The sequence below is a fragment of the Actinoallomurus vinaceus genome, from assembly GCF_039542055.1.
In the GTDB taxonomy this organism is placed as follows: Bacteria; Actinomycetota; Actinomycetes; order Streptosporangiales; family Streptosporangiaceae; genus Actinoallomurus; species Actinoallomurus vinaceus.
The window spans coordinates 462,757-520,427 of the sequence record NZ_BAABHK010000006.1 but is presented as its reverse complement, the minus strand read 5'-3'; the positions used below and the strand labels follow the sequence as shown (position 1 = coordinate 520,427).

Sequence of the window (57,671 nt, the reverse complement as noted above, 5' to 3'; positions counted from 1 at the left end):
CGCGTTGGGGTGCAGCCGGAGCCGGGCAGCGGCCGCCTTGAGCGAGCCGCGCGCGTCGAGGTAGGCGCCCAGCGTCGCAATCGCCTCTGCGGCCCGAGCGGGGCCGAGCGCGTCGACCGGGCCGAGCAGGTCGTCGATCACCCGGCGGCTGAGCGGTGAGCCGGCGATGCCGGCGAGGACACGGTTGATCCCGGTGGCGTCGAACGCGTGGACCCGTTCCGGGGAGCGGGCCGCGATCGCCGCCGCGGCACGGGCCTCCATGGCCGACTGGCGCAGTCCGTCGATGCCACGCTGAGAGGTGCCGATGCCGAAGCTCGCGGTGAGGCCGGGATGCTCGTCGGCCACGGCGGCCCGCATGGAGTCGATCATCTGCCGGCAGCGCAGCTCGCGGATCTCGGTCCTGGCGGTGCCGACCAGCAGGATGTCGGCGGCGAGCCGGGCGAGGTTCCACGACTCACCAGTCGGATGCCGGGTCTGGTGCGCGTGGAGCGTGAGGGTGTCGAAGAGGCGGCGCCGCTCCGCCAGCTCGGCCGGGTCCGTACCGGCCGGCCTGCCCGGCGTGATCCAGATGACCGTGTGCACGTCGTCGACGGCCAGGCCGAGCAGCCGGGCCCGGTCGGCGAGCAGTCCGGCCTGGGCGCGTTCGGCGACGATGAGCTCGGTGAGGATGTCCGAGCGGGTCTGCCCCGGCGCGGTCGCGCGTTCGAGGGCGCTCTCCTTGATCCGGCCGATCGCGGCGGCGACGGCGGGCAGGACGAGGCGCACCGCGTCGTCGGCCGGGCCGGTCACGGCGCCGTGCCGCCGTCCCGCCACCCGGATCGGCTCGCCGCCCTCCGGCCCGGACGCGTCGTCGGTCATCGTGAGCGTGCGGCCGAGGACGTCACCGACCCGGTCCAGGAGATCCACCGGCGATTCACCGGCCACCGGCTCGCGGAGCACGTCGAGCGCGGCCCGCGCCCGGGCGAGGGAGTCCGCGGCGTCGCCCCTGATCACCTGCCCGAGGTAGAGCACGATCTCGGCGACGTCGCGGTCCTCGTCCGCCGACAGGACCGCGAGGTTCGCCCGGGCGGCCAGGCGGGTCGCGGTGACGGGCAGCGGGCCGCCGCCGATGAGGACCAGCGCGTGCACGCGGCGTTCGGCCGCGGTGCGGATCGCGATGTCCGTCTGATAGCCGTCGGCGTACGAGGAGGCGCGGCCGGTGACGACCACGAGAGCGCCCGTCGGGGCTCGCCGGACCCCGTCCAGACTCTCGACGGCGGTGACGAACGTGAGCGGGGCGGCGTCCGGCGGTCCGGCCAGCAGCGTGAACGGAATGCGGGACCCGGACCGCAGAAGATCCGCGACGTACGGCATGCCGGGATTGTGCCAGTAACCCAAACCGAACGGGAATCTTGTGTCGGGGTTCCTTCCGGGCAGGTCAGCCGATCGGTAATTCTGCCTATATGCAGAAGACACGTCCGGCGGTCGGCCGGATGACGCTGGACGATCTCCCGGCGCTGGCCCGCGGCTGCGCGATCCTGGGCACCGGAGGCGGCGGACATGTCGAGACGGGAGTCCTGAAGGCGGCCAAGGCGATCGCCGAGTTCGGCGAGGTGCCGGTCGTCCCGCTCGCGGACGTGCCTCCGGACGGGCTGATCCTGCCGCTGTCCGGGATCGGCGCGCCGACCGTCGGCCACGAGATGCTGATGAGCGGCGAGGAACCCGTCCTGATCCGGGACGAGGTCGAGCGCCTCTTCGGCCGTCCGGTCGCGGCGGTGATGTCCTCGGAGATCGGCGGCTCGAACGGCGTGTCCCCCGTCGCCTGGGCGGCGCGGCTGGGCCTGCCGCTGGTCGACGCGGACGGGATGGGCCGGGCCTTTCCCGAGGTGCAGATGGTCGCGATGTACGTCGCCGGCCGGCCGGTGAACGTCGTCGTCCTCGCCGACGTGCAGGGCAACCTCACGACGATCCGGCCCGTCGACGGCCTGTGGGCCGAGCGCATCGCGCGCGCCGTATGCGTGGCGTGCGGCGCGTCGGCGCTGATGGCCGACTACGTGCTGACCGGCGAGGAGGCGCGTGGCTCCGTCATCGAGGGCACGGTGAGCGCCGCGCTCGCGATCGGCGCGGCCGTGCTGAACAGCGCCGAGCCCCTGAACGCGCTGCGCGAGGCACTCGACGCGACCGTTCTGATCAACGGCAAGGTCATCGACGTGGAGCGGCGGACCGGCGGCGGGTTCGTCCGGGGCAGCCTGATCATCGAGGGCACCGGCGACGACCGCGGCCGGCTCCTCCGCGTGGAGATCCAGAACGAGAACCTCATCGCGCTGGAGGACGGCCGGCTCCGCGCCTCGGTCCCCGACCTGATCACCGTGGTGGACGCGCAGACCGCCGACGCCATCTCCACCGAGTCGCTGCGGTACGGGCAGCGGGTGGCGGTCCTGTCCTGGCCGTGCGACCCGATCTGGCGGACCGAGCGCGGGCTGGCGACGGCCGGCCCCCGGGTGTTCGGCTACGACATCGACTACACGCCCGTGGAGGAGCTCACCCATGTCCGACCGTAGGACCGACGACCTCCGCATCGGCATCGACGTCGGCGGGACCAACACCGACGCGGTCGTGCTGAGCGCCGAGGGCCGGGTACTGGCCCGTACGAAGCAGCCGACCAGCGCCGACGTCACCTCGGGCCTGCAGTCGGCGCTGACCGCCGTGCTGGACGCGCTCGGCGACGACGTCCGGCGAGTCGGCCGCGTCATGCTCGGCACCACCCACGCCACGAACGCCATCCTGGAACGCCGGGGCCTCGGCCGCGTGGCGGCGATCCGGCTCGGTGGCCCGGCGACGACCTCGGTGCCCCCGCTGCAGTCCTGGCCGGCGGACCTGTCGGCGGCGGTCACCGCGGACGCGGCCGTCCTGCCCGGCGGCCACTACGTGGACGGCACGCCGATCTCGGCGCTGGACACCGGGGCCCTGCGCGCCTTCCTCGGACGCGTCGCGGGCAAGGCCGACGCCGTCGCGTTGACCGGCGTGTTCAGCCCGGCCTTCGGCGACCAGGAGCGCGAGGCGGCGGCGATCGTCCGGGCCGAGCTCGGCGAGGAGGTCCCGATCTCGATGAGCCACGAGATCGGCACGCTCGGCCTGCTGGAGCGGGAGAACGCCACGGTCCTCAACGCGGCCCTCTACCAGGTCATCGGCGGCGTACGGGACGGCCTGCACGCGACGCTCGCCGAACGCGGCCTCGACGCCACGACCTACTTCGCCCAGAACGACGGCACCCTCATGGCGATCGACTACGCCGCGCGCTATCCGGTGCTGACGATCGGCTCCGGACCGGCCAACTCCATCCGCGGGGCGGCGTTCCTGTCCGGCCTCACCGACGCGATCGTCGCCGACGTCGGCGGCACCTCCACCGACTTCGGCGTGCTGTCCGCCGGGTTCCCCCGCGAGTCCGCCGCCGGGGTGGAGATCGGCGGCGTACGGACCAACTTCCGGATGCCGGACATCCTCGCCCTGGCCCTCGGCGGCGGCACCGTCGTCGGTCCCGACGGAGCGGTCGGCCCGCGGTCGGTCGGCTACCGGATCACCCGCGAGGCGTACGCCTTCGGCGGCAGCACCCCGACGCTGACCGACGCGGGCGTGCTGGCCGGCCGGGCCGACCTGGACGGGGCGGCGGTCCCCGACCGGCTGCGCGGCCTCCTGACCGCCGCGCTGGACACCGCCGACGCGATGCTCGCCGACGCGGTCGACCGCATGACGCTCGGCAAGACCGACCGGCCACTGATCGTCGTGGGCGGCGGGGCGTTCCTGGTCCCCGACGGGCTGCCCGGCGTCGCCGAGGTGGTCCGCCCGGACCACGGGGACGTCGCGAACGCCGTCGGCGCCGCGATCGCCCTGGTCAGCGGCACGCTCGAGACCATCATCCCGGCCGGGGACGGCCGCCGTGAGGCCATCGAGGCCGCGTCGGAGGACGCCCGTCGCCGCGCCGTACAGGCCGGTGCCGACCCGGCCACGACCGAGGTGGTGGAGATCACCGAGGTTCCGATGAGCTACCTGCCCGAACCCGCGCTGCGACTCCGCGTCAAGGCCGCCGGCCCACTCGGCACCATCTAGGAGGCCCCCACCATGTCCTGGCGCATGCGAGCAGTCGCGATCACGGCGGGGCTCGCCCTGACCGTGACCGGATGCTCCGGCGGAGCCGTCCGCAAGGCGGCGTCCGGCCCCACCCGTCCGTTCGTCTACTCCTACAACCTCAACGTCGTCACCGACTGGGACCCCGCGACCTCGTACTCCAACGAGATCATCGCGATGCAGAACATCTACGAGTCGCTGACCCGGTACGACGCCGCGACCAAGAGCGTCAGGCCGCTGCTCGCCACCCGGTGGACGTCCGCGCCGGACGGGAGGACGTGGACGTTCACGCTCCGCGACGGCGTGCGCTTCCACGACGGCAACGCCCTCACCTCCGCCGTCGCCAAGGCCTCGATCGAGCGGACGATCAAGCTCGCGGGCGGCGCCGCCTACATCTGGGACGCGGTCAAGACGATCGACACCCCGGACCCGAGGACGCTGGTGTTCCGCCTGAAGTACGCGGCGCCGCTCGACCTCATCTCCGCCTCCGACTACGGGGCGTACATCTACGACACCACCGCACCGGGCGGGGGCGGCCTGAAGGCCTACCTCGACAAGGGGCACGACACCGGCACCGGTCCGTACACCGTGGCCTCCTGGAACAAGGGCCAGGAGACCGAGCTGCGGCTCGGCCAGGTCAAGGACTACTGGGGCGGATGGAGCGGCTCCCACTACACGAGCGTGGAGTTCCGCGACACCCCGCAGGTCACGACGGCCTGGCAGCAGCTGCGGACCGGTGACGTGTCCTTCGTCGGGCGGCTCAATCCGCAGCTGTTCGCCCAGGCGAAGGGCGTCCGCGGCCTCAAGACGCAGGCGACGCCCTCGTTCCAGAACCTCATCGCGTTCTTCAACACCGCGTCCGGGCCGCTCCAGGACGTCACCGTCCGAAAGGCGGTGCAGGCGGCCATCGACTACGACGGCATGGTCGCGGCGCTGAAGGGCTCGGTGACCGCCGCGAGCGGCGTCGTGCCGAACGGGCTGATCGGGGCCACCCCCGGCCTGGAGGCCCACCAGAACACCGCCGAGGCCGCCCGGCTGCTGAACCAGGCCGGATACGGGCCGGGGAAGAAACAGCTGACGCTCAGCCTCACGTACGCGCAGGGCGACGACGACCAGCAGACCTTCGTGACGCTGCTCAGCTCGGCGCTGAAGGGTCTCAACGTGACTCTCCGCGCCAAGCCGATGCAGTGGGACGCCCAGTGGTCTCAGGGCAAGTCCGGTGACCCGGGCAAGCGCCAGGACATCTTCGTCATGTACTGGTACCCGGACTATCCAGACGCCTTTGGCTGGTTCAAGAACCTCTTCCACTCGGCGCGCCCGGTCTCGTTCAACCTGACCTACCTCGACGACTCCGGCGTCGACGCGGCGATCGAACGGCTGCCGCGGCTCGTCGCCACCGATCGACCCCAGGCCCAGGCGGCGTACGCGGCGCTGCAGCGCACGCTGCTGGTCGACAAGGCCGTCGCCGCCCCGCTGTACGTCCAGCAGTACCAGCGGGCCTACGCCGGCGGCATCGGCGGCTACACCGACAACCCGGCCTATCCGAACGTCGTGTTCGTCCACGACCTGCGGCCGACCGGATGACCATGGCGCGTCACCTGTCCCGCCGGCTGGCCCAGGCCGTTCTCGTGGTGGCCGGGGTCGTCGTGCTGACCTTCGTCGTGATGCGGCTGGTGCCCGGCGACCCGGCGGTGACGTACGCCGGGCCGCGGGCGTCCGCCGCGCAGCTCGCCGAGGTCCGCCGGAGGCTCGGCTTCGACCGGCCCCTCACCGTCCAGCTGTGGGAGTACCTGTCCGCGCTGGTCCGCGGCGACTGGGGAACGAGCCTGCGCACCCATCAGACGGTGCTGAAGGACATCTCCACCGCCTTCCCCGCCTCCATCGAACTCGTCGGCACCGCCATGCTCGCCGCCGTGCTGGCCGGCATCCCGCTCGGCCTGCTCGCCGCCCGGCACGCGCGCGGCCCGGTCGACGGCTCGGTACGGGTGTCGTCGATGCTCGCGGTGTCGGTCCCGGTGTTCCTGCTGGCGCTCGTCATGCAGAACGTGTTCGCGACCAAGCTGGGGTGGCTGCCGGTGGCCGGGGAGTACGACGCCACGCTCGACACGACCAGCCCTCTGCACGTCTACACGAACATCACCGCGGTCGACGCGCTGCTCACCGGTAACTGGCCGATCCTCGGCAGCACCCTGCGGCATCTGGTGCTCCCCTCGCTCGCGATCGCCGCGTACCCGATCGGGGTGGTCGCCCAGATGACCCGGGCCGCCCTCATCGAGGAGTCCGCCCAGAACCACGCGCGGCTGGAGCGGGCCCTCGGCTTCACCCGGTGGCAGGTCCTGACCAGGTTCTCGCTGCGGCCGGCGTTCGGCCCGGTGCTGGCGCTGCTGGCGCTGGTCTTCGCCTTCTCCCTGGTGAACGCCTTCCTCGTCGAGTCCGTCTTCGACTGGCCCGGCCTGGGCCGGTACGCCGCCGACGCGATCCGGTCCTCCGACACCCCCGCCATCGCGGGCGTCACCATCGCCGTGGCACTGACCTACGTCGTCGTCAACCTGCTCGTGGATCTCGCGCAGGCCGCCATCGACCCACGGGTGAGGATGACATGAGCACCTCCGTGACGACCGTCCCGCACCGGCGCACGCCGGCGCACCGCCTGCTGCGGACGGCCCGCGCCGACGTGCTCGCCGCGATCGGCGCGGTGACGCTCGTCCTGATCGTGATCGCCGCCGTCGCGGCGCCGCTGCTCTCGCCGTACCCGGCCGACGGTACCGACGCGACCCACCCGACACAGGCGCTGCTGCCGCCGGGCTCGGAGCACTGGTTCGGCACCGACGGCGTCGGCCGCGACGTCCTCACCCGCGTGCTGTACGGGGCCCGCACCTCGCTGACCATCACCGTCGCGGTGCTCGCCGTCTCCGCGGTCATCGGCGTGTCGCTGGGCGTCGCCGCCGGGTACGCGGGCGGGATCGTCCGCGACGTCGTCATGCGGATCACCGACATCTTCCTGGCGTTCCCGGCGCTACTGCTGTCGGTCGCGCTGGCCGTGGTGCTGCACCCGGGCGTCCGTGGCGCGATCATCGCCATCACCGCGTCCTGGTGGCCGTGGTACGCCCGGATGACCGCCGTCACCGCCGCCTCGATCCGCTCGCGCGGCTTCGTCGACGCCGCCCGATGCCTGGGCGTGTCCCGCGTACGGATCGTGTTCCGGCACGTGCTGCCCAACTCCCTCACCCCGGTGCTGGTCCAGCTCTCCCTGGACGCGGGCGGGGTCATCCTGACCGCCGCCGCGCTGTCCTACCTCGGCCTCGGCCCGCAGGAGCCGACCGCGGAGTGGGGACTGATGGTGCAGCAGGGGCAGAGCCTGTTCACCACGAACTGGTGGGTCGTGACCTTCCCCGGACTGGCCATCGTGGTCACGGCGTTCTGCTTCAACGTCCTCGGTGAGGGACTCCGGGCGGCGCTCGACCCCAGACGGGAGGTCACCCGATGAGCCCCCTTCTCACCGTCGAGAACCTGCGCGTACGGTCCGGTGACCGGCTGCTCGCCTCCCTCGACTCGCTGCAGGTGGACCGCGGGGAGTGCGCGGCGATCGTGGGCGAGAGCGGCTCGGGCAAGACGACGACGCTGAACGCCATGCTCGGGCTGACCGACGGCCTGACGGTGAGCGGGCGGATCGCCGTGGGCGGCGTGGACGTCGTCGGGGCGGACGAACGCGCGCTCGGCCGGATCCGCGGCTCGAAGGTCGCCCTGATCAGCCAGAGCCCCCAGGACTCCCTCAACCCCACCATGCGGCTCGGCACGCTTCTGCGGCGCGTGCTCGCCCGGCACGGCGTGCGCGGCGCGGAGGCCCGGGAGCGGACCGGTGAGGCGCTCGGCAGCGTGCTGCTCGACCCGGCGCTGCTGCGCCGCTACCCGCACCAGGTCTCCGGCGGCCAGGCGCAGCGCTTCGCCATCGCGACGGCCGTGGCCCTGCGCGCCGACGTCATCCTCGCCGACGAGCCGACCAGCGCCCTCGATGTCACCGTGCAGGCGGCCGTCCTCGGCCTGCTGACCCGCCTGCGCGAGGATCACGGCATCGCCCTCGTGTTCGTCTCGCACGACCTGGCCGTCGTCTCCGGGATCGCCGATCAGGTCGTGGTCATGCGGGACGGGCGGGTGGTGGAGTCGGGCCCCGCCGCCGGCGTCCTGAGCCGCCCGTCCGCCGCCTACACCCGGGAACTGCTCGACGCCGTCCCGGCCATCGGGGAGGGACCATGCTGAGCGCGGAGAACCTCACGGTCCGCTACGGCCGCACCACGGTGGTGCACGACGTGACGTTCGAGCTGCCCGAGTCCTCCGGCGGGGTGGCCGTCATCGGGGAGAGCGGGTCCGGGAAGACGACGATCGCCCGGGCGCTGCTCGGCCTGGTCGACCCGGCGCACGGCCGGGTCCTGTTCCGCGGCGCCGACATCGCCCGGCTGAACCGGGCCGGCCGGGCCCGCTACCGCTCCCAGGTGCAGCCGGTGTTCCAGGACGGCAGTGAGGCCCTCGACCCGCGGATGCGCGTCGGAGCCTCGATCGACGAGGCGCTGCGGGTACGGCGGCGCTCCCCCGGCGCGCCGGCCCCTTCGGCGGCGGATCTGCTCTCCGACGTCGGCCTCGACGCCGAGCTCGCGGACCGGCGCCCCCACCAGCTGTCCGGCGGCCAGCGGCAGCGCGTGATCATCGCTCGCGCGCTGGCCGTCGACCCGAAGCTGCTGATCCTCGACGAGCCGACCAGCGCGCTCGACGTCACCGTGCAGGCCCGCATCCTCGACCTGCTGGCCGGACTCCGGGACGAGCGCGGCCTGAGCCAGCTCCTGATCACTCACAACCTCGCGATCGTCGAGCGGCTCTGCACGACCGTCCACGTCCTGTTCGCGGGCCGGATCGTGGAGTCCGGCCCGGTCCGCACCGTCCTCACCGCCCCCGCCCACCCGTACACGATGGCCCTACGCGACGCGGTCCCGCGCCTCGGCGGCACGCGCGAGCCTGCCGGGGGCGCGCGGGAGCGCACCGGCGACGGGCCCGGGGCGGTCGGCGGCCCTGGAGCGGTCGGCCGGCCGGACGCCCTGCCGGCGGCGACCGGCTGCCCCTATCGACACCGCTGCCCGATCGCCGTGGATCGCTGTGCCGAGGAGAACCCTCCGCTGCTCCCCTTCGCCGAAGGCCGTACGGTCGCGTGCCACCGCGCGGACCGCCCGTCCGGCCCCACCGGCCCACCGGACGCCGGTCAGGCCCGATAGGCGAGCCCGCCCGCGACGCACTGAACAGCTCGTCCAGGCAGGCCAGGAAGAACGCCTGCTCCATCACGACCGCTGCGAGACGGCCGGCTTCAGCACCTCCTCGCACCACTGCCGGAAGTCGGTGGGAGTGGTGGACCGCGGGGTGCGGGGTTCGGCGTTGTAGGCCCCCCGATCGATCGCGGTGGCCATGTCGGCCATTCCCTGGGCCCATGCCTCGCTCATTCCACGCCGCACGAGATTGGCCTTGTACGCCTCGGCGGGCACCTGCTGGAAGCGGACCGGTCGGTCCAGCACCTCTGACATGATCTTCGCCTGGTCGTCGGGGGACAGATCCTCCGGCCCGAGAACCGGCACGCCGTCCTGCCCGGTCCAGGAGCCGTCGAGCAGCAGCCCGGCCGCGGCGGCCGCGATGTCGCGGGTCGCGACCGTCGGGATCTGGCGATCCCCGGAGATCGCGAGGAAGAAGACGCCCTGGCTCCTGATCGGCTCGACCTGGTGGAGCATGTTCTCCATGAAGCCCGGCATCCGCAGAGCCCGGTAGTCCACGCCCGTCGCCTCGATCAGCTCGTCCATCGCGAGCGCCGCCGACAGGTGCCCGGCGTTCTTCACCACACCGCGGCCCAGGGTCGAGACGCCGACGACTCGCCGGACGCCGCGGCTCGCCACGGCCTCGCACAGCGGCCGGGTGAAACTCAGGACGTGTCCGTCGACGCTGTCGGCGCGCGGGTCGGGGGGCACGACCCAGAACACGCTGTCGGCGCCGGCGAGCGCCTCGGTCAGGACACCGAGGTCGTTGTGCGGCCCCGGCACCACCTCGACCCGTTCGCGCACCCGCGGAGACAGACGGGAGGGATCGCGTGCGATCACGCGGATCGCCTCTTCCGTGTCCAGGATGTTGTCGAGGACCTGCCGGCCGATCTGGCCGGTGGGCGTGGTGATGACGATCATCAGACCTCCAGGAAATTACCCGCATGGGCGTTCGCATCCGGGTCCGCCGCGCTGGGCGGCGAGGACCGGCGAACGGCACTGAGCAGTCAATCCGGCCGGGACACGAACCTGAAGGACCGATCCGATCACCATTGATACCCTGAGAGTATGAATGACCTGGAGGCACGGGAGCTCCGGTACTTCGTCGCGGTCGCGGAAGAGCTTCACTTCGGGCGCGCGGCCCAGCGACTGGGCATGGCACAGCCCCCGTTGTCCCGCGCGATCCGGGAGCTGGAACGTCGGCTGGACGTACGGCTGCTCGAGCGCACCACACGTCAGGTGACGCTCACGGCGGCCGGGGAGGTCTTCCTGCGGGACGCCCGGACCGCGCTCGACGCGATCACCGCGGCCGGCCGGCGGGCCCGGAACGCCGGCCGGCCCGCTCCGCTGCTGCGGCTCGCGCTCAAGGCCGACAACGACGCCGGGATGCTGCCGCGGATCCTCTCCGCCTACCAGCGTGAGGAAGCGGCACTGGCAGTGGAACTGGTGCTCGGCGGACGGGGAGAACAGGCGCAGGCGCTGCGCGACGGACGAGCCGACGTCGCGCTGCTGGTCAGCCCCTTCGACGACCGCGGACTGGACTTCGAGCCACTACTGACGCAACCCCGCCTGGCCGTCCTCGCGGCGACCGATCCGCTCGCCGCCCGGTCGTCGCTGCGGCTGGCCGACCTGGCCGGCCGAAGACTCCCCGACGGAACCCCCGTCGGCCAGGACGAGCCCGCACGCCCGTACGACGCCGCCGACCGTACGCGGCAGTCCGAACTCGTGGCCGGGACCCAGCAGCCGGTCTCGGATCTGATACAGATCTTCAGGCTGATCGAACTGGGCGGCGTCGTCTGTTTTCTCCCCGCCTGGGTGACGCGCCGCTACCCGCTGCCCGGCATCGCCTATCGCCCGGTCAGCGATCTCCAGCCCGCCACACTGGCCGTCGCCTGGCCCCAGGACGCGCGCTCGCCGGCGATCGCCGCCTTCGTACGCGCGGCCGCATCGGTCCTGGCGGCCACCGATGAATCGTGACGGCGTCTACGGTTGAGCGATGCGTACGCTGACCACCGAGCGGCTCATCCTGCCGCCTTGGGATCTTCGCTTCGAAGAGGACCTCTGCCGGCTGAGCAACGATCCGCGTATCACTCGTTATCTGGGCGACGGCCTGCCGTGGGAACGCGAGCGCGCCATCACCCGGCATGGCGAACTCCTGGAGCACTGGCGGGAACACGGCTTCGGCTGGCGCGGCATCGTCCTCCGCGAGGCCGATGACGAATCGGTCATCGGCGTCGCCGCGCTCAACCGTCTTCCCCAGCCCCTGCCTGGCGTGGACGAGCCCGCGATCGAGATCGGCTGGTGGGTCGACCCGCGCCACTGGGGCCGGGGAATCGCCACCGAAGCGGCGACCGCGATCCGCGACGAGGCGTTCACCGACCACGGCGCCGCGCGGCTGGCCGCGCGCTATCAGCCCGCCAACCACGGCTCCGGCAACATCATGCGCAAGATCGGCATGCGCCACCACGACGACGTCATCGGGCCGTATGACGAAGACGTACGCGTCTATGTCCTCGAACGCGCGGACTGGTGGACCTGGCTCGGCGGCTAGGAGGTTCCCGGGGGGTGGATCGGCGTCCAGCACGGCAGCCGCCACCACGACATCACCGGCCCGTACAACGAGGACGTTCGCGTCCACGCCCTCGAACGCGCGGATTGGACACCAGATCGGTTGTGATCGGCTATTGACGAGTCTGATCACTTCGGCTCATAGTCCAGTGCGTGAGCCTCCTCCCCCGCATGCGCCTTGCCCGAAGCAGCCCTAAACCCCCCGGACCACGATCAAAGCCGGTCAGAGCCGGTGTCGCGCTGGCCGCAATGGCCGGCCTGGTCGTGGCCGGTTCGCCGCCCGCGACCGCAGCCGCAGGACGGGCGGACCGGCAGGCGGTCCGGTCGGGCGACGCCCGGTTCGAAGTGCTCTCCCCGACGTTGATCCGGATGGAGTACGCGGGCGACGGCGCGTTCACCGACGCCGTGACGTTCAACGCGGTCGGGCGCGACGGCTTCGGGCGGACGGCCTTCACCAAGAAGGTCGCGGGCGGCTGGCTGACCATCGACACCGGCCGGGTGAGCCTGCGGTACAAGGTCGGATCCGGGCCCTTCACCGCGGACAACGTGTCCGCGCGTCTGCGGACCGGGGCGCAGACGGTGACCGCGCATCCGACCTTCCGCGGCTCGGTCGGCTGCGCCGCCGGGGCGCTCTGCGAGGCGGAACAGGGTCAGCTCCAGGGTGGGGTGACCGTCGCCTCGGACCACACCGGGTACACCGGCACGGGGTTCGCCGCCGGGTTCCAGAGCGTCGGCGGCTCGCTCACCTACACGCTCGACGTGCCGAAGGCCGGCACCTATGACCTTCGGCTGCGGTACGCCAACAGCGTGGGAGGAGACGGGCAGAACACGACCCGTACGCTGAGCGCCGCGATCGACGGCGGTACGGCGAGGACGCTCACGATGCCGACCACCGCGGACTGGAACACCTGGGCGTTCGTCTCTCTTTCGACCATCGAGCTGTCCGCCGGACGGCACACGCTCGTGGTCTCGCGGGCCGCGAACGACTCGGGCAACGTGAACATCGACAGCCTGGCGCTCACGGCGCCGGGCGCGCAGTACCCTTCGCCGACGCCGGTTCCGTGCGACTACGGGATCGTGTGCGAGGCCGAGGGGGGCACGCTGGGCGGTGGTGCCACGCGCGCCGCGGACCACAACGGGCACTCCGGCGACGCATTCGTCGCCGGACTGGAGAGGGCCGGCGCGTCCGACACCGTCGCGGTGCGGAACGTCCCGGCCGACGGCTCGTACGCGCTGCAGATCCGCTACGCGAACGGCTCCGGAACGCCCCGGACGATCTCGACCGCGGTCGGCGGCGGCACCGCCACGTCGGCCGCCCTGCCGCCGACGGCCGATTGGGACACCTGGTCGACGGCCACCGTCCCGGTGACCCTGGCCAAGGGCTCTGACACGATCGCGCTCGGCTGCCCCACGGCGGACAGTTGCCACGTCAACCTCGACACCGTCGCCGTCGCCCCGGCCGGGTCGCCGGTGCTGCCGGCGCACAGCCCCCTCGGCGGGTACCGGCGCAGCCTCGACGGGGTCGACGGTGGCGCCCTGACCACGCCCGGCCTGCTCCACCGCGACGGGTGGTACCTGCTCGACGACACCCCGTCCGCGATATTCGACACGGCGACCAAGACGGTCCACGCGCGGAAGGACCACGGCGCCGAGCCGTACCAGGACGGCTACCTCTTCGGATACGGCCAGGACTACAAGCGTGGGCTCGCCGACCTGAAGACGCTGACGGGCCCGTCGATGCTGCTGCCCCGGTGGGCGTACGGCGTGTGGTTCTCGGAGTACTACGACTTCACCGCCGCCGACTACCAGAACACCATCCTGCCGAAGTTCCGCTCCGAGGGCGTCCCGCTCGACGTCCTGGTCACCGACACGGACTTCAAGTCGCCCACCACCTGGAACGGCTGGGAGATCGACAGCCGGAAGTTCCCCGACCCGAAGGCGTTCTTCGCCTGGGAGCACGCGCAGGGACTGCACGGCACGCTGAACATCCACCCGAGCATCGCGAGCGGCGACCCGAAGTTCGCGCAGGCGCAGGCCAGGGCCAAGGGGAAGCTGGCCGTCTCCGGCTGCGGAGCGCCCGCGGGGCAGACCTGCCACACGTTCGACTGGGGCGACCCCGACCAGCTCGCGGCCTACTTCGACCTGCACCAGGAGATGGAGCGGCAGGGCGTCGACTTCTGGTGGCTGGACTGGTGCTGTGAGGACTCCAGGGCGACGCTGCCCGGCGTCACGCCCGACGCGTGGATCAACCTGCAGTACGCCGCCGACACCGCGAAGAACGTCGGTCGGGGGTTCGCCTTCTCCCGGGCGTACGGGTCCCTGCAGGCCGGCGGCTACAGCGGCCAGTCCGCGGTGCCGACCGGCCCCTGGGCGGACAAGCGCACCACCCTGCACTTCACCGGCGACACCACCTCGGACTGGCAGACCCTGCGGTTCGAGACCGGGTACACGCCGGGCGAGTCGGCCGCCACCGGTCTGTCGGCGATCAGCCACGACATCGGCGGACACATCGGCGGGCCGAAGCTCGCCGACGATCTCTACGTGCGGTGGGTGCAGCTGGCGGCGTTCCAGCCGATCCTGCGGCTGCACAGCAACCACGGCGACCGGCTGCCGTGGCAGTACGGCGAGCAGGCCCGCGTCGCGGCGGAGCGGTTCCTCAACCTCCGCGAGAACCTCGTCCCGTACACCTACACGCTGGCCGCGGAGGCGGCGGACACCGGCGTGCCGGTCGTCCGGGCCACGTACCTGGAGTACCCCGGCGAGCAGGGCGCCTACGACGCGGCGGGCCGGGAGTACCTCTACGGCCCGGACGTGCTGGTGGCCCCGGCGACCTCGCCCGGCGCCAGCGCGACGACGTCGGTGTGGTTCCCGCCCGGCCAGTGGACCGACTACTTCACCGGGAAGACCTACAGCGGCCCCGCCACCCGGGACGTCACGACCGACTGGAACTCGATGCCGGTCTTCGTCAAGGCCGGCGGGATCCTCCCGACGCGGACGGACAATGTCACCAACGACGTGCAGAACCCGCCCGCCAAGGTCACGGTGAACGTCGCCGGAGGCGCCGACGGCTCGTTCGCGCTGTACGAGGACGACGGGCGGTCGGCCGGCTCCCACCCCTCGGCGACGACGACGCTCCGGTACACCGAGCACGGCGGCGATCACGTCCTGCGCATCGGCCCGGCGCGCGGCCGGTTCCCCGGGCAGGTGGCGCAGCGGCAGTGGACGGTCGTCTTCTCCGCCGCGGACCGGCCGACGACCGTACGGGTCGACGGAGTACGGGCGCCGGAGGGGAGCTGGTCCTATGACGACGACCGCCGCAGACTGACGGTCGCCGTCCCCGCCCGGCCGGTCAGTGCCGCGACGACGATCGACTACCGCTGACTCGGTGCCAGGGCTCTGTCTCTCCCTGCCAACCCATCGGCTTTTTCGAATCACCGAGCGGATCGCAAATATGGGCCACTACTGTGCGTACATGTCTGGTTGCGTATCGTCCGGTCGTGTCGCATGAGCCGGAAACTTCCGCTCGCTGAGGGGCAGGTGGCCCGGACCGCGACCGCCCGCGTTCTGCTGCGCGGCGGGGTGGCCGAGCGGACCGGAGAGGCCCTGACGGCCCGGGTGGTGGCCGAGCGGGTGGGCTGGGCCGCGGACCTGGTCGCCGGGATGACCGCCGGTCTGCTGGCGAAGCGTTGGAACGCCGGTGACGTGGCGAGGCTGGCCGACGGGGTGGATGAGGCGGGCCGCACTCTGCCGTCGAATGCGTGGATGGCGTTGCGCCGCCTGGGCTGGGCCGTGACTGTTCCCGACGAGGTCAAGGTCAATGACCGGATCGTGCGGATGGCGCAAGAACAAGCCGGACGGATCCTGCGTGGTGCACAGCACCGCGCAGAGATGGTCACCGGAGTCCTCAAAACCTGGCCCACCGACCCGGCCAAGCGCACGCAGGCCGAATGGGACGCCGTCCGTGAAGCGATCCCCGACAGCAGGACCCTGCCCAGCAGCGCGATCAAAGCACGCACACGGCAGGTCACCACCTTTCTCGACGCTCACGGGCGGCTTCCGGCGGATGTGTTCGAACTGGAGGAGGCGCCGCGCGCGGCGCGGATGCTGGTGCTGGCAGCGGTGGACCGCCAGCAGGCCACCCTGGAACGCGCCGAAGACGACCCGGCCAGGGTGCTGCTGCGGCTGCAGTTGCCCACCCGCCAGGATCCGCGCTCCTACGCCGACTGGACCTGGGTGGCCTGCCCACTCACGCTGCCGCCCACCGTCCCGCCAGATGCGGTGCTGCACCTGCCCACGCTGCGCCCGCAGGGCAGGAAAGTATGCGCGGATCTGGCGTTCTCCCACCCCGTCCCGAAAGCCGAACGGAGGGGCCACACGACGGCGCTGGGGATCGACTGGGGCCTGAACACCCTGCTGTCGGCAGGCGCGATGCACCGTCACGGCGACGGGCGTATCACCGCGCTGGGGGCCGGGGCGATGTTCCGGGCCGCCGGCGTGATGGCCCGCCAGCACCGGCTACGCCACCACGGCGAACACCTGCATGCCAAAACCGACAGCTACGAACGTCTGATCGGTGGCGAGGAGGATCACCACCTGGCCGCCAAACACGCCGTCCTGCAGGCCGAATACGGGCATGTGGCCGACCGCCGGTCCGGTTTGAACGACGCACTGGCCTGGTCAGCGGCCCGGTGGGCGGTGGATCAGGCGATCGCCGCGGGTGCGACGGTGATCTATGTGGAGGATCTGCGGTCGATGGAAGCCAAGGGCATGGGCCGCACCCTCAACACCCGCCTATCCCAAACCGTGCGGGGACAGATCGTCGCCAACATGCGGCACCTGGCCGCCGAGACCGGCATCGCCGTCGTCACCGTCCCACCGAAAAACACCTCCAAACACTGCCCACAGTGCCTGATGCCGCTACGGCACTGCAAAGCACCCGACCGCCCCACCACGCCCGGCTGGAAATGGGCGATCTGCCCCGACCCTGACTGCGGCTGGCAGGGCGACCGCGACCACGGCGCATGGCAACGCATCGCCGCCCGCGGCCTGACCCACCAGCACAACACCACCCTCGACCGCGCCACCGGCCAGATGGCCATCCCCCGTGTGATCGACGAACTCGAAGCGAGTGCGGTCATCACCCCGACCGCGCCTGCTCAGGCCAGCGGGGGTGGCCGGTCCAAGACCGGACCCACCCCGCGCCGAACCTCACGCCCCGTGCCCAGGCGACGCGGGGCACCCTCCACCCCCAGCCCTCACGGGCCGGCGGGTCAGCGTCCGGAGGGACACGCTCACACGGACCACAAGCCGCCTCGGGCGGCCTGCCGGTACCAGGGCGTGCGCACACCAACCGTGCACACGATCAGCTCAAGCACCCCCACCACCCGCCGGAACCGTCCACGGCACCGGCCCAAAGGAGCGGCACTGGGCGCAGGCTTCCACCTGCACACCCACGCCACCCCACCCCGGTGGACAGATCCCCCAGTCACAACACCCAAGGCGACTACGGATCCCCAAGCTGATCAGAGACGCTGACGGTCACCGTCCCCGCCCGGCTAGTCAGTGCGGTGACGACGATCGACTACCGCTGACCCGGCGCGCCGGGAAGGGCCCGCCTCGCGCTCTGTCAACCCCACGGCCAGATCCGGCAATACATCGGATGTATCGGCCGGTCGACGATCTGACCGGAATGAGAAAAGGTTTTCACTGATTGACCCATGGGATCTCTGCTGTTTGTGTGGCATCAGGATGAAGGAGATGACATGGGTAGATCATTCAGCCGCCGCGGCATCGTCACCGCAGGCGCGGCGGGCCTGGCCGGTGCCGCGCTGCCCCTGATGGCCGAGGGAACCGCCGCCGCCAGTCCCGCCGTACCGCCGATCGACCCCTTCGGGCCGAGCCGGGTCTTCGACGTCCGGCGTTTCGGCGCCAAGGGCGACGGCGTCACGATCGACAGCCCCGCGATCAACCAGGCGATCGACGCGGCGGCCAAGGCCGACCACAGGGAGGGCGGCCCGGGAGGCACCGTCTACCTCCCCGCCGGCACCTACGCCAGCTACTCCGTCCGGCTGAAGAGCAATGTCGCGCTGTACATCGGGCAGGGGGCGACGCTGCTCGCCGCGGCCCCGACGGCCACGCAGGGGTACGACCCGGCCGAGCCGGGCGCGGGCAACCCCTACCAGGACTACGGCCACAGCCACTGGCACAACAGCCTCATCTGGGGCGAAGGTCTGACGAACGTCACGATCCACGGCCCCGGCGTGATCGACGGGAAGGGGCTGGTGACCGGAGGCAGCAAGGAGTCCCAGCCGCTGCAGGGCAACAAGGCGATCGCCCTGAAGCTGTGCCGGAACGTCCTCATCCAGGACGTCACGCTCCTGAACGGCGGCCACTTCTGCATCATGCCGACCGGCGTGGACAACTTCCGGATCGACGGCCTGGTCATCGACACCAACCGCGACGGCATCGACATCGACTGCTGCAAGAACGTCCGGATCTCCAACACCATGGTCAACTCGCCCAACGACGACGCGATCGTGCTCAAGAGCTCCTACGCGCTCAACCAGGTCCGGGACACCGAGAACGTGACCATCGACAACTGCTTCGTGAGCGGTTTCGACCTCGGCACGCTGTACGACGGGACGTACAAGAGGGGGAGCTTCGGGCGTACGGGCCGCATCAAGTGCGGCACGGAGTCGAACGGCGGTTTCAAGAACATCGCCATCTCCAACGTGGTGTTCGACAGCTGCCGCGGGCTGGCGCTCGAGACCGTCGACGGTGGGCACCTCGAGGACATCACGGTCAGCAACATCACGATGCGCGACGTGCAGATGCCGTTCTTCCTCCGGCTGGGCGCCCGCATGCGCGGGCCGTCCGATCTGCAGGTCGGCACGCTACGGCGGGTCAGCATCAGCGACGTCACCGTCTACAACGCCGACCCCCGCTACCCGTCCACGATCGCCGGCATCCCGGGACACCCCGTCGAGGACGTACGGATCAGTGACGTCCGCCACCTGATGGCCGGCGGCCTCACCCCCGGGGACGCGGTCCAGAACCCGCCCGAGTTGGAGAACGCCTACCCCGAGCCCTCCATGTTCGGCACGCTGCCGGCGTTCGGCTTCTTCATCCGGCACGCCGATCAGGTGAGCATCGAGAACGTCGACGTCAGATATCAGAAGCAGGACACCCGGCCGGCGATCGTGCTGCGGGACGTCAAGCGCGCCGACTTCCACCATGACAAGGTCGACAAGGCACCGGACACGCCGACCTTCGTGCTCGACTCCGTCGACGACTTCACCGTGACGACCAGCCGTCCGGTGGCCGACGTCCACCTCGACCACGTCGACCACAAGGAACTGTGACCTCCCGCCGTACGGCCGGGTGGGCCGACGGGCCTGCCGTCGACTGTGGCCGATAGGGCGCGCCGAACCGTACGACCGCCAGGCGCGGCGACGGCGCGGAGCCGGGCGTCCAGCGCTTCGAGGTCAGGGACGAACCACGCTCGGTCACAGTCGCTCGAACCGGAACGCGGCCAAGGCTTCGCTCTGGTCCTCACCGAGCGCCTCGGCCGCGACCAGGTCACCGGCGTGGACGCTCAGGGTCGCGGCGCTGTGCGAGACCGCGAAGTGGAAGTTGGGCAGCTCGGCCGCCCGCCCCAGGACGGGCAGGCCGTCGCCCGGGATGGGCCGTTCGCCCACTCGGACGCTCTCCACGGTCGCGGCCCGGATCCCCGGGTAGAGCGCACGGGCCGCCTCCAGGACGTCGTCGACCGCCGACTGTTCGACGCCGATCTCGCCGGTGCGGGACGCGCGCACCGCGCCGTCGATCTCGGGGGTGTGCAGCAGCAGCCGTCCGCCGCCGTCCGGGCGCAGGTGGACGCGCGGGGCGTGGACGACCCGGGACACGGAGACCGCGACCGGCGAGGTGTAGACGAGCACGCCGCTGGTGTTGCGCATCGGCAGAGCCAGCCCGGCGAACTCGGCGATCCGGGCGGCCTGCGGCCCCGCACAGTTCACGACCGCGTCGGCGAAGAGCCGTCGCCCGGAGGCGAGCCGGACGGCGCGCACCACGCCCGCGGTCACCTCCAGGCCGGTGACGGCGTCGTCGCGCACCAGCTCGGCGCCGTGGGAGACCGCGCCGGACAGCAGGTGGCCGATCAGCCGGGTCGGCTCGATCCAGCCCTCACGGGGGAAGTAGGCGATCTCGTCCGCCGGGAGCAGGGCGGGGTCGAGGTCCGGTTCGAGGAGCAGCGTCTCCGCCCGGCCGAGCCAACGCGCCTCGTATCCGTAGCCGAGGACGCCGGCGACCTTCTCGCGCAGTTCCGCGCGCCCGGCGTCGTCGGCGGCCCACTCCAGGTTGCCGCCCTCGTGGTACCAGTCGCCGTGGGGAACCTCGGCCGCCAGTCTCCGGTGGGCCGCCATGCCCGCGACGCAGAGATCGTGGTAGGACCGTGGCTCCTTACCGCAGGCGTTGGTCCACGAGAACGTCGCACCCGACGTGCCGCCCGCCGGCGCGCCGGCGTCGACGACGGTCGCGCGGGCTCCCCGCCGCGTCAGCGAGGCGGTCACCGCCGCGCCATAGACGCCGGCGCCGATGACGACCACGTGTTCGACCATGCCGATCCGTCGTCTTTCTCGTGCGAGTGACACTGGGCGGAGGACCGAGGGGGCTCTGCCCATGGCGGCCCGGCCGTCCGGCCCGCCATGGCGGACGTCGAGTGGTGGAACCGGTCTCGGTGACCAATGACAACGAAACATGCGCGCCCACCGCGGTCAACCGGCTTCGTGTCCTCGATCCGGGCTCTGCCGGATGATGGATCCGGCCCGTCCCCCGGCGCCGGCGCCGATCCGCGAGAAACCGCCATGCGAACGCTAGCGTCTATTTGTAGACGACCGCTACTTGGCGAGACGAGGCGTGGCGATGGTTGGACCCCTGCTCTCCGGCGACCCCCGGCAACTCGGCTCCTACTGGCTCGCGGGGCGGCTCGGCGCCGGCGCTCAGGGTGTCGTCTACGAGGGGTATGACAGCGCGGGCGGCCGGGTGGCGATCAAGGCCCTGCACGGCGACTTCCTCACCGACGCCTACCGTGGCCAGTTGCGCCGTGAGGTGGAGGCGCTCGACCGGGTGGCGTCCTACTGCACCGCGCGGATCATCGAGACCGGCCTCGATCATGTGCCGCCGTACCTGGTCAGCGAGTATGTGCCCGGCCCGGACCTGCACAGCCGGATGGAGCAGAACGGGCCGTACGTCCCCGACGAGCTGTTCCGCCTGGCGGTCGGCATCGCGACCGCGCTGTCGTCCATCCACCAGGCGGGGGTGACGCACCGGGACCTTAAGCCGGCGAACGTGCTGCTCGGTCCCGACGGCCCCCGCGTCATCGACTTCGGCATCGCGCGCACCGAGGAGATGACTCGGAGCGCGTCCGGAGAGCTGAAGGGCACCCCGCGGTGGATGGCCCCGGAGCTCTACCAGGGGCACCGCGCCTCGCCCGCCGTCGACGTGTGGGCGTGGGGCGCGATCGTGCTGTTCGCCGCGACGGGCAGGCCGCCGTTCGACGGCGAGAACATGCCGTCACTGATCGACCAGATCCTCAACCACGAGCCCGAACTCGACGTGCTGTCAGAGCCGCTGCGCTCCCTGGTGAAGGGAGCGCTGTCCCGGGATCCGGCGGCGCGTCCCACCGCGCGCGCACTGCTGGAGGGCCTGATCGGCGGCGAGGCCGGGAACGCTCCGCTCGAGGCGGGCGAACGGGCCGCCGGCGGTCTGCCGGCCGCCTCCATCCCGCCGTCCCTGGCCAAGGCCGCCGAGCGCGCCTACGCCCGCCTCGAACCGGACGCCCAGGCAGCGGTGCCGCGCGTGCTGCTCCGGATGGTCGCCGCGTCCTCCGACGCGCGGGACACGCTCCGCAAGGTCGCCTTCGAGGAGTTCCAGGACGCCGAGACCTCCGAGCGGGTCGCCCAGCAGGTCCTCGACGGGCTGTGCGAGGCCGGCCTGCTGGTACGTGACGGCGAGGTGTTCACCCTCGCCACCCCCGCGCTGGTGCGCGCCTGGCCCCGGCTGCGCGACTGGGTGGCGGACGAACGCGACGTCCTGGACGTCCACCACGGGCTCGCCGACGCCGCACGGCGCTGGAACGGCCACGGCCGCAAGGGCGGTGATCTCCTCCAGGGCACGCCGCTCGACGAGGCCGTCACGCGGGCCGTGGCGGGCCGCCAGCACGTCCCGCTGAACCTCCTCGAGCGCTCCTTCATCGACCACTCGCTGCGTGCCGCGCGACGTAAAAGACGTAACCGCACCCTGCTGAGCGCGGCGCTGGCGGTCCTTCTCGTCATCGCCACCACGACGGCGGCCATCGCGATCGTCCAGGGCCAGAACCTGGCCGACAAGAACCGCACCATCTCCAGACAGCGCGACGAGGCCGTCGGCGCTCAGGTCGCGACCCTCGCCACCACGATGCGCCACGTCGACCCGGCGACCGCCAAACGACTCGCCATCGCCGCGGCGAGCCTGGCACCCGACGGGCCCGAGGCCCGGAACGCCCTGGTCACGCTGTACAGCCAGCCGGAGTATGACGACTACCGCCCTCCAGGAGTCGAGGGGAACTGGGAGTGGACCCAGGACCGGACCGGCCACATCGCGGTCGCCGCCCACGCCCTGGGCAACGAACTGAAGATCGTCGACGTGGACGCGCACAAGGTGACGCGCACCATCCCCCTGACCGGGACGCCGATCACGGATTCAGGGGCCACCAGAATCGTGTCGCTCACGGACGACGGCAAGGCCGTGTCGGTGGTCCGGCAGGACGGCACCGTCGGCATCTGGGACACGACGAGCGGTCGGCCCTGGCCGGTGACGTTCCACGTCCCCGAGCCGTACGCGGTGCTCAATCCGACGGGTACCCGCCTGCTGAGCGTCGAGTGGAAGCCCGACAAGGTGAAGGTGTGGAACACCGCTACCGGCAAGCCCGTCCTGGAGATCCCGCACCTGCTCGTGCCGGGCCAGAGCACGGCGGTCTTCACCCCTGACGGAAAGCACCTGATTCGCGCGCACGGGGCGTCGGTGGAGTCCTGGGACCTCGACACGGGGAAGAAGGCATCCCGGCCACTGATCCGGCTGAGTAAGGCAGAGATCGTCGATCTGGGCGTCAGTCCCGACGGCAGACGCCTCGCGGTGCGTCCGCACGGCAACCGGCTGGCGATCGTCCAACTCGGCAAGGTCGATGGGAACGCCCGCATCGACGTCGATACGTACGCCCCCGCCCCCGGAGTGGCCTGGCGCACGATCCCGTCCGGCACGACCGGCCAACTCGGCTTCAGCTCCGACGGCGGGTACGTGAACATGGGCAGCACGATCTGGAACGCCGACGGTGCCCAGGATGAGCCGATCTTGTCTTACCCCAGCGACCACTGCACCACTGGCGATTTCGCCTTCGGCCCGGGCGATCGCACGCTCCGCTGCGTGTTCGACGGCGCCACGGTCCTGTCCCTCGGCGCACTCGGCGACCCGGTCCAACTCGCTCCCAGGTACTTCGACACGGCCGTGACGAGTGCGGATGGCTCGACCCTCGCCATCCAGGGCTTCGAGGACCACAGCATGGCGATCTGGGATCCCGTCAAGCGGGTCAGACGGGGAGAACTACCGCTTACTCCTCCCACGGTCACCGGCCGCTCAAGAGCGAACAGCGACGGTCTGTACGCGTTGTCCGACGACGGCCGGCTCCTGGCGAACATCCGCGAGAACGGGGACATCGAGATCTGGGACGTCGCCTCCGCCGCCAGGAAGACCACCCTGACGACCCACCGGAAACTGAGCAGCCGGACCCCCGTCGCGTTCTCGCCCGACGGGCGGACCCTGGCGGTGGTCACGCTCGCCGGGTACACGACCCGGCTCGAACTATGGGACGTGCGATCGGGAACCCTTCGTGCCACCTCCACCGGCCAGCGGCAGGACAGGAGCCCGGCAGTCGCGATATCCCAGCTTGATGACACCTCCCAGATCCTCTTCAGCCGTGACGGGCGGACCGTCATCCCCGCTCCGGACCAAGGCGTCATCGACGTCGCGACCGGAAGAAGACTGATCGCGCCGAGCACCGGACTGCTGAAGCCCCGGGCGCTCAGCAAGGACGGGATCCTGGCGGACCACCAATTCGGCGCGATGATCTCGCTCTGGAACGCCCGGAAGACCCTCCGGCGTCTGTCCGACGTCCGCCTCGACGTGGATTTGGTGACCTGGATGAGGTTCTCACCCGACGGGCGGCTGCTCGCCATCGCCGACCCGGCAGGCCGGATCTGGCTGTGGGACGTCGCGAACGGACGAGCCTACGGACTTCCGCTCACCGGCTCCACGGACCCCGCCGGCGGCGTCAAGACACTGGCCTTCACCCCTGACGGCTCGGCCGTCCTCGCCCTCGATGGGGAGGGCCGCCTCCACACCCACCTCATAGCGCCCGACAAGATCAAAGCGGCGCTGTGTCGCGGCTTCGGACCGTTGTCCTCGGCGGACTGGAAGACCTACATCTCTGGGACGGGGTACCGCCGGACCTGTTGACCCGGGCAGCGGTCACCCCTCGCGGGGGAGGTCGGTGGCCCGTACGGGGGAGGCACCGAGGCCAGGACGGGCGGGATCGTGGATCGCGTGAACCGACCCCTCGACGCGGGAGTGCGCGATGTCCCGGAAATTGAAGATCAAGCTGGCGCTGGTCGCCGCACTCGCGGCCCTGATCACCGGAGCGATGCTGGCCACCGGATCGGGCGAGCCCGGGCACGCCGCCGCGGACCGGACCGCCGGGAGCGTGCGATGACCGCCGTCGAGGTGCCGGCCGACGCCGCACCCCGGACCAGAGGCGAGGTGCCGCGGTGGGCCGACTGGGCCGCGCAGGCGACCCTGTGGTGCGCGCTTCCGTCGGGGATCTGGCGGATCCTGTTCGGGCTCGGCCTCCCGGCGGGGTTCACCGGCTCCCAGGATCCGCAGCACGGCCCCTGGTACATGCTGCCGTACGTCATCACGCTGACCGCCGTGTCCGAGGCGGTGGCGTTCCTCAGCATGGGCCTCGTCCGGCCGTGGGGCGAGGTCTGGCCGCGGTGGGTGCCGTTCCTGCGGGGCAGGCGAGTCCACCCGCTCGCGGCGATCATCCCGGCGGCGCTCGGGTCGATCGCCTTGATGCGGATCTGGACGCCGCTGGTCTTCGGCTTCTCGTCGGGCGGCGATCCGGAGATGCCGCACGGAGCCAAGACCGTGATCATGGCCGCGTGCTACCTGCCGCTCGTCGCCTGGGGGCCGTTGCTGGCGGCCGTCACCGTGGCGTACGCCGTCCGCCGCCGACGGTACGGCTGACCGCCCGCCGTTGAGCGACGAATTCTCCGCGTCCCGGGAGTCAGTCATCGGTGACAGTGCCTTCCAAGTCACCGACCAGGAGGAACCATGGATCACGCCGGGTCGGACGTTTCTAACTTTTTTGAAGCGGTGGCCGGATCTGGACACTTCGGCACCGGGCGCGGAAGGCCGGGCGTCAAGATATCGCCCGACGACACAGCGGCCACACGGGGACCTTATGCTGCGGATTCACTTCACCCTGGAAGATATCGGCCGGACTCGGCTCGCCACGGGCTCCGACCCGACATGGGACGTGCTTCTGAGCCTCCACAAGCTCGCCGACCAGGACGGATCCGCCGTCTTCGACCAGTGGCGGCAGCAGGTCCGCGCGCGGTTCCCGGCGTCGGCGCACCTGCTACTGGAGCTGGCACCGCCGCGCGGCTACTCCCCCGATTTCCTGACGCCGGGCGCCGGCGGCCTGGATGAGGGACTGGAACGGATCCTCTCGACCCCGGCGCCGCGGATCCGGGCCGACCTCGCCGCGCTGCCCCCCGCACGTCCCCTCTCGAGCCACGCCCAGGCCCTGGCCGAGGGATCACGGCGGGCGTTGCGGCGGCTCACCGAGACGATCCGCGAGTACCACCGGGTCGCCGTGGCGCCGTTCGCCCGGCGGATCGACCGGCAGGTGCACGCGGATCTCGCCGTTCGGGGCCGGACGCTGCGGCACACCGGAGTCACCCGGTTGCTGACCGGACTGCATCCGCAGGCTCGCTGGCAACAGCCGGTCCTCGAACTGCCCTATCCGGTCGATCGCGACGTGCACCTGGAACGGCGCGGACTGCTCCTCGTGCCGTCCTACTTCTGCTGGAAGGACCCGATCATGCTGAAGGACCCGGGGCCACAGCCGACCCTGGTGTTCCCGATCGCCCGGGAGCTCGCCCGGTCCGCGCTGGAGTCGGAGCGCGCGTCGACCGGGTCCCTGGCCGCCCTGCTCGGCCGTACCCGGGCCGTCATCCTCTCCACTCTCGCCGTCGAGGCGTGCACCACCACTCAGCTGGCGGCACGCGTCGGCGTGTCGAACGCGTCGGCGAGCCAGCACGCGACCGTGCTCCGCGAGGCCGGGCTCATCACGACGCAGCGGATGGGCTCGTACGCGATGCACAGCCCCACACCGGCCGCGGTCGCCCTGCTCGACTCCGCGAGCTGAGCGCCGCCCGGTCCGTCCGAGGTACGCCGGACGGACCGCAGCGGCCCGGCGGGTTCTCAGCAGCTCTGCTTGTAGAGGTACTTGGCGATGTCGGGCTGGTCGACGTTGTCCTTGGTGACCGCCACGAGCTGGGTCTTGATCTGCTTGGTGACCGGCTTGCCGCCCAGGGCGGCGACGGCCTGGTCGATCCCCTGGCGGCCGATGTCCAGCGGCTCCTGGCTGATCAGCGCCTGGATGGTGCCGGCCTTCAGGTCCTCGACCTGCTTCGGGCTGGCGTCGAACTCGACCAGCTTCACCGCACCGGTTTTCTTGGCCTGCTTGAGCGCGGCCCCCGCGCCCTCCCCCGTCACGAGGTTCGCCGCGAAGATGCCCGCCAGGTCGGGGTTCTTGGACAGCTCGCCGTTGACGATCTCGGTGGCCTTGCCCGCCTCGTCCCCGGGGTACTGCTCCGAGACGAGCTTGATGTTCGGGTGCTTGGCGATCTCCTCCTTGAACCCGGCGACCCGGTCGTCGGTGGTCGCGATGCCCTGCTTGGGAGCCAGTACGACGACCTTGCCCTTGTCGCCGATCTGCTTGGCCAGCGTCTGGGCGGCCAGCTGCCCGCCGAGCTTGTTGTCCGAGGAGATCCGGGACAGGCCGAGGGACTGGTCGGACAACTCGGTGTCCACGAAGATCACCTTGCTGCCGTTGCCATTGAGCTGCCGGATCGGTCCGGCCATGGCGTCCTTGTCGACAGGCGCGATCAGCACCGCCTTGGGCCGGGAGGCCGCGACCGAGGTGACGACCTGGGTCTGCTGCGCGACGTCCCACTGCGCGGGGGCCTGAACGCTGAGCTGGACGCCCTGTTTGGCCGCCTCCTCCTTCGCCCCGCAGTACATGGAGATGTAGAACGGTTCGTTCGCGATGCCCTGGATCAGGGTGATCTTCTTGGCGCCGCCCGACGTGCCGCCGGACGAGGAGTCCGAGCCGCAGGCTCCGGTCACGGCCAGCGCGAGCACCGATGCGACGACGACGTACCTGTTCACCTAGTCCTCCGGTGGATGTCCCGGCCTTCAGGCCGGGGAGGAATTCGGACTCCGTTAGGAACGGCCTGGCATAGCCGAGACGGCCTGAGAACGGACTCCGCCGACATTCGCCCATTCGCCTTACACGGTCGTATGACAGTTGTAAGGTGTCGGTCATGCGGACGGCGTACAAGTGCCGGGCCTACCCGGACCTCGAACAAGCGGCGGTGTTCAACCGCACGTTCGGGTGTGTGCGTGTCGTGTGGAACAAGACCCTCGCCGAACGCCACGCGGCCTATCAGCGGGGCAAGAAAACCTCTTACAAGCAGACCGATGCCGCGTTGACCGCGTGGAAGAAGACCGAGGACCTGGCGTTTCTGTCGGAGGTGTCCTCGGTTCCGTTGCAGCAGACGCTGCGGCATCAGCACGCGGCGTTCGCGAACTTCTTCGCCGGTCGCGCGAAGTACCCACGGTTCAAGAACCGCAACGCCCGGCAGACCGCGCACTACACCCGCTCGGCGTTCCGCATGAAGAACGGCGAGCTTCACATGGCCAAGACCACGACACCACTCCGGTTCGTGTGGTCCTTCGACGACGTCGAGGTGTCCGCACTGAACCCGACCACGGTCGTCATCTCCCGGGATCCGGACGGCCGCTGGTACGTCACGTTCGCCATCGACACCGACGCGCCCGACCCCATGGACGATGCCGGGCACGAGATCGGAATCGATCTCGGCATCAAGGACTTCGCAGTCACCAGCGACGGGGAACGCATCGCCAACCCCCGCCACATGGAGCGCAAGGCCCGCAACCTGGCCCGCTACCAGCGGCGCATGGCCCGCCGCGAGCACGGGAGCTCCAACCGGCGTAAGGCCAAGGCGAAGGTGGCCCGCGCCCACCGCAAGGTCCGCAACGCCCGGAACGACTTCCTGCACCGCGTCAGTACCAACCTGGTGCGTCGGGCGGACACCATCGTGATCGAAGACCTCGCGGTCACCAACATGGTCAAGAACCACGCGCTGGCGCGCGTGATCAGCGATGCGGGATGGGGGGAGTTCCGCAGGCAACTGGCCTACAAGGCCGAACGCGCCGGACGCACCCTCATCGTCATCGACCGCTGGTACCCCTCCTCCAAGACCTGCTCGGCTTGTGGGCACCTGCTCGCGGTGCTGAGTCTTTCCACCCGGCACTGGACGTGTCCGGGCTGCCGCACCCGGCACGACCGGGACATCAACGCGGCCAAGAACATCCTTGCGGCTGGTCGAGCCGTAGCCGGGCACAAGCCCGGTGATGCCTGTGGAGCTGGTGTAAGACGGCAAGGGTCCTCCCTTCCGCAGTCGGCGCTGAACCAGGAAACCCGCGCCGCGAGGCGCCCGGCATAGCCGGATCGGCCACAAGGCCGATGGGGCTCCCCCTTCTTCAGAAGGGGAAGGAAGTCAACGAGTACCTCCCTCTATTCGCGTTCTCGCGCCCGACGGCGCAACTGGTCGAAGAAGACGGCGACGACCAGTACGGCTCCGACCGCCACGTCGAGCCAGAACCGCTGTGCCCCGAGGATGATGAGACCGTTGCGCAGGACACCGGGGATCAGTACGCCGATCACGGTCCCGCCGATCCCGCCGACGCCGCCGAACAGGCTCGCCCCGCCGATGACGACCGCGGCGATCGCGCCGAGGTTGTCGGAGGTGTGGCTGGCGATCGTCGTCGTGCTGTAGTGCGCCAGGGACAGCACCCCCGCCACGCCCGACAGGAGTCCCGACAGCGCGTACACCTTGATCAGATGCCGGTCGACCTTGATACCGACGCGCCGCGCCGCCTCGGCGTTGGAGCCGATCGCGTACGTGTGCCGGCCGAACCGGGAGAAGAAGAGCAGCAGGCCGAACAGCACCGCGATCAGGCCCGCGATGATCACCAGCCACGGCACGCCGGCGACGAGGCCGAAGCCGATCACATTGGAGAGCTTGGACGGGATCCGGTTGACGTCGCTCCCGTTGGTGATGACCTGGGCGAGCCCCAGGGAGACGCCGAGCGTGCCGAGCGTCGCGATCAGGGAGGGGATCTTCGCCTTGGTCACGAGAAGGCCGTTGACGATCCCCCAGCCGAGGCCACAGCCGATCCCGGCCAGCGCACCGAGGAGGATCCCGCCCCAGCCCGCCGTCGTGCCGCCCAGCGCGACCATCGTCTTGGCCGCCACGACACCCGAGAACACCAGGACCGAGCCGACGGACAGGTCGATCCCCGCCGTCACGATGACGTACGTCATCCCGACCGCCAGCACGAGCAGGATCGCCGACTCGGTGAGGACGTTGCGGATGTTGAAGGTCGTCGCGAACTCCGCCGGTTTGAGCACGGCGAAGAACACGAACAGGGCGACCAGGACGGCGAGCGTCCACAGCGTGTTGCTGCGCAGGATCGCCGGACCCCGCCGACGAGTCTCCTCGGCCGGGTCGTACGTCTCCGTCATGGAAGTCACGCCGCCTCCCCCTGGTCCAGACCTCCGGTCATCGCGGAGACGAGCTCCTCGACGGAGGTGTCGGCGGCGGTGAGGCGGGCGACACGGCGGCCGAGCCGCAGCACCTCCACGCGGTCGGCCACCGCGAGCACCTCGGGCATGTTGTGGCTGATCAGCACCACGGTGACGCCCCGGTCGCGGACGCGGCGGATCAGGTCGAGCACCTGTTTGCGCTGGACGACGCCGAGGGCCGCCGTCGGCTCGTCCATGAACACCACCTTCGACGCCCAGGCGACGGCCCGCGCCACCGCGACGCACTGGCGCTGCCCGCCGGACAGCTGCCGTACGGGCGCGGACATGTCGGGCAGCCGGATGCCGAGCTCGTCGAACGCCTCCGCCGCCCGCCGGCGCATCGCGCCCCGGTCGAGGATGTTCAGCAGCGGGAAGCGGGTCAGCTCCCGCCCGAGGAACAGGTTGGCGGCCGCGTCGAGGTCGTGGGCGAGTGCGAGATCCTGGTAGACCGTCTCGATGCCGCGCCGCTGCGCGTCGACCGGGCTCGCGAACTCGACGGGCCGGCCGTCGAGGAGGATCTGCCCGGCGTCCGGCCGTAGCGCGCCGGACAGCGTCTTGACCAGGGTGCTCTTTCCGGCACCGTTGTCGCCGATCAGGGCGACGACCTCACCCCGATCGGCGGTGAAGGCGGCCCCGCGCAGGGCCTGGACGTGGCCGAAGCGCTTGGTGACGCCCCGTGCCTCCAGCAGTGGTTCGGTCAACGGTGCACCTTCCTGTGGTCAGAGCGGCGGCGACTCCCCCGAGCCACGGACGATCAGGCGGGTCGGCAGCAGCACGCGCTGGGGCGGCAGGTCCTCGCCGTCCATGCGGCGGCACAGCAGTTCGGCGGCGCGGCGGCCCATCTCGGCCGGGTAGTGCGCCACCACGGTCACAGGCGTGGCCAGCATGTCGGCGAGCTCGAAGTCGTCGAACCCGACGAGGGCCGTCCTCGAACCGGCCGCCTGGATGGCGCGCAGCGCCCCGATGGTCAGCCGGTTGTTGCCGGTGAACACGGCGGTCGGCGGGTCGCCGAGGGCCAGCAGCTCGGCGGTGGCGGCCTCCGCCCCGGCCACGTCGTGCGGGCCGAGGCGGACCAGTGACTCGTCGACCGCGATGCCGTGGGCCAGGAGGGCCTCGTCGTAGCCGCGGCGGCGTTCCCGGGCGGTGAAGATGCCGGGCAGGTCGGCGAGGCAGGCGATCCGGCGGTGCCCGTGCGCGATCAGGTGTTCGACGCCGGCCCGCGCTCCCCCGACGTTGTCGATGAGGACGACGTCGGCCTGGATGGCCTCCTCGGGCGGACGGTCCATGAAGACCGCCGCCGTGCCCATCTTCAGCTCCGGGATCAGGTAGCGGTGGTCGGCGGCGGACGGCACCACGAGCAGCCCGTCGACGCGGCGCTCGCACAGGGAGCGGATGAGGTGCCGCTCGCGGGCGGGGTCCTCGTCGGAGCACCCGGAGATCACGAACAGGTCGTGGGCGCGGGCCACCTCCTCGACGCCCCGCGCGATCTGCGAGTAGAAGGGGTTGGCGACGTCCTTGATGACCAGCCCGAGACTGCGGGTCCGCTTCCCGCCGCGCAGGGCGCGCGCGATGTCGTTACGGCGGAACCCCAGCGCGGCGATGGCGTCGTTCACCTTCTCCGCGGTGTCCGGCCGGACGCCCACCTCGCCGTTGACGACGCGGGACACCGTCTTGAGACTCACCCCGGCCCGCCGGGCGACGTCCCTCATGGTCGGCCGCATGCTTCCCCTCGGTCCAATAAGACGACAACGTTGTCATCTCATCATCGGACACATGCGTCAAGACCGCCAGAGGCTAAAAGATCACCATGATCGCGGCGATCCGTACATCGGCTCGGACCGGGTGGCCGGGAGCGTCCGCGCGGTTCCCTGATCCGCGCGGTTCCCGAGCCCCGACCGTACGAGACCGGCCGCCGGGAGCCCGCTCGTACGGCCGCGGCTCAGAGGGGCAGCAGGTCCGGCCGCTTGGCGGCGACCTCGTCGCCCGACGAGCGGCCCTGCAGGCGCCGCTGGATCCACGGCACGAGGTACGCGCGGGCCCACTGCAGGTCGTTCCGCCGGGAGGTGAGCCAGTCGACCGGCGGCGCCGACGGCCAGGGGTCGCGCCAGTCGCCCGTCACCGGTACGGCCAGCGCCTCGCAGGCGGCGAGGGCGACCCGGCGGTGCCCTTCCGGGGACAGGTGGATGCGGTCCTGCGCCCAGGCGCGCGGGTCGAGCAACTGCCGCATCGACCAGAGGTCGACGAGGTGGCAGTCCTGGCGGTCGGCGATGGAGCGCAGGTGCAGGTTGAACATGGCCGCCTTGCCGCGGATGCGGCGCAGGACCGGCACGTCCCGGGGGTCGAAGCCGGTGAAGATCAGCACCTCGGCGCCGGTCCCGCGCAGCCGCCGGACGGCGGCGTCGAACATCGCCGCGAGCGCGTCCGGGTCGGCGCCGGGGCGGAGCAGGTCGTTGCCTCCGCCGGCGAACGTGATCAGGTCGGGCCGCAGCTCCACCGCCCGGGGCACCTGCTCGTCGACGATCTGCCGCAGCAGCCGGCCGCGCACGGCGAGATTGGCGTAGCGGAGTCCGGGACCTTCGGCGGCGAGGTGCTCGGCGAGCCGGTCGGCCCAGCCGCGGTAGCCCGCGGCCGGGGCCGGATCCTCCAGGCCCTCCGTGAAGCTGTCGCCGAGGGCGACATAGGAGGTGTACGTCGAAACTTCAGTCACGTCCGACAATGATGCAACATGCAGCTATCCGGTGGCGAACCGGGTTCAGTGGTTGATGGGCATCCGCGCGCGCATGGTCATGGCGTGCTCGACGAGCGTGATGAGCGCCATCTTGGTCGACTCGCGGTTCCGGGCGTCGCAGGTGATGATCGGGACGTGCGGCCCGATGGTCAGCGCCTCCCGTACGTCCTCGATGCCGTGGCCGTAGACGCCGTCGAAACCGTTGATGCCGACGACGAACGGCATTCCCGACTCCTCGAAGTAGTCGACCGCCGGGAAGGCGTCGGCCAGCCGACGGGTGTCGACGAGCACGACCGCGCCGATCGCGCCCTTCACGAGGTCGTCCCACATGAACCAGAACCGGTGCTGGCCGGGCGTGCCGAACAGGTACAGGATGAGTTCCTGATCGAGGCTGACCCGGCCGAAGTCCATGGCCACCGTGGTGGTCGTCTTGTCCGGCGTCGCGGAAAGGTCGTCGACCCCAGAGCTGGCCGACGTCATCACGGCCTCGGTCGTCAGCGGCATGATCTCCGAGACCGAGCCGACGAAGGTCGTCTTCCCGACGCCGAAGCCGCCTCCAACGATGATCTTTACGGAAGTCATGCCGGGCGAGGCGGCGCCCGGACTAGAGCTTGCGAAGTCCAACGAGAACCCTTTCCAGCAGCTGGAGGTCGGGCTGTCCCTCGGTGAAGGGGGACTGGTGCACCCGCACCAGTCCTTCGTGTGCCATGTCAGCGATGAGCACACGCGCGACGCCGAGCGGCAACCTCAGCAGCGCTGACACCTCCGCCACCGAACGCCAGTTCCGGCACAGATCGATGATGGCTTTGAATTCAGGGGTGAGAGTGGTGATGTCCCGGCGGGGGTACGGCGCCGCCGAGATCAACGCCTCGATGGGCAGGTCGTACCGTGGCTTGGTACGCCCGCCGGTGACGGCGTACGGCCGTACCAGCGAGCTCGATTCTCCCGTCTCCGAGGGCGGCGGGGGCGGCCCCGGCGGCGGGGTGTGGTGCGGTCCGGGCCCCGGCCCCTGGAAAGCGCCGAAGTCCCGGTTTCCGTACCGGCCGCCGTCCACCCTTAACCGATCCCTGGTTCCGCGCGCAGCGCCGGGGTCAGCACCCGGCCGACGCGCTCGACGAGCAGTGCCATTTCGTAGGCCACCAATCCCATATCGCAGTCGGGCGCGGCGAGGACGCCGAGCACCGAACCGTCACTGATAGCCATCACGAAGAGGAGTCCGCGCTCCATCTCGACGAGGGTCTGTGTGACCGCCCCGCCCTCGAAGATCCGCGCCGCACCTGCCGTGAGGCTGGTCAACCCGGAGGCGATCGCGGCGAGCTGGTCGACGCGGTCGGCCGGGAATCCTTCGGAGTACGCCATCGGCAGGCCGTCGGATGACACCACGACGGCGTGCGCGACACGTGGGACGCGCTCGACGAATGTGGTCACCAGCCAACTGAGATCCTGGCGGCTGTTCACTGGTTCTCCCGTTCATCATCTTCGGGCCGGATCGCGGCGCGACCCCTGCGTACGCCCTGCTGGAAGCTGGAGAATCGGTTCCGTACCGTCTCGGCCTCCGGCGGCTGGAAGGCCGGCCGGGCCGGTTGCTGGACCGATTGCTGGACCGACTGCTGAGGCTGTGGTGGCGCCGGCCTCGCCGAGCCTACCGATCCGGGGATCCGGTTGTTTCCGGGCACCCGTTTCGGCAGGCCGGCCGCGGTCTTCCCACCCACCGCGGGGGCGCGCACCGTCTCCGCCGCGCGGAATCCCTCGTCTGCTGGCGAGGACCATTCCGGCGGAGGAGTCGACTCAGATCTGGCCATTGATCCTGTCTTGCGGCGTTGGAACCATTCCGACTGCATTGCCTCGAAGATAGGGGAACGTCCTCCGTTCTCGTCGCCCATACGACCCGCGTCGTGCGTCGATCCCGTCATCGATGGCCGAGCCGGCTGCCGCGCCGGGGGGAGCGGCGGGTCCTGCGGCCGCCCTGGCCGGGACGGCGCTCCCGCAGGGGGACCCGAGCGGCCCGGCGCCGGCGGAGCGGCGCCCCTGCCCGGCGGCGAGGTGTTCACCGGCTTGCGCTTGGGCAGCGGCGACCCCGAGGGCGGCTCGGCCTGATTGCGAGCCGGCTCGGCCGGCGGCCGTGCGGTCTCCCGGGGATTCCACACCGGTTCCGGCGGGTTTCGGGGTGGCTCGACCGGCTTCCGCGGCGCCTCTCTCGGAACGCGCGGCGGCTGACTGTCGAACGGGGCGGTCTCAGCCTCGTCCCGGCCCATGTCGAAGTTCCGCGCGGGCTCCCACGGAGTGTCCGGTACCGGCGCCGCGGCGACCGGCTCCGCGCCCCGGGGCAGTGACCCGCGTGCGGCGGGCGGCTCGGCCGCAAGCGGTCGCCGGACCGCCGCCTCCGCCGGCGAGTCGAGACGCCGGGGGGTGGTCGGCGGGTTCCCGTCCTGGGTGATCGCGCTCGCGGGGAGGATCACGAACGCGGTGAGGCCGCCCGAGAGGGCAGCGCGCAGCTCGACCCGGATGCCGTGCCGCTGGGCCAGCCGGCCGACCACGTACAGGCCCATCCGCCGGGAGATCGAGACGTCGATGGTCGGCGGGTTGGCCAGCTTCCAGTTGGCCTCCTCCAGCTCCTCAGGCGACATGCCGACGCCGTTGTCGGAGATCTGGAGCATCGCGCCGCCGCCGCTGAGAAGGTGGCCGGAGACCGCGACCTTCGTGTGCTCCGGGGAGAACGTGGTGGAGTTCTCCACCAGCTCGGCCACCAGGTGCACGAGGTCGTTGACGACGCGGCCGACGACCGAGACGTCGTCCTGGATCCGCAGGGTGACCCGTTCGTACTGCTCGACCTCGGACAGCGACGCGCGGACGATGTCCACCAGGGCGACCGGCTTGTTCCACCGCCGGGTCTGCTCCTGGCCGCCGAGGACGAGGAGGTTCTCACCGTTGCGCCGCATACGGGTCGCGAGGTGGTCCAGCTTGAACAGGGCCTCCAGCCGGGTGGAGTCCTGCTCGCTCTGCTCCAGGTCCTCGATCAGGCGCAGCTGGCGCTCGATCAGCGACTGACTGCGCCGCGACAGGTTGACGAACATCGCGTTGACGTTGCCCCGGAGCAGCGCCTCGTTGGACGCCAGCCGGACCGCCTCGCGGTGGACCTCGTCGAACGACCGGGCGACCTCGCCGATCTCATCCGCGGTGAACACGGCGATCGGCTCGACTTCGATCGGGTCGTTCCCCGCGTCGGGCTCGCGCAGTCGCCGCACCAGATCCGGCAGCCGGCTGCCGGCGATCTCCAGCGCTCCGGCCCGAAGGCTCCGGAGCGGGCGGACCAGGGACTGGGCGACGATGACGGTGGCGATGATGACGACGATCAGGACGAGCAGCAGAAGGCCACCGATGATCGCCGCGGAGCGGTAACCCTGCTCCTTGAGGTCGCGGCTCTTACCGACGACGCCCTTGAGGACACTGTCCTCGACGACCCGCATCCGGTCGAGCCGGAAGGTCATGTCGTCGAACCACTGCTGCGCGACCGGGCCGTCGAAGCCCTTGAGCGTCAGGTCCGGCGACTGCTGCACCTTGTTGACGGCCTGCTGCCGGGTGAACTCGGCCCGGTCCACCTGCGGACCGGTGACCGTGTCGGCGTACAGCTGGTTCTCCGTCGGCGTGGCCAGGGTCTCGAATGCCGCCAGCTCGCTGTCGCGCTGGGCGCGCGCCGCCTGGAACCCGTCGAACCCGCTCGGCAGGAATCGGTGGGCGCGCATCGCGGTGCCGAGGTACGCGCGCTCGCGGGAGGAGTCCTCCTTCGCACGGGAGAGCGATCCGAGGGCTCGGACGTCCTGGGCGAGGTCGGGGTCCGTGGTGCCCAGCGCGATCACGTCGTCGAGGCCGACCAGGTCGGTGATGAACTGGCCGTACTTGTCGATCGTGACGTCGGCGGGCATCTGGGTCTGGGCCGTCATCTGACGCAACGCCGGAAGCTTGTCCAGCCGGTTCAGGATGTCCCGCACCTTGTCGTGCACACGCGCCGGGTAGGAGTCGTCGACGTTGGCGGCCTCGGACCGTACGGCGCCGACCGCGGCATTGACCTGCTGCACGGCCTGGCGGACGTTCGCCTCGTCCAGCCCGTGCTTCGCTGACACGGACATTGCCACGCTGTCACGCTCGGCCTCAAGTCCGTGTGTCAACCGGCTCACTCTGTCACTGAGAGTAGCCAAATGTTCAATGCGAGTGAACGCCGTTGCGTTGTTCAAGGCGCTCACGACTCGGAGGCCGGCGAGAACACCGGCCACCATGGTCGGAATGACGATGAGCGCGACGAGGCGTACCGACACGCGCCAATTACGCAGCCTGAACCGGCGCCACGACGAGCGTTCGCGCTGGCCAGCGTTTCCGCTGTTCGGAGGAGTAGGGACCGCCGACACTGGGTCGCGGTCGTTCTCCGTCGCTGTCCGCACTGCCTTCCGCTGCCTCTCACGGGGTTAGATGGCTGTGGAAAAGTGGAGCTAGCCACACTCGGCGGGGGCGGGGGAACTCACCAACCGAGAGCGGTTATTGCAACACAAAGTAGTCGCTAGCACCAAACGAAACCGGGATATTGCATGATAAATTAACCTTCGTCTCAGATGTCCCACTTTGGGGCATGTGAGGACAGTCTCGCACTCCGACCGGAACTCTGGATCACACACTCACGATCAGCCATCATGGCCGGGGCCCGGATTCCCCGGCAAGGGACCGGAGTCCCACTTGATATTCGTGATCGATCAGCTCCGGAGAGTCATATGTCCACCGAAAATCCCTCGGCCGTCATGCTGCGCCTTGTGCAGGGCGCATGGGTCACCCAGTCCCTGTACGCCGTCGCCACCCTCGGCGTCGCGGACCACCTCACCGACGGCCCGCGTACCAGCGCGGAACTGGCCGCCGCGACAGGCGCTCACGCCGACTCCCTGCACCGGGTGCTCCGCTACCTCGTGTCGCTCGGCGTCTTCGCAGGCGATGACGCCAGTGGCTTCCGGCTCACCCCGGTGGGCGAGCTCCTGCGCTCGGACGTGCCCGGCTCCGCGCGGGACCGGGCCCTGATGTACGGCACGTACAACTACCGCGCGTTCGCCGAATTGCTGCACACCGTTCGAACGGGAGAGACCGCCTTCGACCACGTTTTCGGGATGCAGGCCTATCAGTACATCGGCGAACATCCCGAGATCGCCCGTAGCTTCGACCGGCAGATGCAGACCGGCGGCTCGTTCTTCGCCCACCTCGCGGAGCAGTACGACTTCTCCGGCGCACAGACGGTGGTCGACGTCGCCGGCGGCAACGGCACGCTTCTCGCCACGCTCCTCACCGCCGTCCCCGAACTGCGCGGGATCCTGCTCGACGCCGGCCACGTGATCGAGGCGGCCCGCGACAACCTCCGGACGCAGGGAGTGCTCGACCGCTGCGAACTGGTCGCCGGCAGCTTCCTCGACGCCGTGCCGGAGGGCGGCGACGTCTACACGCTCTCCCGGATCCTGCACAACTGGGACGACGAGACCTGCGGCCGGATCCTCGAACGCTGCCACGCGGCCATGGACGCGAACGCGACACTGCTGGTCCTGGAGCGCCTGATCCCGGAAGACGGGTCTCCGTCGGTCGCCCAGGCGAGCGACATCAACATGCTGGCGGTCTTCGGCGGCCGCGAGCGCACCGCGACCGAGTTCCGCACGTTGCTCGACAAGGCGGGCTTCGACCTCTCCGGGCAGCGTGAGCTGCCGCCCGACACCGCGGTGCTGGTCGCCCGCAGGCGATGACGGAGGTCACTCGACGCCGCGCGCACCGCGATGCCAGGCGAGCGCGCGGCGTTCGGCCCACAGCAGCGTCGTGTTGAAGGCGTACCCCAGGAAGCCGAGCAGCACGATCCACGCCCACATGTCGGGCAGCAGGTACGACTGCTTGGCCTGATAGAGGCTGTAACCGATCCCGTCGAAGCTTCCGATCGTCTCCGAGACCACCATGAGGATCAGCGCCATCGAGAGGCTGACCCGCAATCCGGCGAAGATCTTCGGGCCGGCCGCCGGGAGAATGATCCGCCGCAGACGCTCCATCGGACCGAGCCGGAAGACCCGCGCCGTCTCCAGCAGCACCGGCTCGACCGACCTGGCGCCCTCGATCGCGTTGAGGACGATGGGCCACGTCACCCCGAAGACGATCACGGCGACCCGCATGGTGTTCGTGAGCTTGAACAGGATGATGAACACCGGGACGAGGGCCGGCGGTGGGAGCGCCCGGAAGAAGTGGATGAGGGGTTCGACGTAGTCGTGCGCGCGTTCGGATCGGCCGAGCAGAAGGCCCAGGCTGATGCCGACCACCACCGCCCCCGCCCATCCCCCGAGCATCCGCGCGAGGCTGGGGAGGATGTTCCCGGTCGCCGTGTGCGTCAGGAACAGGTGATCGGCGGGGCCGCCGAACCACAGGTGGACGATCCGCCTGCCGATCTCCGTCGGCGGCGGGAAGAACTCCCTCTTGTCCTCGGCGATGAGCCGGACGGCGAACTGCCACACCACGACGGCGCCGACGAACACGCCCCATCGCAGGCCGAACGACGCCGGCCGGGACCGGCCCGCCGATCTCATCGAGAGCCCTCCTGCCGCGCGTAGTGCCATCGGAAGAGTCTCCGTTCTCCCTGGCGCATGAGGACGTCGAGCACGAATCCGAGCAGCCCGACGGCCGCGACTCCCGCGTAGAGCAGGTCACCGTGCTCGGCGTCGGCGCTCGCGTTGACGATGAACATGCCGAGGCCGTGCTCCCCACCGCCCGCGATCAGCTCGGTGCTGACGATGACGATCAACGCGATGCCGGACGCGACCCGCACGCCCGTCGCGATGAACGGCGCGACGCTGGGCAGGGCGACCCGGGTCAGCATGCCGAGCCTCCCCACGCCGAAGCACTTCGCCATATCGCGTGCGACGGGATCCACCTCGCCCACCGCGTACACGGCGTTGATCATGATCGGCCACATCGACGCGTACACCGCGAGCGACCGCTCCAGGTCCGCCTGATCGGGGATCACGAGAAGCGCCAGCGGGATCAGTGCCACGCCGGGAATCGGCCGGAGGAACTCCACGAGCACCCGCACGGCGGAGTTGATCCCGGGCAGGCTGCCGAGCAGCAGACCCGCCGGAACGGCGATCAGCGTCGAGATGAGGAGACCGGATCCCCAGGCCATCAGCGTCGCCGCGATGTCCTGGAGGAATCCACCGTCGCCGAACAGCGTCACCAATCGCCAGAGCACGTCGGAGGAGGGCGGCAGGAACGTCCGGTCGACGATCCCTGCCCTGCCGATGATCTCCCAGATGACGAGGAAGGCCAGGACGCCGATGGCGCCCCGGACTCCGCGGGTGGCTCGCGACCGGCCCTGGCGGGCAGGACCGGTCACGACGGTGTCATCCGGTGAACCGGCCGGAGCGTCGACCTCGGATTCGACCACTGAGCTTTCCATCGCCTGCTACGACTGCGGGACCAGCATGGTCTGCATGTCGAGGTGATTGCTGATCAGACCGAACTCCTGCATCAGGTCGGGCACCCGCTGCAGCCGCGCCTTGTTGAGGGACGTGGGGAAGGTGCCGATGGTGATGGTGGAGGCGACCTGCGGCGTGATGGTCTTGATGTAGGTCGGCAGGATCTGCTCGACCTGGGAGCGGTTGGCGGCGAGCGCCTGCGCCTTGGCCATGGCCCGCTGGAACGCCGCGAAGGTCTTCGGGTACTTCTTCGCACCCGCGGCCGTGGACACGAAGCCCGCGATGGGCAGGCCGTCCGCGGGCCCGGTCGCGGTGTCGATGATCTCGGTGGCCCCGAGCCGCTGGGACGCCTGGGTCACGAAGGGCTCGGTGATCCACGCGGCGTCGATCGCACCGGCCTGCAGCTGCGCCGGCATCTGCGGGAAGGGGACCGCGACCATCTTGACGCTCTTGGGGTCGACGCCGGCCGTCTTCAGGGCGGAGGAGAGCAGCAGGGGGCCGAGGCCCTTCAGGCCGTTGACCGAGACCTTCTTGTTCACGAGGTCGGCCGGCTTCTTGATCTTCGACTTCGGCAGGGCGAGCACGGAGAAGAGGTGCTTGGTCGCCGTGTATCCGTCGACGACGATACGGAGCTGCACCTTTCCGCTGTCGACCGCCATGATCGCGTTCGGGTAACTGCTCCACGCGAGGTCGATGCCGCCCGACTGAAGACGCGTGATGCCTTCTTCGCCATTTGCCAGGGTCGTGGGGGTGACCTTCAGGCCCTCCGCTTTGAAATAGCCGTTCTTCAGAGCGAGGAAGAACGGCGAGTCATCAACGATGGGAAGCGTTCCCACCTTGAGCTCTGTCTTTTCGAGTCCGCTCGCGCTCTTCTTGTCATCCGATCCCCCGCATCCAGAGACGATGCTCGCCGCAATTGCGATTCCGAATGCGACGCAGGCCCATCGACGAATGCCCACTGATTCTCCTTGAGATTACTGACTCTCCGCCCGCGACCCATTACACATTGTGATCGGCCTGGTCTTTGCGACCGCGCGGTGGAGGCTTACCGTAGCGACGGTAGGACGGGGCGATGGTATCGATATGACTGCAAGGGTCAAGAGTAGACAGCCCGATGTCCCTTATTTCCGTTTTGTCCGTTTTGTCCGTTCGACGGGAATCAGTGACTCAGAGTTACTTGACTGCTTCGTCAAGTGGCTCCGATATTCACGGTCGTGACTCGTTACGGATACCGCCGTAGGGGTGCAACTCCGTCTGCCGCCGCTGTAACATGCCGCATCGGCATCTAAATTGGTGGGATTCTCAATCGTGCTCGAGGTATTGAAGGTAACTCACACCTACGGCCGCGCCCAGGAGCTTCACACGGCCCTTGAGGACGTATCTCTCGAGGTTCCCGCAGGCGAACTGGTCAGCATCGTCGGAACCTCCGGCTGCGGGAAGTCCACATTGCTGCGGGCGATCGCGGGCCTTATCGCCCCCGCCTCCGGCGAGATCCTCCTGTCGGGGGTGCCGGTGCGGGGCGTGCCCGACAACCTCGCGGTGGTGTTCCAGGACTACTCGCGCTCCCTCCTGCCCTGGCTGTCCGTCCGCGACAACGTGACGTTCGCACTCCGGCAGCGGAGAATGAGCCGCGCGGACCGACGCACCGCCGCACTCGACGCGCTCGGCGCCGTCGGCCTCGCCGACAGCGCCGCCAAGTACCCCTGGCAGCTGTCCGGTGGAATGCAGCAGCGCGTCGCCATCGCCCGTGCCATCGCCTACGGCCCGGCCCTGCTGCTCATGGACGAGCCGTTCGGGTCGGTCGACGCGCAGACGCGCGAGGACCTGGAGGATCTCCTGCTGCGGGTACGCGGGGACACCGACATGACCATCCTCGTCGTCACGCACGACATCGACGAGAGCGTGTACATCGGCGACCGGGTCATCGTCATGAGCCCCTCACCCGGCCGGATCGTCGCCGACCTGGCGGTCGACCTGCCCAAGGACCGCGACCAGATCACGACACGGGAGCTCCCGGAGTTCGTGCACCTGCGCGGGGAGGTCGGCCGTCTCGTCCGCGGCCAGGCACTGTCCGGCACCGGCTGAGACGACGGAAGGGCCGGGCCATCGCAGGAGGAGCACTGTCGTGGACGTGCTGATCGTGGGCGCGGGCATCGCCGGCCTGACCACCGCACTCGCGCTGGACAAGGCCGGCGTCGGTGTACGCGTCGTCGAGGCGGCGCCGCGGCTGGGGCCGCTCGGCGTGGGCATCAACCTGCAGCCGCACGCCGTACGTGAGCTGACCGAGCTCGGGCTCGCCGAGGCGCTGGAGGCCACCGGGATCCAGACCCGCGAGATGATCACGATGGACCGGTTCGGCAACCGGATCGCGGTATATCCGCGCGGCCACCACGCCGGGTATGCCTGGCCGCAGTACTCGATCCACCGCGGCGAGCTGCAGATGCTGCTCCTCGACGCGGTGCGCGAACGGCTCGGCCACGACGCCGTACGGACCGGGCTCTCCTTTGAGGCGTACGAGGAGGACTCCGAGGGGATCGACGCGCGGCTGCGCGACCGCGCCGGCGGGGACGTCGTCACCCTTCGCGCGGACGTGCTGGTCGGCGCGGACGGCATCTTCTCCGCCGTCCGGCGGCTGCTGCATCCGGACGAGGGCGAACCGCTGTGGAACGGCATCCGCATGTGGCGCGGCGCCACCGAGGTCGACGAGTTCCTCACCGGTGACACCATGCTGGTCGTCGGCGCCCACAGCACCGGCCGCGTGGTCCTGTACCCGATCTCCAAGGCGGCGGCCGAACGTGGCCGCGCCCTCGTGAACTGGGTGGCCGAGGTCCGCGTCTCCTCGAACCCGGAGGCCGAGAGCACCATGGCGAACTGGACGAGCGAGGGCCGGCTGGAGGACGTGCTCCCGTACTACGCCGACTGGCGCATCGACGGCTTCGACGTGCCCGGGCTGCTGTCGAGGTCGGAGTGGATCCTCGACTACCCGATGGTCGACCGCGACCCGCTGCCGTTCTGGAGCCGGGGCCGGGTGACACTGGCCGGTGACGCCGCCCACCCGATGTACCCGGTCGGTTCCAACGGCGGCTCGCAGGCGATCCTGGACGCCCGGATCCTCGCCCGCGAGCTGGCCTCCTTCGCGACCGACCCGGTCGCCGGGCTGCGCTCGTACGAGACCGTACGGCGGCCCGAGGCCAACGCGGTCGCGATGGCCTGCCGCGCCATGCCGCTGGAGCACATGCTCGAACTGATCGCCGAGCGCGCGCCCGAGGGGTTCACCCGGATCGAGGACGTTCTCGACGCCGAGGAGCTCGTCGGCGTGCGCGAGGCCTGGCAGAAGACGACCGACATGGACGCCGAGGCCCTCAACCGCCGGGAGTCGTGGGACCCGGTCAGCCCGATCAACGGCTGACCAGCGCACACCCGGTCCACGACCGTCCATCCACGTACCGGACGGACGGCGTACCGGCGATGGCGGCCGGATCGGCGGGCGTACGAGCCGTGACGGCCGGGTCAGCCGGCGAGGTCGCGGAGGAAGCCGGCGAGCGCGGCGGTGAGCTCGGCGGGTGCGTCCTCCTGGATCAGATGTCCGGCTCCGGAGACGAGCTGGAGCCGGGCGCCGGGGATGCGCGCGACCAGTTCGTGGGCGTGGTCGACCGGAAGCCACGCGTCGTCGGTGCCCCAGCAGACCAGCACCGGGACGTCGATGGTGCCGTACCGGTCCTGCACCTCCGCGGTGTGCCGCTGGTCGGCCTGCGCGATCTGGCGGTAGAACGCGGGCCGGCCGTCCTCGTCGAGCCACGGCTCGACGAGGCGTTCCAGGACGTCCGGGTGCAGGCCGCGCGCGCTCGCGGAGCCGACGTACTCCCGCACGAGCGCGCCGTGCAGTGCGGGCGGGAGCTGCTCGAAGACCTTGTAGTGCTCCCCCACGAGCCGGAAGAAGGGCGACCCCCAGGGCGTGAGCGTGAGCGCGTCGACGAGGGCGAGCCCGCGATAGCGCGCGCCGTGCAGCAGGTGCGCCCGCATCGCGACCGTCCCGCCGAAGTCGTGCGCGACCACCAACGGCTCGTCGAGGCCCCAGTGCGCCAGCAGCTCGGCGAACAGCGCGCCCTGCGCGGCCAGCGAGACGTCCTGTCCCTCGGCCTTCTCCGAGGCGCCGTAGCCGGGCATGTCCCAGACGAAGACCTCATGGCGCTGTGCCAGCGCTCGTGCGACACCGCGCCAGACGTACGAGGAGAAGGGCGTGCCGTGCAGCAGCACGACGGGCAGTCCTCCTCGATCGCCGAGCCGTTCCCAGTGGACCTCCCCCGAGCCGGCCTGGTACGTCCTGGTCAGCCGCCAGTCACCCAATGATCCTCCACTCATCGACATCACCACCGTCACTTGGCATCGGCGTAACACTCCACCGCGACGGCCTCCATCGGAAAGCGGACCGGTGTGTCGCCGAACACCAGGCGACGCGCCTCCGCCGCCGACTCCCGGACCGCGGCGATCACCGCCTCGGTCAGCTCCTGAGGAGCGTGCACGATCACCTCGTCGTGCTGGAAGAAGACCAGCCGGGGCGCACGGACGCCGTCGCCGGCGCCGAGGGCGGTCAGCCTGCGGCGCAGCGCCGCCAGCAGCACGAGCGCCCAGTCCGCGGCGCTCGCCTGGACCACGAAGTTGCGGGTGAACCGGCCGCGGCTGCGCACCGCCGAGCCACCGCCGTCCTGGACGGCGAGGTCGCGCCACTCCTGCGACGGCGGCGGACTGGTGCGCCCGAGCCGCGACCGCACCACTCGGCCCGCCTCACCCGCGCGGGCCGCCGCCTCGACATAGTCGTACGCGGCGGGGAACCGCCGGCGCATCACCGCCAGCAGCTGCGGCGCCTCCCCGCTCGTGCCGCCGTACATCGCGGACAGCATCGCGATCTTGGCCTTGTCGCGGGCGCCGCCGAAGGCGCCCGCCAGCGCGGAGTACAGGTCGTTCTCGCCCGCGGCGGCGGCGAGCGCCCCATCTCCGGCGAGCGCGGCCAGCACGCGCGGCTCCAGCTGGGCGGCGTCGGCGACCACGAGATTCCAGCCCGGATCGGCGACGACCGCGCGCCGCAGCACCTTGGGGATCTGCAGCGCTCCCCCGCCGTTGGTCGCCCAGCGGCCGGAGACGACGCCGCCGACGACGTACTCCGGGCGGAAGCGGCCGTCGCGCACCCAGGTGTCGGCCCACGACCAGCCGTGCGCGACGTACAGGCGGGCCAGCTCCTTGTACTCCAGCAGCAGCCGGGCGGCGGGATGCTCGACCTCCCGGAGCACGTGCGACCGCGTCGAGGGGATCCGCACGCCCGCCTGCGCGAAGGCCTTGACGATCTGCGACGGCGAGTCGGGGTTGATCCGGCGGCCGAACGCGTCGCCGATCCCGTCGGCGAGGTGCTGGAGCCCGCGCGGCCGCAGGCCCGGCGCCGGCCGGGGCCCCATCAGCTCGGTCAGCAGCGCGTCGTGGACGTCGGCACGCCAGGGCAGACCGTCGTGGCCCATCTCCGCCGCGACGAGCGCGCCCGCCGACTCGGCCGCGACGAGCATCCGCAGCCCGGTCTCGGCGACCCGGCGCTGCTGCTCCGCGTGGACGGCGACGATCGCGTCGATGTCATCGGAGGGACCCTCGTCGAACAGCGTCGGCAGGTCGTCACCGGCGACCGGATCGTCCGGGACCGGCCGGCCGTGCAGGCGGGCCAGGGCCGCCGCGACCGAGCGCGGCTCCCCGAACCGGCCGGCGTGCCCCAGCAGGAGCGTCTCGGTGAGTTCGAGGTCGTGGCAGCGCGCGACGCGGACTCCGGCCTTCAGCAGGCGCGGATAGAGGTCCGCGGTCGACGCCCACACCCAACGGACGCCGCCGGACGGTGCCGCGTCACCCCGTGCGCCGCCGGGCGGGGACGCGTCGCCTGGTGCCCTGCCGGGCGGGGACGCCGCGTCGCGCCGTGCCCTGCCGGATGGCGCCGCCGTGGCACTTCCGCCGGGCGGGGTCGCCGCGTCGCCTCGCGCTCCGCCGGGCGCGGACGCGGCGGCCTCGCGCCGCGCGATCGCGGTGACGAGGTCGGCGACCGGCTCGGCCGGACCGACCGGGGTGCCGTCCTCCGTGACGGGCTGCAGGACACCGCCCTCCCCCACCGCGCCGACTGCGATCCGCATGGGTCGATTCTGCCCGGACCCACCGACGATTCGGACAAGGAAGCCGCGCGCGACGGCGGTGGCTCGGTACCCGCGCCGCCTCCCTCCGGCGGCCGGGTGTCCGCATCCGGCTCGGTTTGTGGCCGTTCCGGCGGCCGGGGCCCGGATCGACGCCGCCCGCGGGCGTTCCGGCGGCCGGGGCCGGGGCCGAGAGCGGTCGCCGGACCGATCCGGGGCCGGGTCCGGCCGGCCCCGGGCGTCTCACGCCATCAGGCGGCGAGCGGAACCTGCGCGCCGGTGGGTGCACCGTTGTACCGGTCGATGACCTTGTTCAGCTGGATCTGGTAGTACAGCGTGCCGAAGCCGATCAGGCCCAGCAGGAAGCCCATGCCACCACTGCAGGTGGGCTGCAGGCCGGCGGCCCGCTGAGCCTCGCGGATGTGCCCGCCGAGGCTGATCCACGAGATGAGCGGCCAGATGTACAGCGTGATCCACCCGAACAGCAACGAGCAGATCGCCATCCCGGCGCTGATCTGACGGCGGCGGTCGAAGTTCGCCAGCTCGGCGTGGACCGAGTAGTACCAGACCAGGTTGTAGATGCCCAGGGTGATCAGCGGCAGGCCGAGCCAGACGCCGACCGGGTTGCGGCGCTTCATCTGGATGCCCATGAGAGCCGGCTGCCCGTGCTGCGGGGCGGCGACGCCGCCCTGCTGGGCGGGGACCATCTGCCCCTGGTACTGCTGCTGCTGCCCCTGGTACTGCTGCTGGGGCTGGCCCTGGTACTGCGGCTGCTGGGGCTGCCCCTGGTACTGCTGCTGGGGCTGGCCCTGGTACTGCGGCTGCCCTCCGGGGTACTGCTGGGGCGGGGGGTAGGGGTTACTCATAAAGGGGTTACTCCTGAGTTAGGGGATCACGGCCGTTCTCGGGCGGCCATAAGGGACATCTTTGATCGACGCGTCCGGAGATGCGGAGGTTCCCGGTGATTCGTTATTGCGGCAAGTGAATCGTTATCTCGTCCTCGATGGGAGGGTCAAGCTCGTGTTCGCGGCACCCGGTGGCGGCGAAACAGCGGATCCGCAACCGTTCCGGCGTCACGTCGAGACGCAGGAAGCTCTTGAACAGCGGCGGGTGGTTCGAATCGGACATCGGCGAGAGGAACCGCTGGTAGATGCGCCGTACCGGAAGCCGCAGCCGGGACCGGCGGTGCGGGCGCGGCGGCACGCCGAGCAGTGACGCGACGAGCCGGGCGCGCCAGGTCACCGCCGCCTCGGTCGCGCGGTTCGGCGGCATCTCCAGCCGCTGGGAGATCACGGCCGCCGCCTGGTCCTCGGTCAGTTCGAAGAACCGCCGCAGCCGCAGTCGCCTGCCGTACAGCCGGCTGTAGAAGGCCAGGCAGTCGCCGCGCAGCGGATAGCAGCGGAACTCCTTCTCGGTGACGCCGCCCACCCTCACCCGCGGGATGGTGTGGGTGGCGTGCATGAACGCGCCTCCGCCGCCCGAGACGATGTACTCGATGACGCGGTCACCGACCTGCACCGGATAGTGCTGGTAGTTGTGGATGTCGCCGCCGATCGCGGCGACGTAGTTGTTGGCCGGGTCGCGGACGATGTCGTCCACGGTGCCGCCGCCCGCGATCGGGCCGGGATGGTGGGCGTCGTCCACGTACAGCGGCTTGCCGGTGATGAGGATCTTCGGCCTGGGCCCCTGCGACACCCTGCGCAGCCAGGCGCCCTGGTCGGCGTCGATCCCGCCGAGGATGCCGGTGTCGATGCCGATGATGCGCAGCGGCCCGGCGTCCATCACCCAGTACGGGCCCGGCTGCACCGCCCGCTGTTCCGGCGCCGACCGCAGGGCCTCCCCCGCGGCGAGGAGCCGTTCGTCGGCGACGTCCGGCTCCTTCCAGAACAGCCGCCGCCACCACGCGGCCGACAGCGCCTTCGGCCGTCCGTCCGGCGACAGGGGCGGCGCGCCGCAGAAGACGTGCATGAAGCCGCCCAGGCCGTCGTACCAGTCGTGGTTGCCGGGCACGGCGTAGATCGGCGCGTCGTAGCCCTGATAGGGCCGGAAGAACTTCGCGGGGTACTCGTTCACGCTCCCCGTCGGATAGATCACGTCGCTGGCGATGATCGCGAAGCGGGTGCCCGCGCCGACCTTCTCGAAACCGGGCACCACGGCGTACTGCGAACCGTCGCCCTCGCCGGTGTCACCGAGGATCATGAACGAGAAGGAGTCGGGATCATCACGCGGGATCGCGAACTCCGGGTCGGCGCCGCGCGCGAGCTGCTCACCGACCCAGCGCGCCCGCTCATCGTCGGTGGGGTCACCGAACCAGCGCGCCAGCACGTCGTTGCGCGCCCGCCAGAGCGTCGCCGGCCGCGTCCAGGACAGGTCACGGGTGTCCGCGGGCAGCAGGGAGGTGTACGTTCCCGGCTCCCGGCACGTCCAGCCGGCATCGGCTGCGGAGTCGCGGGAAGAGGGGGGCACCGGGGCACCGTAACAGCGACCGTCACCGTATGTCCGGCGTTCGTCACAATCCGGCCAGATGGTCCGGCTTGTGGAGAGGCTCGCGGGTCAGGGAACCGTCGGCGGCTCATGCGAACCGGCGGGCGGCAGGTCGTACCCGTCCACGGGCTCCGGTGCGCGACGGCCCGCGGGCTCCGGTTCGTACCGGCCCGCCGGCTGTGGCTCGTACGGCGCGTACTGGACGCCGGGCCCGGGCTCGTAACGGCCCGCGGGCTGCGGTTCGTACCGCTCGGCGGCCGGCGGCTCGTACTGGCCGCCGGGCGAGGGCTCGTACCGCTCGGCAGGCGGCGGCTCGTACGGTCCGCCGGGCGAAGACTCTTGCCGCTCGGCGGGCGGTTCGTGTTGCGGGGACCGGCCGCCGGGCACGGGCTCCTGCCGCTCGGCGGGCGGCTCGTACTGGCCGGTCTGGGGCAGCCGCGGCCTGGCCTCGGGCGCCGCGCTGAGCAGCGTCTCCGCGAACGCGGCGATCTGGTCGGCGGGCATCCGGAAGGTGCCCTGGCACACGCCGCCGTTCCAGAGGCTCAGCACGACGACGCCGGCGTCGGGATGGCGGCTCAGCCGCAGGGCGCGGTCCGCTCCCCGGGCGTCGAAGAACACGTCGCCCTGCTTGGGCAACGGCGTGGCCGCTGACATGGGCCAAGTGTGTCCTTGCGGCCGACTGCCTGTCCAGACCGCGGGCGAAGAGGATGATCTTTATCACCCGGCGGCGACGAGCCCGGCTGGCACGAGTGAGCACCGGCCGACCCGGAGGCGCGTCAGCCCACCGTGAAGGCGTGCGAGTCGTCGGAGGAGACGATCTCACGCCCCAGCGGCAGCGACACCGGGATCAGCGTCAGCTTCTCGGCCGTGTACGGCCGGGCTTGCGGCTCGGGCGTTCACACCTTGTTGCGCTCCCCGTCGCGGCTGGCTGTCGTGCCGGGGTCGCATCTCCCTTCCCCCGAATGCCGGGGTCGGGGACGGGCATGCTGACGAATGCCCACGCCACACACGCCCGTTGCCGGACGTTCATGGCGGCGATGACGTCGGCGGGGCCAGCGAACCCGCACCGGCGACAACAAAAAGTATCCCGATCAGGCCGGTTGGCCCGACCGGTGTGCCCGCACCACGGCACAGGACACCGCTGAGAGGTGTAGGCCGGGTCCACTTCCACGAACGGCACCCCGGCCCGCAGGGCCTTGTACTGGAGGAACTCACCGAGCTGGTGGAACGGCCAGGAAGAGAGCGTGGCCCGCTGGTGCCGCCTGAGCCGTACCCGATCGCGTATCCCACTGAGTTCCTCCAGTGCGATACCGCGTTCGGTGCGTCGGGCATCGGCCACGATCTGCTTACTGATCTTGTGGTTTTCGTTGGATGCGTGTCGCGCTTCTCGCTGTGAGCGGCGGGCCAGACGGCGCGCGGCCGATCGGCTCCCTGCGGCTTTCTTGGTCTGTAGTTCGGTGCGCAACCGGGCTTGGCGTCTGCGATAGTGCTGCAGGCCCTTGCCCTGGTGGTTGTCCCCGTCGGAGGTGGTGGCCAGGTTCACGATCCCGCGATCGACCCCGATCCAATCGGTGGGTTCGGCCTGCGGGGCCTCTTCGACCTCACACGTCGCGATCAGGAAGAACACTCCGTCACGGCACGCCAGGTCGGTCTCGCCTTTGCGGTGGGCCGCCAGGAACTTCAACTGCCCGGGCTCGCCGGTGAAGGCGATGTTCCGGACCCGGCCCTGGGCAGTCCAGATCGAGATGGTCCGGGCGTCCATCTGCCACGACAGGCAGCGGTCATCGAACGGTTGCGCCGCATCAGCCCGGAAGGCGATGGGCTTGGAGACTGCCTTGCGGCGCCGAGGTGAATCCTCACCACCCAGCAGGCCCGCCTCGATCCGGGCGTGCAGGCTGGTGTAGGCGTCGGCGACCTTACGGATCACATGTAATGCCGGCTGCGCCGACAAACCCCGCGCCTTCAAATCCGCGTAGACGAGCTTTTGCAGCTTCTGCCGGGCGAACACACCCTGCTCGAACGCGAGCGCCGACACCTCATTGGCGGCGGCGTTGCACAGGGGCAGGGTCGCCGCGAGCGCCGCCGCCTGCTCAGGCGTCGGCAGCAGCTTCACCTGCACCATCAGCTTCACAGTCAGTGACATTACAAGTACGCACCGACATCGGCACCGAACTCCACGAATTCAACGCCGAACCCGACCACGCCCACCTGTCGAAGCGCCTATGGTCCCCGTCCTACTTCGCCGCTTCCTGCGGCCGCACACCCGTGGCGATCACGATCGCGGACATCACCGCGCGTCGCCCCGCCGCACCACCGTCTTGCCGAACGGCCACAGGCGCGAAGACGCCGATCCGGAAGGCCGCAATCCCGACGGGGTCGTTCCCGGTACGCTCCTGATCGCGCTACAAGACCGCAACGGTTCCGTCTGAGCACCTAACCAACTGATACTTGTCTTGGCAGGCAATGCTGGCGGAGCGACCTGGAGAGGTGCCGATCATGAAGCTGATCAACCTGCTACTGAACATCCTGTGGCTGTTCTTTTGCGGCATCTGGATGGCGCTCGGCTACGTGATCGCTGCACTGATCTGCTTCATACTGATCGTCACCATCCCGTTCGGCATTGCGTCGCTGCGCATCGCTGGGTTCGTCCTGTGGCCGTTCGGCCGCACCACTGTGGAGCGGTCGAACGCCGGGGCGCCGTCGTTCATCGGCAACGTGATCTGGGTGATCTTCGCGGGATGGTGGCTGGCTCTGGGACACCTGATCACGAGCATCCCGCTGTTCCTGTCGATCATTGGCATCCCGTTCGGGTGGGCCAATTTGAAGCTCATCCCAATCTCGCTCATGCCTTTGGGGCGTGACGTGGTACCTACCGATCAAGGGTTTGCCGGGCGTTAGAGTCTTCACTCCCAAGCCCGAGCATTGGCAAGCATGACAAGGAAGTCATTCCCCGACATGGCACCGGAACAGCAGGCTGCCATACAGGCGATCCCGTCCAGGAAGTAGCCGAGCGCCAGCCAGAACCCAGCAAACATCAGCCAGATGACGTTCAGGATCGTCCTCATCTGCCGGCTCTTCTCCCGATCCGATGTCGGTCATCCGGTCATACCTACGATCACGGCCGCCGATTCCCGCCGTCCTGAGAGCCGGACTCAGTGCGTTCGCACGACGGTGGAGACCTGCGTCGCGTCGTCATCGGGGTCGCGGTCCGGGCCACCGCCGACGGCGGCGATCCGGCCACGCGTGATGAGTTCGCCACGGGTCTCCGGCAGCACTCTGACGTCGAACCGCGCGGCCAGCGACCTGCCGGGTTCGAGCCGGCGCACGACGAGGGCGGCCTCCCGGGCACCGGTGTATCCGTCGACGCCGGTGGGCAGCCACGCACCGGTCCGTACGGTGCCGGCCGGCAGGGCGCTGCGCACCGTGATCGGTCCGGGGGTTCCGGGGCCGTGGTTGGTCAGGCGGATCGAGTACGAGAACCGGCCGCCGGGCCGGACCGTGGACGGCGCGGCGATGGACAGCTCCAGGTCGGCCGGACGGTTCAGGCGTTCGTCGGTGAGCGCTCCGCTCGGCTCCGGCGTCCGGCCGAGCCCCTCCGCGGCGGTCCGGTCTGCGTCGCGCGGAGCGGTCTGGCTCGGGCCGCGGTAGGCGGTCGGGGCGTGGTACGTACTCGGGACGGGCCGGCGGTACGGATTCGGGCCGCGGAGCGTCGTCCGGGCCGAGGGGGCCGGCATCGCCCGCGCGGAACCGTACCGGGTGGGTGTGCGGGCGGACGGGTGTTCCGTCGCGTGCCGGTCCGCGAACGGCGTCGGGACGCGGTGCCCCACGCGGGCCCACGGGACATACCGGGCCGGCAGCCCTCCGGCGGGCTGCCCGTCCTGCCTGGACGCCAGGGCCGCCAGGACCGGCAGGCCCACCGCGATGCCCGCCAGTGCGGCCAGCGCGTGCTTCAAAGTGATCGCCCCCGAATCACGGATCACAACGGGGAACGTACCGCCGTTCCCGTCTCGGACCGGTAAACCTCGCGCCAAGTGTCAGGCCGGATCGGCGATGACGTTGAGGGCGCCGGGCAGCACGCGGGCCGTCGCCGGGAGCGTGCCGAGCAGCTCGCCGTCGGCGCCGTACGGGATCTCCCGGTCGGCCTCGACCAGCACCTCGCGGCCCCGCAGGACCTCGATCTCCGGGCGGCGTACGTGCGTGCCCTGCGGCAGTTCCCGCATGACGCTGAAGAACAGCCGCTTGGGCGCGTGCCGGATGATCACGACGTCGAGCAGCCCGTCGTCGAGCGCCGCGTCGGGTGCGATGTGCAGCCCGTAGCCGTAGTAGCCGGAGTTGGCGACGACGACCGTGTAGCCGCGTTCTTCGTGGAGCTCGCCGTCGACGGTGATCCGGTACGAGACCGGGCGCCAGGTGGCGATCGCGCGCAACGGGCCGAGGTAGTACGCGAGCGATCCGGGCAGCCGGGTCAGCCGGTTGATGTGGGCGTTGGCGACGGAGTCGACCCCGCCGTACACGCTGCCCGCGACGACGCGTGCCGCGCCGCCCGGCGACGTCACCTCGATCGCGTCGATCCGCCGGGGCTCGGCCTCCAGCAGCAGCGCGGCGAGCCGGTCCGGCTCGTCGGGCAGCCCGAGCTGACGCGCGAAATCGTTGCCCCGGCCCGCGGGCAGGATGCCCAGCAGGCCGTCGGTGCCCGCCAGCGCCCCGGCCAGTCCGCCGACCATGCCGTCGCCGCCCGCGGCGATGACCGCGTGGCCCTTGTCCGCCGCCGTGCGCGCGAGCTCGGCCGCGTGCTCGAGGCTGCGGCTGTACTCCACGGTCATCTCCGCGCCGGCCTCGCGCAGCAGCCGCGCGACCGGGATCAGCCGGGCGGCCGCGTCGCCGCCCGCCGCAGGGTTCACCACGGCGGTGAACGATCGCATCCTCAGCACCCTTCTCCCGATACCCGCAGGCCCGGCAGCGTGCGGGCCCTCCGCCGGATCGTACGGGTCATCGGCACGGCGCGTGGCCTGTCCCGGACCGTAAGGGTCGCCGACACGGCACGGCCGTGCCGAATCGTACGGTCGCCGAACGTCGCAGCGCCCGCGCCGGACCGTACCGTCACCGGACGTCGCGGCGCGCGCCGGACCGTACGGTCACCGGCACGTCGCAGGCCCCGCCGGACCGCGCGGTCATCGGCGGACCCCGCTCGGGTCGTGCGGGTCATCCGCGGGCGGGAGGGATCAGCACGCCCGGGTTGAGGATCCCCGCCGGGTCGAGCCGGTCCTTGACCGCCCGGAGCATCTCGACGCCGAGCGGCCCGATCTCGTCGACGAGCCGGTCACGGTGGTCGGTGCCGACGCCGTGGTGATGGCTGATCGTGCCGCCCGCCTCGATGATCGCGTCGTTGACCGCGGCCTTGGCGCGCCCCCACCGGGTGAGCGGCTCGTCGCCCTGGGCGGTGACCACGGTGAAGTACAGCGAGGCTCCGTCGCGGTAGACGTGCGAGATGTGGCACATCACCAGGGAGGACGGGAGCTCGCGGGCGAGCGTCAGCCGCACCGCCTCCTCGAGCCGGGGAAGGTCCGACCAGAAGCCGGCGGTCTCGAGAGTCTCGGCGAGGGCGCCCACGTCGAGCAGGGCGTCGCGGAGGTACGGCGCGGAGAATCGCCCGGCGGCCCAGCTCTCCCCCGGGCCCTCGCCCAGTGGATTCCCGCCGTGCGCGCGCAGGACGGCGTGGGCGCCGGCGCGGCGGCCGGCCACCTCCTCCGTCGCGCCCTCGTACCCGCATACGGCCAGGCAGCCGTCGCCGTTCGCCTCGCCGATCTCGTCGGGCCGGGCCAGGCCGATCATCGTCTCGGTCTCGTCGGACAGCCGGAGCACGGTCGGCAACGGTCCGTCCTGGGCCAGGGCCCGCACGGCGGCGGTGCCCTCCGCGAACGACGCGAACCGCCAGCCTTCGTACCGGCGGACCTCCGGCAGCGGACGGACCCGCGCGGTCACGTCCGTGATGACGCCGAAGGCACCCTCGGAGCCGAGCACGAGCTGGCGCAGGTCGGGGCCTGCCGCGGACTTGGGAGCCCGGCCGAGGGTCAGGGTGCCGCGCGGGGTCGCGACGGTGAGCCCGGCGACCATCTCGTCGAACCGGCCGTACCCCGCCGACGCCTGGCCGGACGACCGCGTCGCGGCGAACCCGCCGATGCTCGCCCACTCGTACGACTGGGGGTAGTGGCCGAGCGTGTAGCCCCGCTCGGCGAGCAGCGCCTCGGCGCGCGGGCCGCGCAGGCCTGCCTGCAGCGTCGCCGTGCGCGACACGGCGTCCAGGGCGGTGAGCCGGTCGAGGCGGCGCAGGTCGAGCGCGACGACCCCGGCGAACGACTCCCCCTCCGCCGTGAGCCCGCCGACGACCGACGTGCCGCCGCCGAAGGGGACGACCGCGATCCGCTCGCGCGAGCACTGCGCCAGCACCGCGAGGATCTCCTCGTGGTCGCCGGGGAGCACGACGGCGTCCGGGGCGTCGCGCGCGTCGCCCGCGCGGATGCGCAGCAGGTCCAGGGTGGACTTGCCGCGGGTGTGCCGGATCCGCGCCTCGTCGTCGGTCCGCACGTGGTCGGGGCCCACGATCTCCTCCAGGGCCCGTGCGCAGGCGCGCGGCGCGGGCGGCGCCAGGTCCTCCAGCGGCACCGGCGGGGCCGGGTCCGGCCGGACGCCGAGCAGCTCCCGCAGCAGCCCGACGACGGAGTCGGGCAGTCGCGTGGCCCGATCCGGATCGCCCCAGCCGTTCCACAGCATCGCCGTCAAGGCCTCCCCTTCCTCCGGGCATACTCGCCCTTTACACTGTGACACATGACGTCCATTCGTCACAAGAAGGACGCGATGCTCGACGCCGCCCGCGACTGCGTCCTCGCGGTGGGAGTACGGCGCACGACCCTCACCGACGTGGCCCGCCGGGCCGGCGTGTCCCGCATGACGATCTACCGGCGCTGGCCGGACGTGAGCACCCTGGTCGCCGACCTCATGACCCGCGAGTGGGCCGGGGTGGTCGCCCCCGTCGCCCCGCCCGCCGACGGCGGCCCGGTCCGCCCCCGCGCGGTGGAGGCCCTCGTCGCCGGGGTCGCGGCGCTCCGCGAGCACCCGCTGTTCCTCAAGATCCTCGAGGTGGACCCCGAGATCCTGCTGCCCTACCTCCTCCAGCGGCGCGGCACCAGCCAGGACGCCATGCTGCGCGCCTTCGAGAAGACCCTGCGTGCCGGCCACCGCGACGGGACCATCCGCGCCGGCAACCCCGCGCGGCAGGCCCGCGCCGTCCTGCTCATCGTGCAGTCCTTCGCCATGTCCGGGCACATCGTCACCGACGGCGGACCGGCCCTGTCGCCGGAGGACTTCGACGAGGAGCTGCGGCAGATCCTCGAGAGGTACCTCGCCCCATGACATCCCCTGCCACGTCCTCCCTCAACGCCGCCCGCCGCGCCCGCGACCTCGCGGCGCTCGCCGAGAGCGAGGTCGTCGACGTCCTGGTCGTCGGGCTCGGCGCGACCGGCGCCGGCGCCGCCCTCGACGCCGCCTCGCGCGGCCTGTCCGTGGCCGCGATCGACGCGCACGACCTCGCCTTCGGCACGTCGCGCTGGAGTTCGAAGCTCGTGCACGGCGGCCTGCGTTACCTGGCCTCCGGGCAGTTCGGCGTCGCGCACGAGAGCGCGGTGGAACGCGGCCTGCTGATGGAGCACATCGCACCGCACCTCGTGCGGGCGCTGCCGTTCGTGCTGCCGCTCACGCCCCTGGTCTCCGGCTCCTCGGCCGCCGCGGCCATGGCCGGGATGCGGGCCGGCGACCTGCTCCGGCTGACCGCGCGCACCCCCCGGGCGATCCTCCCCCGGCCGCGCCGCCTGTCCGCGGTCGAGACGCTGCGTCTCGCCCCGGCGCTGCGCTCGTACGGGCTGCGCGGCGGGATCCTGTCCTGGGACGGCCAGCTCACCGACGACGCCCGCCTCGTCACCGCGATCGCGCGGACGGCCGCCGCGCACGGCGCGCGGATCGTCACCCGCTGCCGGGCCCTGGCCCTCACCGGCGACGGCGCGCACGTCCGGGACGAGCGGACCGGGGAGGAGCTCGTCATCCGGGCCCGCGCGGTGATCAACGCGACCGGGGTGTGGGCGGGCGGGCTCGCCGAGGGCGTACGGCTGCGGCCCTCCCGCGGCACCCACCTCGTGCTGCGGGCCGAGGCGCTCGGCGCGCCGCAGTCCGGGCTCCACCTGCCGGTTCCGGGGGCGTCCGGGCGGTTCGCGCTCGTCCTGCCGCAGGAGGACGGCAGGGTCTACGTCGGCCTCACCGACGAGCCCGTGGACGGCCCGATCCCGGACATACCGCAGCCCACCGAGGCCGAGATCGGGTTCCTCCTCGACCTCGTCGACTCGGCGCTGGAGGTGCCCGTGCGCCGCTCCGACGTCGCGGGCGCGTACGCCGGGCTGCGCCCGCTGCTCGACGGCCCCGGCGGCCGGACCGCCGACCTGTCGCGGCGGCACGCCGTGCTGAGGGGCGCGAACGGCGTCGTCACGATCGTCGGCGGCAAGCTCACCACGTACCGCCGGATGGCCCAGGACGCCGTCGACGCGGCGATCGAGGAGCGCGGCCTCACGGCCGGGCCCTGCCGGACCGCCCGCCTGCCCCTGGTCGGCGCCGCGACCGGCCTGGAGCTCGGCCGCCTGACCGCGCCCGCGCGCCTGGTTCGGCGCTACGGCGCGGAGGCGCCCGCCATCGCCGCGCTCGCGGCGGCGGACCCCTCCCTCCTGGAACCCATCGCGCCGGGCTCGGCCATCATCGGGGCCGAACTGGTCTGGGCGGTCC

48 protein-coding genes (2 of these 48 only partly in view) are annotated in these 57,671 nt (G+C 71.1%); 23 read left to right on the top strand and 25 right to left on the bottom strand.

All coding sequences use genetic code 11. From position 1 onward, the window contains the following. Nucleotides 1-1,353 carry the 5' portion of a PucR family transcriptional regulator gene (locus ABEA24_RS24020; protein WP_345433255.1) on the bottom strand. The gene continues 108 nt to the left of window position 1, outside the view, so the window shows 1,353 of its 1,461 coding nt (coding positions 1-1,353); the start codon lies at nt 1,351-1,353; the stop codon falls past the left edge of the window. An 89-nt stretch (nt 1,354-1,442) separates the two neighbouring features. Here ABEA24_RS24020 and ABEA24_RS24015 point away from each other — a divergent pair, with 89 nt between their 5' ends. The 7 genes from ABEA24_RS24015 to ABEA24_RS23985 are packed head-to-tail and all read left to right on the top strand — an operon-like array spanning nt 1,443 to nt 9,365. Continuing rightward, the gene (locus tag ABEA24_RS24015) at nt 1,443-2,540 is read left to right on the top strand and encodes an S-methyl thiohydantoin desulfurase family protein (protein WP_345433254.1); all 1,098 of its coding nucleotides are present in this window, start codon (nt 1,443-1,445) and stop codon (nt 2,538-2,540) included. Then, a complete protein-coding gene (locus ABEA24_RS24010) occupies nt 2,527-4,086 on the top strand; it encodes a hydantoinase/oxoprolinase N-terminal domain-containing protein (protein ID WP_345433253.1) in 1,560 nt (519 codons plus the stop codon). The genes ABEA24_RS24015 and ABEA24_RS24010 overlap by 14 nt, the downstream gene beginning before the upstream one ends. 12 nt (nt 4,087-4,098) lie before the next feature. Next, nucleotides 4,099-5,688: an ABC transporter substrate-binding protein gene (locus ABEA24_RS24005; RefSeq protein WP_345433252.1), complete on the top strand. Its 1,590-nt coding sequence runs from the start codon at nt 4,099-4,101 to the stop codon at nt 5,686-5,688. Then, complete coding sequence (locus tag ABEA24_RS24000; protein ID WP_345433251.1) at nt 5,685-6,707, top strand: ABC transporter permease; 1,023 nt, start codon at nt 5,685-5,687, stop codon at nt 6,705-6,707. Before ABEA24_RS24005 ends, ABEA24_RS24000 begins: the two co-directional genes overlap by 4 nt. Continuing rightward, nucleotides 6,704-7,591, top strand: coding sequence for an ABC transporter permease (locus tag ABEA24_RS23995; protein ID WP_345433250.1), 888 nt, complete (start codon nt 6,704-6,706; stop codon nt 7,589-7,591). Before ABEA24_RS24000 ends, ABEA24_RS23995 begins: the two co-directional genes overlap by 4 nt. After that, a complete protein-coding gene (locus tag ABEA24_RS23990) occupies nt 7,588-8,361 on the top strand; it encodes an ABC transporter ATP-binding protein (RefSeq protein ID WP_345433249.1) in 774 nt (257 codons plus the stop codon). The genes ABEA24_RS23995 and ABEA24_RS23990 overlap by 4 nt, the downstream gene beginning before the upstream one ends. After that, nucleotides 8,355-9,365, top strand: coding sequence for an ABC transporter ATP-binding protein (locus tag ABEA24_RS23985; RefSeq protein WP_345433248.1), 1,011 nt, complete (start codon nt 8,355-8,357; stop codon nt 9,363-9,365). Before ABEA24_RS23990 ends, ABEA24_RS23985 begins: the two co-directional genes overlap by 7 nt. A gap of 63 nt (nt 9,366-9,428) precedes the next feature. On the opposite strand, the gene ABEA24_RS23980 is transcribed toward ABEA24_RS23985, so the two are convergent. Next, a complete protein-coding gene (locus ABEA24_RS23980) occupies nt 9,429-10,313 on the bottom strand; it encodes an NAD(P)H-binding protein (protein WP_345433247.1) in 885 nt (294 codons plus the stop codon). Nucleotides 10,314-10,460: 147 nt separating this feature from the next. Between ABEA24_RS23980 and ABEA24_RS23975 the strand changes: the two genes are divergently transcribed. The 5 genes from ABEA24_RS23975 (at nt 10,461) to ABEA24_RS23955 (ending at nt 19,321) form a co-directional block, all read left to right on the top strand. Next, nucleotides 10,461-11,369, top strand: a complete 909-nt coding sequence (locus tag ABEA24_RS23975; protein ID WP_345433246.1) for a LysR family transcriptional regulator — start codon at nt 10,461-10,463, stop codon at nt 11,367-11,369. Between the two features lie 19 nt (nt 11,370-11,388). Further along, the gene (locus ABEA24_RS23970) at nt 11,389-11,943 is read left to right on the top strand and encodes a GNAT family N-acetyltransferase (RefSeq protein WP_345433245.1); all 555 of its coding nucleotides are present in this window, start codon (nt 11,389-11,391) and stop codon (nt 11,941-11,943) included. Between the two features lie 266 nt (nt 11,944-12,209). Beyond that, a complete protein-coding gene (locus tag ABEA24_RS23965; RefSeq protein ID WP_345433244.1) occupies nt 12,210-15,341 on the top strand; it encodes a TIM-barrel domain-containing protein in 3,132 nt (1,043 codons plus the stop codon). Nucleotides 15,342-15,464: 123 nt separating this feature from the next. Beyond that, nucleotides 15,465-17,495, top strand: a complete 2,031-nt coding sequence (locus ABEA24_RS23960; protein ID WP_345433243.1) for a zinc ribbon domain-containing protein — start codon at nt 15,465-15,467, stop codon at nt 17,493-17,495. 227 nt (nt 17,496-17,722) lie between these two features. After that, a complete protein-coding gene (locus ABEA24_RS23955) occupies nt 17,723-19,321 on the top strand; it encodes a rhamnogalacturonidase (RefSeq protein WP_345433242.1) in 1,599 nt (532 codons plus the stop codon). 144 nt (nt 19,322-19,465) lie between these two features. On the opposite strand, the gene ABEA24_RS23950 is transcribed toward ABEA24_RS23955, so the two are convergent. Continuing rightward, nucleotides 19,466-20,575, bottom strand: coding sequence for an NAD(P)/FAD-dependent oxidoreductase (locus tag ABEA24_RS23950; protein ID WP_345433241.1), 1,110 nt, complete (start codon nt 20,573-20,575; stop codon nt 19,466-19,468). Between the two features lie 304 nt (nt 20,576-20,879). Here ABEA24_RS23950 and ABEA24_RS23945 point away from each other — a divergent pair, with 304 nt between their 5' ends. The 4 genes from ABEA24_RS23945 (at nt 20,880) to ABEA24_RS23930 (ending at nt 26,478) form a co-directional block, all read left to right on the top strand. Next, complete coding sequence (locus ABEA24_RS23945; RefSeq protein WP_345433240.1) at nt 20,880-24,506, top strand: WD40 repeat domain-containing serine/threonine protein kinase; 3,627 nt, start codon at nt 20,880-20,882, stop codon at nt 24,504-24,506. Nucleotides 24,507-24,624: 118 nt separating this feature from the next. Further along, on the top strand, nt 24,625-24,759 hold the full coding sequence (locus tag ABEA24_RS23940) for a hypothetical protein (protein WP_345433239.1): 135 nt from the start codon (nt 24,625-24,627) through the stop codon (nt 24,757-24,759). Next, on the top strand, nt 24,756-25,292 hold the full coding sequence (locus ABEA24_RS23935; protein WP_345433238.1) for a hypothetical protein: 537 nt from the start codon (nt 24,756-24,758) through the stop codon (nt 25,290-25,292). Before ABEA24_RS23940 ends, ABEA24_RS23935 begins: the two co-directional genes overlap by 4 nt. A 217-nt stretch (nt 25,293-25,509) precedes the next feature. Then, complete coding sequence (locus ABEA24_RS23930; protein WP_345433237.1) at nt 25,510-26,478, top strand: ArsR/SmtB family transcription factor; 969 nt, start codon at nt 25,510-25,512, stop codon at nt 26,476-26,478. Between the two features lie 56 nt (nt 26,479-26,534). Here the strand turns inward: ABEA24_RS23930 and ABEA24_RS23925 are convergent, their stop codons facing one another. Further along, nucleotides 26,535-27,503: an ABC transporter substrate-binding protein gene (locus ABEA24_RS23925; protein WP_345433236.1), complete on the bottom strand. Its 969-nt coding sequence runs from the start codon at nt 27,501-27,503 to the stop codon at nt 26,535-26,537. A 155-nt stretch (nt 27,504-27,658) separates the two neighbouring features. Between ABEA24_RS23925 and ABEA24_RS23920 the strand changes: the two genes are divergently transcribed. Beyond that, complete coding sequence (locus ABEA24_RS23920; RefSeq protein ID WP_345433235.1) at nt 27,659-28,864, top strand: RNA-guided endonuclease InsQ/TnpB family protein; 1,206 nt, start codon at nt 27,659-27,661, stop codon at nt 28,862-28,864. 71 nt (nt 28,865-28,935) lie between these two features. Here ABEA24_RS23920 and ABEA24_RS23915 read toward each other — a convergent pair whose 3' ends face one another. The 8 genes from ABEA24_RS23915 to ABEA24_RS23880 all read right to left on the bottom strand — a co-directional run bounded on the left by ABEA24_RS23915 (nt 28,936) and on the right by ABEA24_RS23880 (nt 37,008). Further along, nucleotides 28,936-29,946 (bottom strand): ABC transporter permease, encoded by a 1,011-nt coding sequence (locus tag ABEA24_RS23915; protein WP_345433339.1) that lies wholly within the window; start codon nt 29,944-29,946, stop codon nt 28,936-28,938. Between the two features lie 5 nt (nt 29,947-29,951). Continuing rightward, nucleotides 29,952-30,707, bottom strand: a complete 756-nt coding sequence (locus tag ABEA24_RS23910; protein ID WP_345433234.1) for an ATP-binding cassette domain-containing protein — start codon at nt 30,705-30,707, stop codon at nt 29,952-29,954. An 18-nt stretch (nt 30,708-30,725) separates the two neighbouring features. After that, complete coding sequence (locus ABEA24_RS23905) at nt 30,726-31,727, bottom strand: LacI family DNA-binding transcriptional regulator (protein WP_345433233.1); 1,002 nt, start codon at nt 31,725-31,727, stop codon at nt 30,726-30,728. 218 nt (nt 31,728-31,945) lie between these two features. Beyond that, a complete protein-coding gene (locus tag ABEA24_RS23900; protein WP_425551225.1) occupies nt 31,946-32,722 on the bottom strand; it encodes an SGNH/GDSL hydrolase family protein in 777 nt (258 codons plus the stop codon). 36 nt (nt 32,723-32,758) lie between these two features. Next, nucleotides 32,759-33,316, bottom strand: coding sequence for a GTP-binding protein (locus ABEA24_RS23895; RefSeq protein WP_345433231.1), 558 nt, complete (start codon nt 33,314-33,316; stop codon nt 32,759-32,761). A 22-nt stretch (nt 33,317-33,338) separates the two neighbouring features. After that, nucleotides 33,339-33,788, bottom strand: coding sequence for a DUF742 domain-containing protein (locus tag ABEA24_RS23890; protein WP_345433230.1), 450 nt, complete (start codon nt 33,786-33,788; stop codon nt 33,339-33,341). A 2-nt stretch (nt 33,789-33,790) separates the two neighbouring features. Further along, the gene (locus ABEA24_RS23885; protein WP_345433229.1) at nt 33,791-34,192 is read right to left on the bottom strand and encodes a roadblock/LC7 domain-containing protein; all 402 of its coding nucleotides are present in this window, start codon (nt 34,190-34,192) and stop codon (nt 33,791-33,793) included. Next, nucleotides 34,189-37,008: a sensor histidine kinase gene (locus ABEA24_RS23880; RefSeq protein ID WP_345433338.1), complete on the bottom strand. Its 2,820-nt coding sequence runs from the start codon at nt 37,006-37,008 to the stop codon at nt 34,189-34,191. The genes ABEA24_RS23885 and ABEA24_RS23880 overlap by 4 nt, the downstream gene beginning before the upstream one ends. 486 nt (nt 37,009-37,494) lie before the next feature. Between ABEA24_RS23880 and ABEA24_RS23875 the strand changes: the two genes are divergently transcribed. After that, on the top strand, nt 37,495-38,499 hold the full coding sequence (locus ABEA24_RS23875) for a methyltransferase (protein ID WP_345433228.1): 1,005 nt from the start codon (nt 37,495-37,497) through the stop codon (nt 38,497-38,499). 6 nt (nt 38,500-38,505) lie between these two features. On the opposite strand, the gene ABEA24_RS23870 is transcribed toward ABEA24_RS23875, so the two are convergent. Genes ABEA24_RS23870 through ABEA24_RS23860 form a run of 3 tightly spaced genes read right to left on the bottom strand, consistent with a single transcriptional unit; the run spans nt 38,506 to nt 41,165 of the window. Next, on the bottom strand, nt 38,506-39,321 hold the full coding sequence (locus ABEA24_RS23870; RefSeq protein WP_345433227.1) for an ABC transporter permease: 816 nt from the start codon (nt 39,319-39,321) through the stop codon (nt 38,506-38,508). Continuing rightward, complete coding sequence (locus tag ABEA24_RS23865; protein WP_345433226.1) at nt 39,318-40,175, bottom strand: ABC transporter permease; 858 nt, start codon at nt 40,173-40,175, stop codon at nt 39,318-39,320. The genes ABEA24_RS23870 and ABEA24_RS23865 overlap by 4 nt, the downstream gene beginning before the upstream one ends. An 18-nt stretch (nt 40,176-40,193) precedes the next feature. After that, a complete protein-coding gene (locus ABEA24_RS23860) occupies nt 40,194-41,165 on the bottom strand; it encodes an ABC transporter substrate-binding protein (RefSeq protein WP_345433225.1) in 972 nt (323 codons plus the stop codon). A 349-nt stretch (nt 41,166-41,514) separates the two neighbouring features. Here ABEA24_RS23860 and ABEA24_RS23855 point away from each other — a divergent pair, with 349 nt between their 5' ends. After that, nucleotides 41,515-42,291: an ABC transporter ATP-binding protein gene (locus ABEA24_RS23855; RefSeq protein WP_345433224.1), complete on the top strand. Its 777-nt coding sequence runs from the start codon at nt 41,515-41,517 to the stop codon at nt 42,289-42,291. A gap of 40 nt (nt 42,292-42,331) precedes the next feature. After that, nucleotides 42,332-43,615 carry a flavin-dependent oxidoreductase gene (locus ABEA24_RS23850; protein ID WP_345433223.1) on the top strand — a complete coding sequence of 428 codons (1,284 nt, stop codon included), beginning with the start codon at nt 42,332-42,334 and terminating at the stop codon, nt 43,613-43,615. Between the two features lie 101 nt (nt 43,616-43,716). Here the strand turns inward: ABEA24_RS23850 and ABEA24_RS23845 are convergent, their stop codons facing one another. From ABEA24_RS23845 to ABEA24_RS23820, 6 genes are all read right to left on the bottom strand, one after another. Beyond that, nucleotides 43,717-44,568 (bottom strand): alpha/beta fold hydrolase, encoded by an 852-nt coding sequence (locus ABEA24_RS23845; RefSeq protein WP_345433221.1) that lies wholly within the window; start codon nt 44,566-44,568, stop codon nt 43,717-43,719. 14 nt (nt 44,569-44,582) lie between these two features. Continuing rightward, nucleotides 44,583-46,367: a bifunctional 3'-5' exonuclease/DNA polymerase gene (locus ABEA24_RS23840; protein ID WP_345433220.1), complete on the bottom strand. Its 1,785-nt coding sequence runs from the start codon at nt 46,365-46,367 to the stop codon at nt 44,583-44,585. A gap of 248 nt (nt 46,368-46,615) precedes the next feature. Next, nucleotides 46,616-47,230, bottom strand: coding sequence for a DUF4234 domain-containing protein (locus ABEA24_RS23835; RefSeq protein ID WP_345433219.1), 615 nt, complete (start codon nt 47,228-47,230; stop codon nt 46,616-46,618). Nucleotides 47,231-47,333: 103 nt separating this feature from the next. Next, nucleotides 47,334-48,830 carry a metallophosphoesterase family protein gene (locus ABEA24_RS23830; protein ID WP_345433218.1) on the bottom strand — a complete coding sequence of 499 codons (1,497 nt, stop codon included), beginning with the start codon at nt 48,828-48,830 and terminating at the stop codon, nt 47,334-47,336. A gap of 87 nt (nt 48,831-48,917) precedes the next feature. Further along, nucleotides 48,918-49,502 carry a hypothetical protein gene (locus ABEA24_RS23825; RefSeq protein WP_345433217.1) on the bottom strand — a complete coding sequence of 195 codons (585 nt, stop codon included), beginning with the start codon at nt 49,500-49,502 and terminating at the stop codon, nt 48,918-48,920. A gap of 199 nt (nt 49,503-49,701) precedes the next feature. Continuing rightward, nucleotides 49,702-50,970: an RNA-guided endonuclease InsQ/TnpB family protein gene (locus ABEA24_RS23820; RefSeq protein WP_345433337.1), complete on the bottom strand. Its 1,269-nt coding sequence runs from the start codon at nt 50,968-50,970 to the stop codon at nt 49,702-49,704. 374 nt (nt 50,971-51,344) lie between these two features. On the opposite strand from ABEA24_RS23820, the gene ABEA24_RS23815 reads away from it, so the two are divergent. After that, nucleotides 51,345-51,746 (top strand): YccF domain-containing protein, encoded by a 402-nt coding sequence (locus ABEA24_RS23815; RefSeq protein ID WP_345433216.1) that lies wholly within the window; start codon nt 51,345-51,347, stop codon nt 51,744-51,746. A 5-nt stretch (nt 51,747-51,751) separates the two neighbouring features. On the opposite strand, the gene ABEA24_RS23810 is transcribed toward ABEA24_RS23815, so the two are convergent. The 4 genes from ABEA24_RS23810 to ABEA24_RS23795 all read right to left on the bottom strand — a co-directional run bounded on the left by ABEA24_RS23810 (nt 51,752) and on the right by ABEA24_RS23795 (nt 55,619). After that, nucleotides 51,752-51,913 carry a YccF domain-containing protein gene (locus ABEA24_RS23810; RefSeq protein ID WP_345433215.1) on the bottom strand — a complete coding sequence of 54 codons (162 nt, stop codon included), beginning with the start codon at nt 51,911-51,913 and terminating at the stop codon, nt 51,752-51,754. Nucleotides 51,914-52,000: 87 nt separating this feature from the next. Beyond that, nucleotides 52,001-52,828, bottom strand: a complete 828-nt coding sequence (locus ABEA24_RS23805; protein ID WP_345433214.1) for a hypothetical protein — start codon at nt 52,826-52,828, stop codon at nt 52,001-52,003. Nucleotides 52,829-52,882: 54 nt separating this feature from the next. After that, nucleotides 52,883-53,770, bottom strand: a complete 888-nt coding sequence (locus ABEA24_RS23800; protein WP_345433213.1) for a diacylglycerol/lipid kinase family protein — start codon at nt 53,768-53,770, stop codon at nt 52,883-52,885. Nucleotides 53,771-54,050: 280 nt separating this feature from the next. Further along, entirely contained in the window at nt 54,051-55,619 is a 1,569-nt protein-coding gene (locus ABEA24_RS23795) for an FAD-binding oxidoreductase (RefSeq protein WP_345433336.1), read from the bottom strand. Between the two features lie 54 nt (nt 55,620-55,673). Between ABEA24_RS23795 and ABEA24_RS23790 the strand changes: the two genes are divergently transcribed. Together ABEA24_RS23790 and ABEA24_RS23785 are read left to right on the top strand one after the other, a co-directional pair. After that, the gene (locus tag ABEA24_RS23790; RefSeq protein ID WP_345433212.1) at nt 55,674-56,258 is read left to right on the top strand and encodes a TetR/AcrR family transcriptional regulator; all 585 of its coding nucleotides are present in this window, start codon (nt 55,674-55,676) and stop codon (nt 56,256-56,258) included. Next, nucleotides 56,255-57,671: the 5' portion of a glycerol-3-phosphate dehydrogenase/oxidase gene (locus ABEA24_RS23785; RefSeq protein WP_345433211.1), read on the top strand. It continues 140 nt past the right edge of the window; only the first 1,417 of its 1,557 coding nucleotides appear in the window; the start codon lies at nt 56,255-56,257; its stop codon lies off the right edge, out of view. The genes ABEA24_RS23790 and ABEA24_RS23785 overlap by 4 nt, the downstream gene beginning before the upstream one ends.

Bases quoted from the DNA above. Each gene is read 5' to 3' on its own strand.
- ABEA24_RS23875 (WP_345433228.1), top strand. From the start codon at position 37,495: ATGTCCACCGAAAATCCCTCGGCCGTCATGCTGCGCCTTGTGCAGGGC.
- ABEA24_RS23995 (WP_345433250.1), top strand. From the start codon at position 6,704: ATGAGCACCTCCGTGACGACCGTCCCGCACCGGCGCACGCCGGCGCAC.
- ABEA24_RS23820 (WP_345433337.1), bottom strand. From the start codon at position 50,970: ATGGTGCAGGTGAAGCTGCTGCCGACGCCTGAGCAGGCGGCGGCGCTC.
- ABEA24_RS23915 (WP_345433339.1), bottom strand. From the start codon at position 29,946: ATGACGGAGACGTACGACCCGGCCGAGGAGACTCGTCGGCGGGGTCCG.
- ABEA24_RS24000 (WP_345433251.1), top strand. From the start codon at position 5,685: ATGACCATGGCGCGTCACCTGTCCCGCCGGCTGGCCCAGGCCGTTCTC.
- ABEA24_RS23895 (WP_345433231.1), bottom strand. From the start codon at position 33,316: ATGACTTCCGTAAAGATCATCGTTGGAGGCGGCTTCGGCGTCGGGAAG.
- ABEA24_RS23815 (WP_345433216.1), top strand. From the start codon at position 51,345: ATGAAGCTGATCAACCTGCTACTGAACATCCTGTGGCTGTTCTTTTGC.
- ABEA24_RS23880 (WP_345433338.1), bottom strand. From the start codon at position 37,008: ATGGTGGCCGGTGTTCTCGCCGGCCTCCGAGTCGTGAGCGCCTTGAAC.
- ABEA24_RS24015 (WP_345433254.1), top strand. From the start codon at position 1,443: ATGCAGAAGACACGTCCGGCGGTCGGCCGGATGACGCTGGACGATCTC.
- ABEA24_RS23945 (WP_345433240.1), top strand. From the start codon at position 20,880: ATGGTTGGACCCCTGCTCTCCGGCGACCCCCGGCAACTCGGCTCCTAC.
- ABEA24_RS23970 (WP_345433245.1), top strand. From the start codon at position 11,389: ATGCGTACGCTGACCACCGAGCGGCTCATCCTGCCGCCTTGGGATCTT.
- ABEA24_RS23965 (WP_345433244.1), top strand. From the start codon at position 12,210: ATGGCCGGCCTGGTCGTGGCCGGTTCGCCGCCCGCGACCGCAGCCGCA.
- ABEA24_RS23960 (WP_345433243.1), top strand. From the start codon at position 15,465: ATGAGCCGGAAACTTCCGCTCGCTGAGGGGCAGGTGGCCCGGACCGCG.
- ABEA24_RS23905 (WP_345433233.1), bottom strand. From the start codon at position 31,727: ATGCGGCCGACCATGAGGGACGTCGCCCGGCGGGCCGGGGTGAGTCTC.
- ABEA24_RS23975 (WP_345433246.1), top strand. From the start codon at position 10,461: ATGAATGACCTGGAGGCACGGGAGCTCCGGTACTTCGTCGCGGTCGCG.
- ABEA24_RS23955 (WP_345433242.1), top strand. From the start codon at position 17,723: ATGGGTAGATCATTCAGCCGCCGCGGCATCGTCACCGCAGGCGCGGCG.
- ABEA24_RS23800 (WP_345433213.1), bottom strand. From the start codon at position 53,770: ATGCGATCGTTCACCGCCGTGGTGAACCCTGCGGCGGGCGGCGACGCG.
- ABEA24_RS23930 (WP_345433237.1), top strand. From the start codon at position 25,510: ATGCTGCGGATTCACTTCACCCTGGAAGATATCGGCCGGACTCGGCTC.
- ABEA24_RS23985 (WP_345433248.1), top strand. From the start codon at position 8,355: ATGCTGAGCGCGGAGAACCTCACGGTCCGCTACGGCCGCACCACGGTG.
- ABEA24_RS23835 (WP_345433219.1), bottom strand. From the start codon at position 47,230: ATGAGTAACCCCTACCCCCCGCCCCAGCAGTACCCCGGAGGGCAGCCG.
- ABEA24_RS24005 (WP_345433252.1), top strand. From the start codon at position 4,099: ATGTCCTGGCGCATGCGAGCAGTCGCGATCACGGCGGGGCTCGCCCTG.
- ABEA24_RS23940 (WP_345433239.1), top strand. From the start codon at position 24,625: ATGTCCCGGAAATTGAAGATCAAGCTGGCGCTGGTCGCCGCACTCGCG.
- ABEA24_RS23795 (WP_345433336.1), bottom strand. From the start codon at position 55,619: ATGCTGTGGAACGGCTGGGGCGATCCGGATCGGGCCACGCGACTGCCC.
- ABEA24_RS23845 (WP_345433221.1), bottom strand. From the start codon at position 44,568: ATGAGTGGAGGATCATTGGGTGACTGGCGGCTGACCAGGACGTACCAG.
- ABEA24_RS23980 (WP_345433247.1), bottom strand. From the start codon at position 10,313: ATGATCGTCATCACCACGCCCACCGGCCAGATCGGCCGGCAGGTCCTC.
- ABEA24_RS23810 (WP_345433215.1), bottom strand. From the start codon at position 51,913: ATGAGGACGATCCTGAACGTCATCTGGCTGATGTTTGCTGGGTTCTGG.
- ABEA24_RS23990 (WP_345433249.1), top strand. From the start codon at position 7,588: ATGAGCCCCCTTCTCACCGTCGAGAACCTGCGCGTACGGTCCGGTGAC.
- ABEA24_RS23870 (WP_345433227.1), bottom strand. From the start codon at position 39,321: ATGAGATCGGCGGGCCGGTCCCGGCCGGCGTCGTTCGGCCTGCGATGG.
- ABEA24_RS23920 (WP_345433235.1), top strand. From the start codon at position 27,659: ATGCGGACGGCGTACAAGTGCCGGGCCTACCCGGACCTCGAACAAGCG.
- ABEA24_RS23935 (WP_345433238.1), top strand. From the start codon at position 24,756: ATGACCGCCGTCGAGGTGCCGGCCGACGCCGCACCCCGGACCAGAGGC.
- ABEA24_RS24010 (WP_345433253.1), top strand. From the start codon at position 2,527: ATGTCCGACCGTAGGACCGACGACCTCCGCATCGGCATCGACGTCGGC.
- ABEA24_RS23950 (WP_345433241.1), bottom strand. From the start codon at position 20,575: ATGGTCGAACACGTGGTCGTCATCGGCGCCGGCGTCTATGGCGCGGCG.
- ABEA24_RS23825 (WP_345433217.1), bottom strand. From the start codon at position 49,502: ATGTCAGCGGCCACGCCGTTGCCCAAGCAGGGCGACGTGTTCTTCGAC.
- ABEA24_RS23840 (WP_345433220.1), bottom strand. From the start codon at position 46,367: ATGCGGATCGCAGTCGGCGCGGTGGGGGAGGGCGGTGTCCTGCAGCCC.
- ABEA24_RS23790 (WP_345433212.1), top strand. From the start codon at position 55,674: ATGACGTCCATTCGTCACAAGAAGGACGCGATGCTCGACGCCGCCCGC.